Below are 51,744 nucleotides of genomic sequence, written 5' to 3'. Positions count from 1 at the left end.
CGCACGAACAATGTGATGGGCATGCAATTTCATCCTGAAAAAAGCGGACCCATCGGACTGCAGTTATTACAAAATTTTGGAGAGATGGTACGATGATTTTATTCCCGGCTATTGACATACGCAACGGTAAATGTGTCCGCCTGATTCAAGGCGACTACGAACAGGAAAACGTTTATAGCGACTCCCCTGCCGACATGGCGAAACAGTGGGAAAAACAGCAAGCTGACTATTTGCACATCGTTGACTTGGATGGAGCTAAGACAGGGACAGCCGCCAACACTGAGACCATTCGCGACATTGTCCAAACTGTTCGTATCCCCGTTCAAATCGGTGGTGGCATTCGTTCTATCGATATGATAAAAGCCTATTTATCTGCTGGTGCCGACAGAGTTATTCTCGGTACTGCTGCCATTAGTGACAAGGCATTCTTAAAAGAAGCGGTGGCCCAATATGGAGAGAAAATCGCTGTATCCATCGATGCACGCCATGGTTACGTCGCAATTGACGGATGGACCGAGACAAGTGATATAGAAGCAGCTGATTTGGTACAAGAACTGGAAGCCATTGGTGTTCACACAATTATCTATACCGATATCCTGAAAGACGGTATGCTGAAGGGGCCGAATTTTGCCGAGCTGGACGCTATCAATCGTGCATCGGCCATCCGCGTCATTGCCTCGGGAGGTGTTTCCAGCAAAGACGATGTCGATAGGCTGAAATCAATGAATTTATACGGGGCTATTATCGGCAAAGCGCTGTATGATGGTACCCTATCATTTCAAACAATACAGGGGGAAACATAAATGCTTGCTAAACGAATCATTCCATGTATGGATGTGGATAAAGGTCGCGTTGTCAAAGGCCATAAATTCCAGAACATACAAGACGTCGCCCATCCCGTGGAGCTGGCCAAGGAGTATAATCAATCGGGAGCCGATGAACTGGTCTTTTATGATATCACAGCATCCAATGAAAATCGCCCGATGTTTTTGGACATCGTCGAACAAATTGCTTCCGAAATTGCCATTCCATTTACGGTCGGCGGCGGCATCAATAGTATTCAAGATATTCAGCAGACCCTCCGCTCCGGTGCTGATAAAATATCCATTAACAGTGCAGCCGTGAAGAACCCTGAGCTGATACAGGAAGCGTCCCGGAAATTCGGTTCCCAATGCATCGTCCTGTCATTAGACGCTAAACAAATGGACACAGGAAAATGGCATATCTTTATTAAAGGCGGCCGCGAGGATACCGGTATGGATGCCATTGAATGGGCTAAAGAAGGCGAACGTCTTGGCGCCGGTGAAATCGTCGTGAATGCCATGGATACGGATGGAGACAAAAGCGGCTACAATCTGGAACTGACGAAGACCATTGCCAACCATGTCAACGTCCCTGTTGTTGCAAGCGGCGGTGCTGGATCCGACAGCCATATCGCCGATGTACTGACAGAAGGCGATGCGGATGCAGCCCTGGCCGCTTCTGTTTTTCACTACAACGAGATTCAAATACCGGAGCTAAAAAATTATCTTGATCAAAACGGCATTGCCGTCAGGAGGTAACCATATGTATGACGAACAACTGAACAGCCTGACATTTGACGAATACGGCCTTATACCAGCTATTGTTCAGGATGCTGAAACAGGATCGATTCTAACACACGCCTATATGAATAAAGAATCACTGGAAAAAACACTGCAAACCGGTGAAACATGGTTTTACAGCCGACAACGGCAAAAATTATGGCATAAAGGAGAAGAGTCCGGTAACACGCAGCAGGTTAAGGAGATCACGAGCGACTGTGATCAAGACGCCCTTTTGGTAAAGGTTCAGCCAGTCGGACCAGCCTGCCATACTGGTGAGGCGTCATGCTTCCACCACGTATTACAAAACAGCAATGCGGCCGAACAGATGACACTAAGCGAACTGGCAAATCTGATTAAAAAACGCCGGGCTGAAACAGAGGAAGGGTCGTATACCACGTATTTGTTTTCAGAAGGCATTGATAAGATCCTTAAAAAGGTGGGCGAAGAAACAAGCGAAGTCATCATCGGTGCCAAAAATAACAGTCGTGATGAAATGGTGTGGGAAATTGCCGATTTATCGTATCACACCCTTGTCCTGATGGAATTAATGGACGTTTCGATTTCTGAAATTAGAGAGGAACTTGCCAAACGCCATTCAGAAAAGGAAGGCAGCCAACATGCATAAACTTTGGAGCGACGCCGCCAAACGAACCGAACCGTATGTGCCCGGCGAACAGCTGAATGATCCTGATATTATAAAGCTGAATACAAATGAAAGCCCGTATGGTCCCTCGCCGAACGTTATTGAGGCCATTCAAAAGGAAGTTTCGCACCATTTGCAACTGTATCCTGCTCCCGACGCTGAAGCACTCCGAGATGACATAGGCCGTTATTATCAGCTTGATAAAGAGCATATTTTCGTTGGGAACGGTTCGGATGAAGTTCTTGCCTTTTCGTTTATGGCTTTTTTCAATACAGACGCGCGTATCCAATTTCCATCCGTAACATATAGTTTCTATCCGGTTTATGCGAAACTTTTCCATATCCCGTATGAGGAAGTCCCTTTGAACCAGGACTTTACGATTCCGGTTGAATCCTTTTTCCAGTCTGATGGCGGAATCATCATGGCTAATCCGAATGCACCGACAGGTATTTATTTGTCTTTGGAGAATGTGGAGACAATTGCAGCCAACAATTCGGACCAAGTCGTTATTATGGATGAAGCTTATATCGACTTCGCGCCTGCCTCTGCGGCATCTCTGGTTCAGGACTACCCCAACCTTCTGATTGTGCAGACGATGTCCAAATCAAGGTCACTGGCCGGTCTTCGTATCGGATTTGCCATTGGGCAGCCTCATCTGATTGAGGCACTTTTCCGTATTAAAGACTCTTTCAACTCATACACCATGGACCGACTGGCCCTCGCTGGTGCAGCTGCAGCCATGAAAGATGATCACTATTTTCAGGAAACAACGGAGGAGATCATTCGGACAAGAGAGTGGCTGATTCCTGAAATGAAGAAACGTGGGTTCAGCGTACTTCCGTCCGCGGCAAACTTTATCTTTACAACGCACTCTACCGTTAAAGCAGAAACGCTTTACAACGAACTGAAACGTCGGAAAATTTTAATCAGACATTTTCAAAATCCGGCGATTGCCAATCATGTCCGTATTACGATTGGTACCGAAAAACAGATGGAACAACTGTTGAGAGCCATTGATGCCATTATTGCTTAAATAACGGCAGGATCGTTGGGATCGTTGCATCAGAGACAGTAAAAAGCCAGGATCCAATCGGACCCTGGCTTTTTACTGTTATAGATTGATGGTCACGTCCGCATCTTTACGGAGTTTGTCAACCAATGTTTGCCGTGCTTGAGCTTCTTTTTTGCTTTTTATACTTTGTTTCAAATCTGACTTTTTCTCATCGAATGAAGCTATTTCCTTATCTTTTTTGCTATCCTTGCCACTGTCGCCATCTTCATTGTCTTTTTTATTTTTTTGTGCTTGCTTTTTCTGCGATTTCCACTGATCGTACGCTTTCTTCAGTTCCTTTTCTGTTGGCTCTATGTCACCGGATTCTTCGGCAACCAGTTTATCCATTTTAACTTGCGTCTTAATCTGTGAAATCACTTCATTTTTCTTCGTACCCTGCTCTTTTAATTTGCTGAGCAATTTATCTTTGGACTCAAGCCCATTTTGCTTCGCCAAGTCGTTCAACTTTTTATCCACAGCTTTGTCGGATGCGCTATAATCCCGATTATTTGCTTCTTGTTTAAGCAGCTCATTGCCAACCAAAACTTCTGCCGTCTGTTTTTTCAGTTTCTTCTGATCCACTTCTTTTCCAGTCAGCCTTGATTGCATGGCCGATCGCTGAAAGACGCTCTGATACATGGAACTAAATTCTTTCTTCTTGATTTTGTCACCATTCACCTTGGCTACAACATCTGGTACGTCTTTCAAATCAGGCTCAGGCATCTTTTGCTGCTGAGAAGCTTGTCCGTTCTCACCGCCGCCTTTATCCTTATCCTTGTCCTTATCGTCCGATCCATCATCACCGCCGCACGCTGCCAATACAAGTGCCACGGTCAGCGCCATAAGTGATATCAATAATTTTCTCATAGATGGCTGTCCCTCATTTCCTTACTTTGTTTCTTTATTCAAACATATATAAGGGGGGTGGTGCAAATGTTAATACTTCGCTTAAAGAATTAATAAGCATTGCCATCCCGGCGTTGAAAGGAATAACTAACATTTCATTTACAATGGAACAGCCATTTTACTAGCATTTGCCACATTTTTTCTGCCTATCAACAAAAAAAAGCAAGAGATTCGATCCCTTGCCTCTTGTTGTATCTAATCCAATCCGTTTTTAACCTCTTTAATCATTTCTTCCATTGATAGCAGACCGCCACCGGAAAGGTACCAAACATTTGGATTTAAATAGACAATATGATCATTTTTGGCTGCCTTTGTTCCGTTCACAAGTTCATTATCAAGTACTTCACTGGCAACCGTATCGCCGCCGATCGCTTTGTCCCGATCAATAACAAACAAATAATCCGGGTCTTGTTCCGCGACATATTCGAATGTCACTTTCTGACCATGTGTTGATGCCTCAATGTTCTCATCGGCTGGCTGAACGCCAAATACATCATGAATGAGTCCAAATCGTGAGCCGGGGCCGTACGCACTTATTTTCCCGCCGGTTGATAAGACAATCAGACCTTTTTTGTCACTTTCAGACGTTTTATCCTGAAGGTTTTGAATGGATTGTTTAATGTCATCCAGTTCTTGATTGACCTCATCTTTTTTATCAAAAATTTTACCGAGTGTTTTTGCATTTTTCGTAAACGAATCCATGTAGTTTTTATTATTAATACCAACATAAATGGTCGGTGCAATTTTACTAAGCTCTTTGTAAGCATCGGACTGTCTGCCGGAAATGATGATCAGTTCAGGCTGCAGCTCATTGATGGCTTCAAAGTCTGGTTCAATTAAACTGCCGACATTTTTATATTCCGATCCCTCATACTTTGATAAATATTCCGGGAGAGCACTTCCCTTTGCAACACCTTTAACTGGAACATTCAGCTTATCGAGGGTCTCCAACGCACCGTAGTCAAACACCACAACATTTTCCGGGTTTTTTGGAACATCGGTTTTATCTAGTTTATGGTTGACAGTAACCGTTTTATTGGATGATTCTTCATTATTTTTATCTGATGAATCACTGGTATTGCCGGACGAACCCGTCGAGTCGCTGGATCCACAAGCGGCTAAAGCCATCGCTAACAAACAAACCACTAAAAACGCTGAAAACTTTTTGACCATTGAGATCACTCCTGATTATGTTTTATAACACATACGATTAAACGAAATTGATAATCGTTATCAGTTATGTGTAAAAAAATAACCCTTGCGCAAGGGATATGGTAATCGACTATGTCAATTACCATTAATTGAAAATGATTATCAGTTTCACTGTTAATTAGACTACCATTTACTTTTCAAGACGTCAATAGACATTCCGTATTTTTTTGAAAATGTGTTTTTGAGCGTTTACGTATAGTAAATACAAATCCGGTTGTTATTGATGATTTCAATCTGGATGTCCATATCATACACTTCTTTCAACACCGGTTGTTGAATAATCTCCTCTGTGGCACCGCCTTTAACAACCTTTCCATCCTTTAATGCTACAATATGATCGGAATAGCAGGAAGCAAAATTAATATCATGCAGAACAATCACAACCGTTTTCCCGAGTTCGTTCACCATTTTCTTTAGTGCTTTCATGATTTCCACCGAGTGGTTCATATCCAAATTATTGAGCGGTTCATCCAAAAGGATATACTCGGTATCCTGGGCAAGTATCATCGCTATGTACGCTCTTTGCAGCTGACCGCCGCTTAATTGATCAATATATTTGTTTTGCATGTCCTCAAGTCTCATATAATGCAGCGCGTCGTTTACATGCTGCCAGTCTTTTTCTGTTAATCGCCCTTGCGAATAAGGAAAACGGCCAAAACTGACCAAATCTTTAATTGTAATGCGGATGTTAACATTATTCGACTGTTTGAGAATAGATATTTTTTTGGCAAGATCATTGCTTTTACTATCTTTAATATTTTTGCCGTCAATGACAATGTCACCGCTATCTTTATTAATAAGTCGACTGACCATTGATAACAACGTACTTTTTCCGGCGCCATTCGGGCCAATAAACGAGGTGATTTTGCCTTTTTGTATAGAAACGGAAACATCCTCGACGACATTCTTTTGACCATATTGCTTGGTAACATGTTTAACGTCTAACATCATTTACTCTCCTTTAGAAGCAGATAAAGAAAATACAATCCGCCAACAAGATTGATAATAACACTGACCGATGTCGAAAAATGAAATACACGCTCAACCAGCATTTGCGCCCCTATCAGGGAAATGATGCTGATAAAAATCGAACCGGCGAATAAGTGTTTGTGTTGATAAGTCCCCATAAAGTGATAGGTAATATTGGCTACAAGTAAGCCTAAAAACGTTATGGGACCAACCAGTGCGGTTGATATGGATACCAGAACAGCAATAATCATTAACAGCCTTTTAACGACCGGATCATAACTCACTCCTAAGTTAATCGCCTGTTCCTTGCCTAATGATAAAACATCCAGATATTTGATAAAGCGTAGAAAGTATAAGCCAATCAGTACGACACTCACCGAAGAGATTAATAGAAGCTGTGTATTAACATTGTTAAAACTGGCAAACATAGAGTCCCTTACGACAAGAAATTCGTTTGGATCAATCAATATCTGCATGAATGACGAGATACTTGAAAACAATGTGCCCAAGATCAAACCGACAAGCAGCAAATAATAAATATTTTGCCCTTCCCGTTTAAATAAAAACGTATACAGTAACGCCGAAAACACTAACATCAGGCCGACAGAAATCAGAAAATGAATGTTACTATTCATCATCGTCAGCGTATTGGCGCCAAAAGTGAACACCACAACGGTCTGAATCAGCATGTATAACGAATCCAGTCCAATAATGTTAGGCGTTAAAATTTTATTATTCGTGATCGTTTGAAAAATAATCGTCGATACGCCAATTGAACTGCCTGTCAGGATGATGGCCAAAATTTTGTTCAATCGCCGGGTCAAAATGTAACCCCAATAGCCTCCCATATCAATAAATAAAAATAGAGTAATGATTGCTGCGGTAATAGTTACCAGAATAATAAGTTTAGTTTTCATGAGCGTTTCTCCCCAATAACAAATACAGGAAAATGGCACTGCCGATAATACCGATGGTCAGACTGATAGAGATTTCATATGGATAAATGATTATGCGTCCGAGTATATCGCAAAACAGAACGAATACAGCTCCCATCACTGCTGTGGGAAAGATGCTTTTCTTTATATTATCCCCACGGAAGATCGTCACAATATTGGGGACAATCAAACCCAAAAAAGGCAAGGTTCCAACAGTAAGTATTACGATCGAGGAGACAAAAGCAACGATAATAAGTCCCAGATTAACGATTCGTTTATAACTCAAACCCAGATTCACCGCTAAATCCTCACCCATGCCTGCCAGCGTAAAACGGTTGGCAAACAGGTATGCTAAAATAATCGCCGGAATACTGATATATAAAAGTTCGTAACGTCCTTCAATGACCATGGAAAAATCCCCATGCAGCCAGGAGGATATACTTTGTATCAGGTTATACTTCAACCCGAAAAACGTTGTAATCGATCCGACAATATTACCGAACATCAGCCCAACAAGCGGGATAAATATCGTGTTTTTAAATTTAATGTGATCAAGAATCTTCATAAATATAAATGTACCCGCCAGTGCAAAGGCAAAGGCTATGGCCATCTTTTCAAGCATGCCGGCTGCAGGAAAAACAAGTAATGACACCAAAACACCAAGACGTGCGGAATCCATGGTGCCCGCCGTTGTCGGTGAAACGAATTTGTTTCGTGTTAATTGTTGCATAATCAAACCGCATATACTTAAGCTGCTCCCCGCGATTAAAATACTGATCAAGCGCGGCAACCGACTTACGGTTAAAATTTTCTGTTGATCCTGCGTTAAGTGAAAAAGATCGAGTGGTGATATGTTTTTAACACCGACAAAAAGCGATATAAAAGAAAGTAAAAACAACGCTATGATTAGCAAATATCCTTTTCTCATCCCATTCCCGTTCCCTTGCTGATACAGCCGATTAATCCTGATAACGAAAAACTGTATGCTTTAATTTGGCGATATTGATAATCATTATCACCGAATTAGTTATATCATTAACGATTCAGTGTGTCAAACCTACAACGGATACCCTGTTGGGACGAAAAGATAAAAAAACAACCTTCGCTGATGGCTATTTGCCTTGCGAGAGGTTGCTATATCGGAATGCATCAGTCATTTTTCATGTCTTCACAGCCTTCATCCGTACAATACGTTGTTTTTGATTTTTTTGGTGTCAACGAGTGCGACGACGATTTCGATTGCTCCTCTTCCCATACTTTCGCAAGCACTTCAGTGAATACGTTCATTGGCTGTGCACCGGATAATGCATATGTGCTATTAAAAACGAAAAACGGAACACCTTGTACACCTAGTTGTGCCGCCTCTTTTTCATCCATCCGGACATCTTCCGCGTAGTCATCCTTTTTCAGCATTACTCGCACATTGCCCCGATCCAGACCGGATTCAGCTGCTAATCGGGCTAGTATTTCGTAATCACTGATTCGTTCAGAATCCGTAAAATAAGCACGAAACAGACGCTCGATCACGGCATGGCTCTTTCCTTTGTTTTTTGCATATTGCACAACACGGTGGGCATCAAACGAATTGGTCGGCTGCATCGTATCAAAATTGTATATCAACCCCAGTTCCTCGGCTTTTTTTCTCATTTTTTCATTCGATTGTCTGGCTTCTTCCACGCTCATGCCAAATTTAACACTCATTCGTTCATGAATCGACTGATCAGGATTTTTCTCGGAATCAGGATCTAGTTCATAACTATTATACGTCACGAATACATTGTCTTTATGAGGAAAATGGTCGAGTGCGGACTCCAATTGACGCTTGCCCATGTAACAGAACGGACACACGAAATCGGACCATACCTCTATGTCCATGATAACACCTCTTTCCTGATGGTTATTTTAGCACAGCCTTCTCACTGTCAGGAAATGTTGTGCTCTTGACACAAAGGAGGACATCAATTGGATCACCGCACACCCCTGACCATAGCGCTGATTTTCAGCTGAATCAATGATAGTCGTGACCATCAACATACCGTCCATAGTCCGGTTTAGCTGTTTGATCAAACGTTTGAGCAAGGTGTGAAAGCCCTTCCCTTAATGCTTCGCCACGCATCCACGTACCATGTCCCGGTACGACCGTCTCCGGATTTAATTGTGCCAGCTTTTCCACTGATGTTTTAGCTTTTTCCCAATCCGTTGTCAGATACCGCGGTGGCCCATTCACCTCACTGGTCTGCATAAGCACATTATAGAACGAGTCCTGTCTGACTGTAATAAAGGCATCACCGGAGAGAAGCATCCCATCATGCTTTCGGTAAAACGACACATGACCGGGTGTATGTCCCGGTGTGTGAATCCACTGCCATCCTTCCATTCCGGGTACGCTATTGTCTTCAGGCAACGGTTGCACCGCACGGCCTAAATTCACCGGTTCGTTCGGATAGATGCGGGAAATTTTGGCCAACATGCCGCCTTCTACACTAGGATCCGGCTCCGGATAGCTTTGTTCCCCAGTTAGATAAGGGAGCTCCAGTTGATGAGCATAAACCGGAACATCCCATTCCTGCACCAAGTCCACCAGTCCGCCAACATGATCAAAATGCCCGTGTGTCAGAACGATGGCTAATGGCGGTTGCTGTGTCCCGAACCGTTTCTCAGCCGTTTCCATAATGTTTTCGGCGGAATGAGGCAATCCCGCATCCACCAGCACCCATTCCCGCTCTTCCGGGTAACCAATAAAACCAATATTCACGATTTGGTCCGTATAGTAAAACACATCATTTGCTGCTTCTTCCCCTGATCCGCTTGTGATCGATGTCATTGGGATGGATTTATTATCCTTTGGTTCATGCATCTCTTCATCCATAGAAAGACCTCCTTTGTTATGTAGCATTTGGAGGTCGACGAATCATAAACCATCATTTGGAACCGTTTCCGATAACATTTTCTGGTTGCGACGCTGAATGATTAATGAACTTTGGCGATTTTGGTTTCATCTTTGGCTTTTTTGTTATAAACTTTGGTGTTTTCACTTTAACTTTGGCGTTTGTGTGCCAAACTTTGGCGTTTTTTAATGAACGAAAAAACTGCCCATAATAATGAGCAGTCAGTCTTCAAGCAATGATGTTCCCATAATGGAAACGCGTTTCGTATTTTTTAGATCACCGATCGTTTTGGCACCAATACCGAACATGGTCATTGTCAGTTCAAGCTCGATCTGATCCATGGTTTTGACAACTGCTTCATCGGATTCTGTTGCCGCCTGGAGCAACTTACGAGCAAATCCGATCACATCAGCACCAATGGTCAAAGCTTTGGCAGCGTCCATTCCGGTCTTCATTCCGCCGCTGGATACCACAGGAATATCATCCAGGGCGCTCCTCACCGATACAATGCAGTCCTTTGTCGGGATGCCCCAGCTATTGAACGCTTCCGCAGCCGCCTTTTTCAGAGGATCATTGGAGCGGAGTTTCTCAACCTGACTCCACGACGTCCCACCAGCGCCCGCAACATCAATATAGGAAATACCAGCATCGTATAATTGTTTGGCGACCGTTCCATCAATGCCAAACCCGACCTCTTTCGCACCAACCGGAACATCCAGTGCAGAGCAAACGTTTTCGATTTTCGGCAGCAAGTTTTCAAAATTCAAGTCGCCCCCATCCTGCACAGCCTCCTGGAGCGGATTAAAATGCAGCACAATGGAATCAGCACCGGTCATATCAATAATCTGCTGACACGCCTCAGCCCCATAGCCATAGTTCAGTTGCACAGCACCCAAGTTTGCAATGAGTGGAACAGTCGGTGCATGCTTGCGTATTAAAAAGGACTCCTGGTGCGCATCACTTTCCAATAAAGCCCTCGTTGAGCCAAGCGCTACGGCCCACCCTTTTTCTTCTGCAGCCTTCGCCAAATTCCGGTTTATCTGCGCCGCAAGCTCCGATCCACCCGTCATCGAACTGACCAGAAACGGCGCTTTGATTGGCTTGTCAAGGAAATGGGACGTCAAATCAATATCTCTAAAATTGATCTCCGGCAGTGCGTTATGTATAAACGATATTCCTTCCAGACCGGTTGACTTGTCCACTCCTTCCACATTATCTTCAAGACAAAGACGAATGTGCTCTGTCTTCCGTCTATTAATTCCTTCACCCATAGTGATTCATCCTATCTCAAGTATCATTTCTTCTATCATACCAAGGATTTTGAATTTATGTAATCATAATGGCATGAATCATTTTCAGAAAAATATTCACATATGCTACACTTACAGCATTGGGAACATGAAACATGGGAGGTAGGAGGGAAAAATATGAAACAAGCAGCAAAAATGTTTGCCGAAATAGCGCATGATGGGCAGACACGTAAGGCTTCCGGCACACCTTATATCACCCATCCCGTCCGTGTCGCACAACGGCTGGAAACTTCAGGATTCAGCGATGAGCTGGTTTGTGCCGGTTATTTGCATGACGTTGTGGAAGATACGCCATATGAAATAGAAGATATCAAAGACCAATTTGGATCAAAGGTTGCAGCACTCGTCTCTGCCCATACGGAAGATAAATCCAAATCGTGGGAAGGGCGCAAACAGGATACCATTGATACGGTAAAACGTGCAGAAGATGACGTAAAGTACTTAATTATAGCTGATAAACTGGATAACTTGCTGTCCATGGAAAAAGAACTGAACCGGCAAGGTCACAAACTTTGGGATCACTTTCATTCGGGATTTGATCAGCAGAAATGGTATAACCAATCCATCGCAGCAAACATGTACACTGGGCTTCCCGATCATAAAGTCCCTGCTTACTTTCAAGAATTCGCCGGTGCCGTTAAACGGGTATTTGGCTGAACTCAATCGGAGAAAGCCAAAAGATAATCCGTTTCTAAAGGCTCAGAGATCTGCATTGTGTGTTGCAGACCAAAACTGCAGATCCATTTATGTTTGAATCCATCGACATTTAAACCGTTTCATCGGTTCGGCCGTGATACAGAAAACAGTCTTTCGTATGGTCATTAACCATTCCGGTTGCTTGCATAAACGCATAACAAATCGTCGGCCCCACAAACTTAAATCCACGCTTTTTCAAGTCTTTGCTCATCTGTTCAGACTCTTGGGTCGTCGCAGGGACATCCGCATGTGTATCCCAGTTATTCAGAATTGGCTCACCGCCGACAAATTGCCAAATATAGCTGTCAAAGCTTCCAAACTGCTGCTGAATCATCAATACTGACATTGCATTCGTTATTACCGATTCGATTTTTTGTCTGTTACGGATGATACGCTTATCCTGGATCAGTTTGTGCACCCTATCCGTATCGTAACGAGCAATTTTTTCAGGATCAAAATAATCGAACGCCTTCCGATAATCTTCTCTCCGCTTAAGGATGGTAAGCCAACTCAAACCCGCCTGTGCCCCTTCCAGCGAAAGCATTTCAAATAAGGACTGATCATCATGGGTCGGCTTCCCCCACTCATGGTCATGATAATCAATATAAATCGAGTCATCTGTTACCCATTCACAGCGCTTTCGATTCATGGTTATTCCTCCTTTGTTTCCACTTTGTTATCATCATACGAAATCCAATCGCTGAAACTGCCAGGGTAAAGCTTAACATCCCGGTATCCGGCTAACCTCAATGCAAGAACGTTCGGGCACGCGGAGACACCCGATCCACACGAAACGATAATCTCATCGTCCTTAGATAAGGATTTAAAACGGTATTCGAGCTCATCATCCGTTTTCCATTTCCCTTTGTCATTCAAAACATGTTTCCAGAAGAAATTTTTTGCTCCGGGAATATGACCTGCCTTTCTATAAAGTGGTTCTGATTGACCCAGATATCGTTCACTTGCACGAGAGTCAATGAGTGTCGCCGTTTGGCTCTGCAACTTTTCTTTCACATTATCGATGTCCGCAACAGCATCATTCCGTATGAATGGCTCAAAATGCTTTGGATCCAGGTTCGTTACCTCGGTTGTCACCTCATACCCGTTGTTCATCCACGCATCCAAACCGCCATCAAGCAGATGAACGTCCTGATGACCCGCATAATCCAGCAGCCACCACAGACGTGCTGCGAACATGTCATTGTGTTGATCATAAATAACAACCGTTGTGTCATGATCGATACCGATGTTGCCCATTTTGGCTGCAAACATCTCCATATCCGGCAACGGGTGACTGCCGCCATGCTTAGCAGGTTTCTCAGATAAATCTTTGTTTAAATCCAAGTAAACAGCTTGCGGGATATGTCCTTCCAAATAAGCTTTCCTGCCCGCGTCTTCATCAGTCAGCTGAAATCGCGTATCCACAACAACCGTATCGTCGGGGGCATGTTCCAATCTGTTCTTTAGCCACGGGGCACTCACAATAACCGACATTTTCAGAACCTCCTGCTATATTTTTATCTTTTTATTTGAACCAATCTTCTTTCTCTTTATTTTAACCGATGAAAAAGAGGATGAACAGACCTGCTTATGCTTTATTTTCGCTAAAGAAAACCGAACGTCTCTGCATTAACATCCGGCTGGCCTTTCAAAAAGAAACCATAGACCAAAACAATCATGCAGTGATACGATAAACGTAAAAGATGAGACAATAGGGAGAGAAAACCATGTTCTACAAAAGCCTGACCGCTATTTTTATACTGTTCAATTTGACATTTTTAACCACAGCCTGCAACGGGAGCCCAGACAATAACGGATCCGCCGACCATACACCAACAGACAAAACAGACAACCAAAAAAAAGATCGTCCGAAAGATACGAGCATCGATCTCCCCCAGGAACAGCTGCAAAAAACCGATCAGGGCCAGGCGGTGAAAACGCTGCAAAAAGCCTTGAACAACGCCGGTTATTCCATTTCTGACAATGGAACCTTTGATAGGGAAACAACCTGGGCGCTTACCGATTTTCAATTGCAACAAGACTCGCTCACTGCTACTGGTATTTATAATGAGCCGACTCGAAACGCATTACAAAAGAAACTGGATGAAACGGACGCCGTCAAAGCAGGGGCTGTTCTGCGTAAACCGGACGAGAAACCGACAGCTGTTGGCAATCCACATGACATCCTTGCACTGGTCAATAAAGACAACAGACTGCCTGGTGATTTTGTTCCGCGTAACCTGACCGTACCCGATGTCCGTTTTCCTTTTGACGACTTTTTGCCGAAAAAACAAATGCGGAAGGTAGCCGCTCAAGCACTGGAAGATATGTTTCAAGCAGCCAACAACAACGATCTTGAACTGTTCGCTCAGTCCGGCTATCGGTCCTACGAGAGACAGGATGCCATCTTTGCCTCCAATGTCCGGGAACGTGGTGAAGAAGCGGCTAACAAAGTCAGTGCCAAACCGGGCGAAAGCGAACATCAGACTGGCTTGACCATGGATGTCACCAGCCCGGATGTCAATTACCGATTGGTCACCGATTTCGGGCAAACCGACGAGGGACAATGGATTAAGCAACATGCGAGTGAATACGGTTTTATTATTCGCTACCCGAAAGGAAAACAAGCCATCACTAAGTATCAATACGAACCATGGCATCTCCGGTATGTCGGCCAAAAAGCCGCCACAGCCATCATGAAGCAAGATATAACTTTGGAAGAATATTTGGGTGAAGCGTAATTCAGGCGCACATTTATCGTTATGTGCGCCTGAATTAATTGTGGTTATTTATTCCTTTTGATTCACTTTTAAAATGGTTTCAATACCATAAGCACAATGATGATCAAAAACAATATATTCTCCAACCGTTCATAGAAAAACAGTCTTTTTGATAATAGATAGTAATCAGGCGGTATATCATCGCTTTGATGCTCGTTAAGCAGCATTTTGACCGGTTTCGCCCTGGGTGACAGCATGACCGGACCAAGCCCCAAAGCGACCAGATACAATATGAGACTTGTTACATACCAACCTTGATCAAAAAGATACGGATGTAACATACCCATCCACAGGCCGGTAACAAACAGCAATATACCACCGATCATCACCACATGATGGAGATGATTGCGAATGGCATGGGCCTGCCGCAATTCGGTCATCGTCCGAGCTTTGCTAACTATATAAATCATCACAAACCCCGGGCCCATTCCCAATATGGCCGAAAAAACGTGTATGACAACAAGCAGTTCATATAATGTCATCATTCACCACCCACTTCCATCATGTGCCTTCATCATACACGATAAGGGGCAGGGTATATTTGTGATATGAAGCACGATACTAGTACATTTTATGACAAATTTGTGCCTGATACACTACCCACAATATCGTTTTAGAATGGCATCAACGGGCGGCCCATACCCTTCGCCAAAACTAATCAAGTGTACGAGCAAGTAATACAGCTGGTACAATGGTTTGATATCGTCATAATCCGGTGATAGTGGGAATCGCTCTTCATACGCTCGATAGAAATCGTTGGAATACCCGCCAAACAGCTCCGTAAAAGCTAGCTCAAAATGCCTGTCCCCATACAAAAATGACGGATCAATCACATAGGGAATCCCTCCTGAACCAACAAGCCAGTTGCCACCCCACAGGTCCCCATGCAAAGACGAAGGGGCTGTATCATCTGGAACCCACTTACCTAAGTTTTCCAGCAATGTTTCCATCCGGTGGCGCCGTTCACCCGTAATTCTTCCACGGTCGATTCCAAGCTGAAGCTGGGCACCCAGACGCTGGTCCCGATAATACGCCAGCCAGCTTGAAAACAAGCCATTTGGCTGAGGAAGCGTACCGATAAACGTATCAACGTCCAAACCATGCTTGTCACCGAATGACTGATGCATCTTCGCGACCCGGTCACCGAGCTGACGCTGTGTATCGGCAGAAGGCGTTCCTTCGATCCATTCCATCACCAGAAACGCACCTCCGCTTTCATCCGAGTAGGCACATACGTCCGGAACAGCGATTGAATCCGTCTGACTGATGAGGTCCAACCCCTTTGCTTCCAGTTCAAAAAAACGCGCCGGTGCATTTGGATGGTATTTTACAAAATAACGGCCTTGATGAGTCTCCGCAAAATAGCTTGCACTAATGGATCCTCCCCCAACACGGGTGACCTTTTTCAAAGGGGTTTCATCGCCCGCCTTCTTCAATGCTTTGTCCACAACAGTCTTCATGCTGACGCTCCTTTATATCCCATCGTCATTCATTCGTTCTTTCCCTGGTGCAACCAAATCTTCCTGGCCATCCGGCAAAGGGATACGTGTCATTGTCAGTTGACGCTTCCTTTTAGGTCTTTTCTTATTGACTTATTTCCAGTATAACAAATACGAGCTATTGTTGCGTTTTTGCGAATCGTATCCTCAGAATTCATTCGTAGTCGATTTTCATATCCCCTGGTTTGATCCAGCCTTTTTTACGGAACCATTCCGCTAGAACGAAACTGATAATCGCAGGGCCGATCACATGCAACGCCACCATGGATCCTAACACATGCCAACTAAAGCCCATGGATTCAAAAGTCATAATTTGTCCCACCAGACCACTGGTGCCCATCCCCGCACCAAGATCATTATTTTCAAGTTCCAGCCAGACGGTTGCAAATGGGGCCAGGACGGCTCCGGCGATAGTCGGCGGAATAATAATCACAGGATTGCGCAACACGTTGGCTACCTGCAGCATGGACGTGCCAATTCCCTGTGCCAGCAAACCACCGACACCATTTTCACGATAGCTGGCCGATGCAAATCCAACCATTTGCGCGGCACACCCAATCGTTGCCGCACCTGCTGCCAATCCATCAATGGAAAGCATGATGGCAATGGCTAAACTGGATATGGGGGCCGTTAATCCCCATCCCATCAAAACAGCAACCAGTATCCCCATAATCAAAGGCTGCTGGTCGGTGGACCAATTAATAATTCCTCCGAACCACGACATGAATGCATTGATCGGCGGGCCAATAAAGGTACCGATGGCAAACCCGACAAGTATTGTTACAAATGGCGTGATGATAATATCAACACGTGTCGTTTTATAGACTATTTTCCCAAACTCAGTAGCAATCAGGGCGGTCACATAACTTCCAGCCGGTCCGCCCAATTCAGCACCGAATGCTCCGGCAAACAGCGCAGAAAATAAAACGAGCGGGGGTGCGTTCAACCCATAAGCAATTGCCACGCCAATGGCACCGCCCATTATTTTGGTCTCCATCGCATAGCCGCCCATATCCACAAAAAACGCCAGCTGATCCCATCCCCATTTTACCGCTTGCTCACCAATGGTTTGAATAATCAGACCAATAATAAGAGATGCGAACAGCCCTAATGCCATATAGCTTAACGCCGTAATAACATACGCCCTGACCGACAAAGAAACTCCTTTTCGCTTCAAAAATGCTTTCATGTCTTCCTCCCCCTATTGTGAAATTATTCACATGTAATTTTTTAATTATGCGAATTCTTACTGTTCCTCCCATTATTACGTGATTCATTTCACAAATCAAGACCTTTTTAATGTTTTGCTACTTATTCATTTATAAGCTATAATAAATGATCAATACATATTTTTTGATGGAGGGTGAGAATTGAATTCTGCTAAGACAAAGACATCACTTCAACAGACCATCCGCGACCGACGTGCTGTCAAAAAGCATTACAACGATAAACCCGTTACCGAGGATACCGTCAAAGAACTGCTGGAAGATGCTATATGGGCACCTACCCACGGCGTCCGTCAGCCTTGGCGATTCATCTTTGTCGGACCGGAGCAAAAAGAAACCTTTGCCGCAAACGTTGCCGCCACGTATCCGGAAGAACGCCAGGAAAACCGGTATCAATACCTTTGTGAACCCAACGCGTTCCTTATTGTCGTCATGGATGAACCTGACAGTCAAAAACAATGGGATGAAAACTTTGGTGCAACCGCCTGTATGATTCAAAACTTCTGGTTGCTTGCATGGGAGCATCAGCTTGGGGTTGTCTGGAAAACCAATTCGCATATTTATGATCCGGCGGTGAAAGCGATCCTGGACATAGGTAACAACGAAAAAATCGTCGGGTTCCTGCATCTCGGCTATTTTGATGAAAAGCCCGTCAAAAAGGAACGAATCCCGGCCACCGATAAATTCACCCGATTTGAAGGGTAACGATATCAAATGGCCTTCTCCTACTTAAAAGTTGTATAGCTTTTAAACTAACTTTTTGATATACCAATCATCCATGGCGCCATGTTCCGAGCCATCCAGCGGTTCATTCAGTTCCTGAAAGCCAAACTGGCGATATAAGTAGCTGGCGATTTCAAGTTTCCGCGACGTTTCCAGATAACAATACGTATAATGCTTGCTGGCAAAGTCGAGCGCTGTCGTCATCAATTGCTTGGATAGCCCCTTGCCTCGAAATTCAGGCGCAATATACAACTTTTGCAACTCTCCCACGTCTGAATTTTGGGCGTAGGGAGCAATACCCGCCCCACCCGCAACTTCATTCGCATCTGTCACAACCACCCAATATTTGGCCCCGGGCTTCTCTTTATAAAATTGTGATAAATAGCCAAGCTGAGGATCGAAATAGGCTGTTCCGGGAATATTTAAGCCAGCATCCTCCAATGACCATTTAATAATGCGTTTCAATGCCTGATTGTCGTTCATTTCAATTTCACGAATGTCCATCATCCTTACCCCCTCGTCTAAACTGAATGGCATAAATGCTATACCTCGGATTTATCTAAGCTTAATAGCCTATTTAACCATATTAACCAGCCGCGCTGCTACATCCATAGAATCATTTTTGCCGCTCGGATTGGCATCTGTCGCGACGCTTCCGGGATCAAGCAGTTCCACTTGTATGCCGTTAGCCTTCTCTTCTTCGGCAACCGTTTGAATCAAGGCTTCAGCGGCTGCTTTACCTGCCGAATAAGCGCCAAATCCTTTCATATAAAAATGGGCAAGGACTGATGTTACCGTAATAATAACTGCGTGATTACTCCTGCGCAGAGCAGGCAGAAAATACTTGGTAACAAGAAATTGACTTGTCGTATTTTTATCGATCACTTGGTACCATTGATCCACAGTCATGTCTTCGATGGATTCTCTGGCAGGAACACCTCCGACGTTATTTACGAGAATATCAAGTCTCCCGCCTGTTTGCGCCAGCAATTTATCCCGAAGCTTTTGAACACTGGCTTCACTCGTCATATCACCCGGGAGCACAATCGTTTGATCCTGGCCAATATCCTCGCTCGCCTTCTGCAATACATCCTCCCGTCTACCAGTTAACACGACCGTCATGCCTTCATTAACGAACGATGTGGCAATCGCCTTTCCTAAACCTGTTCCGGAACCCGTGACAAGAGCCACACGATTATCTTTTGCCATTATCCCATCTCCTTATCTACTAAAATACGGCATCACTCATTAACTATGAATAGCACCCTAACCAAAATCTTATCAATGTTCCACTGGCTTTGGAGCGTCAGAGATTTGGCAGACGCTTATCAAACATTATAGAACTTTATCAATGAATGTTTAGGCATTCCCCGGAATACAGGGAATGCCTAAACATAATATATCCAAGCCATGCAGTGTCTTTAATTTACAGCAAGATTAGTCGTCCCATACGGCACTTTTCTTCTTACTGTTACGCTCATGCCGTTGAATAGCCAGTTTAATTAGTTGATCAATTAATTCCGGATAGGCAACGCCACTCAGTTCCCACAATTTCGGATACATACTGATGCGTGTAAAACCGGGCAATGTATTAACCTCATTCACATAGACGTCTCCGTCATCAGTCAGGAAGAAGTCCACGCGCGCCAACCCCTCGCACTCCAGTGTTCGAAACGCTTTTACGGCAGTTGCTTGCACCTTTCGAGCCGCCTCATCCGATAGATCAGCCGGCATTTCCAATTTCGCACCGGATTCGTCAATATACTTGGATTCGTACGAATAAAATTCCGTCTGCGGTAAAATTTCACCCGGAACGGATGCTTTCGGATCGTCATTGCCCAATACCGCACACTCAATTTCACGACCGTTCAGCGTCTCTTCTATAACGACCTTTCGATCATACTGGAAGGCTTCATCCAGAGCTTGATCAAACGCTTCCTCTCCCGAAACTTTGCTGACACCGACGGATGACCCTTGGTTGGCCGGTTTAATGAACATCGGCACACCTACTTCCTTTTCCGCTTTTGCAAAGGTCATCTCCTGTCGATCCGCATGTGAACAGGTCAGCCCTTTGGCAACGTTTAACCCAGCCGCTTGCAGCAGCCGCTTGGCAATATCCTTATCCATGCAGATCGCTGAACCAAGCACATCGGTACCGACAAACGGGAGGTTAGCCAAGTGCATCATCCCCTGAAGACTGCCATCCTCGCCCAACGTTCCATGAACAATCGGAAATACAGCATCCAGTTGCTCAATCAAACGGGCATCTGTGGCATGAATCAGCTGATGGTCTGTTTTTCCGGGTACCAACGCAACCGTTTGCTCCGACTGATTCAGCCGAATGGATGTCGGGTCATCGGCATTAATCAAATAGGATGATGGGTTATTTATATGCCATTTCCCCCGCTTGTCAATTCCAATCAAAACGACCTTATATTTTTCTTCATCGATCGCATCAACGATATTTTTGGCTGATTGCAATGAAACTTCATGTTCGGCGGACTTGCCGCCAAAAATAATCCCTACCGTTTTCTTCGGCATCCTCAGAACCCCTTTGCACATATATATATCTAACATAGCACAAAAAGGCTCGTTCAAAACAGAAAAAATGTTATCCCGAGAAAAAATCGGATACACATGACCGTCACATTAACCTGTATTTTTAAATAAAAATAATTTTTCCGGTTATTTTGTATTGACATCAGGTTAAAACGCCGTTAGAATAAATATTAAATATTCTTTCAAATTAAAGCGTTGACGAAGAGGAGTACCCTGTTGTTATTCTCCAGAGAGCCGGTGGTAGGTGTAAACCGGTGTATATGGCAGGCGAATGGACTTCCGAGCTCCGGATCGAACCGTTATTACAGTAGACTCCGGCGACTTAATTCCCATCGTTATCCGGGAGGCATAGGATACATTCCTATGGTCGGAGTGAGCTGTTTCTGCAGCTAATAAAGGTGGCACCACGGGCTTCCCGTCCTTTTTTACAAGGATGGGAAGCTTTTTTATATGGGTTGATCACCATAACCAATCAACCCACTTGGCAGTTCGGATACTAACAAAATAACTACAAATCGCTGAGCAAGAGAAGTAAGCTTTTATGAAGCGTTCCAGAGAGCCGGTGGTGGTGCAATACCGGCACGTGGATGATTGCCGAATGGACTTGTGAGAGGTTTCCTGAACGACAGTACGGAAACACGGGACTCCGCCGTTATACGGATAAGGTATCGGATGAAAAGGTCCAAAGCAACGTCCCTTACACATCCCGTATCTGAAAAAGATGGAGATAACATTCGTTGTCTCCAAAAAGAGGTGGCACCGCGGTCACAATCGTCCTCTGCAAACATAGTCGACTATGTTTGCAGAGGTTTTTTATTTTTAACCGAAAAGGAGTTTTGCAGACATGGTAACCAACTCAAAACCACTGCCCTATAAATATATAAAACGTAACGCTGACACCCTGACCCCGATAGGCATATTTCAAAACCTGCAAGGAACAAAACGGTTTTTGCTGGAAAGCTCATTCCAACATGAAGAAAAAGGCAAATATTCCTTTATCGGAGCTGACCCATATATAGAAATCACCGGAGGCCATGATGAAACGACCATACGATATCAACAAACAACCGAAAAACGGTATGAGACGGTTTTATCCGTGTTACAAAACGAAATTCCTTCATTGGATGTTGATATTCCCCTCCCCTTCTTTGGAGGTGCAGTAGGATATACCGGTTATGATGCTATTCGCTCCTATGAAGATATCGGCGGGGAGCTGCCCAATGACACAGACATGCCGGATTGTCATTTCATGCTTTATAAAAACATCATTGTCTTTGACCATAAAGATGAATCGGTGTTCGTCATAGCAACAAACCTGGATGAGCAGCCGGAACACGTATTGGATAAACGTTTAGACGCATTAAGCAAGGCACTGATGCCGGCTCCGTCCGATCATCCATCAGCGGATGACCCAATCACGTTCCAACCTGACATGGATAAAAACCATTTTATGCGTAATGTCGAAATAGCAAAAGAACATATTCAGCAAGGAGATATCTATCAGGTCGTTTTATCTCAACGAATGAAAGCTGCCATGCATGGGGATCCATTTACATTCTATCGAAAGTTGCGAAAAGTGAATCCGTCCCCATACATGTTTTATATCGACTTTGATGATTACGTCCTTTTGGGGGCGTCACCGGAAAGTTTACTGAAAACGTCGGGAGAGGACATTATTGCCAATCCGATTGCCGGTACACGACCGCGCGGGGAAACGAAGGCGGAAGATGAAGCATTGTCGAGAGACCTTCTCGCAGATGAAAAGGAGTTATCAGAACACCGGATGCTCGTTGATTTAAGCCGAAACGACCTCGGCCGTGTGTGTGAAGTAGATAGCATTACGGTCCCAGCTTATATGCACATCGAAAAGTATAAGCACGTTTCACACATTGTCTCAGAGGTACACGGAAAATTGGCTGCCCGATTTTCGAGTATCGATGCATTAATTGCATGCCTGCCCGCTGGAACCGTATCCGGTGCACCGAAAATCCGTGCCATGCAAATCATCAATGAACTGGAAGACGTCAGACGCGGTGCTTACGCTGGTGGTGTTGGCTACATCAATTTTAATGGCGACATGAACATGGCACTAACCATTCGATCACTCATTGTAAAAGATAACTATGCCTACTTACAGACAGGTGCAGGTATTGTCTACGATTCCGATCCGGAAACCGAATATAACGAAACCTTGCACAAAGCACGCTCATTAATGGAGGTGACAAACTTTGATTTTACTCATTGATAATTACGACTCATTTTCGTACAACATCTATCAATTCGTGGCAAGCGAAGGAATGGAGGTAGCCGTCCGCCGAAATGATCAGCTGACTGCCGAGAATGTTGCAACGTTAAACCCGGAAGCCATTATCCTTTCCCCAGGACCGGGAACACCGGAGAAAGCAGGTATCTGCGCAGAGATTGTGAAGACATTTTACAACCGCATTCCCATTCTCGGAATTTGTCTCGGTCATCAGGTTATTGCTCATGCCCTTGGTGTATCACTTACCAAAGCTAAGACCGTTAAACACGGCAAAACATCATCCATCACCCATAATGGGCACGGACTTTTCAGTTATCTCCCGCAACCGCTGGAGGTGATGCGTTATCATTCATTGGCCATTGACCGGACAACGTTGCCGTATGAACTAAAGGTTGTGTCGTCATCTCTTGATGATAATGAAATTATGGCGATTAAACACCGGCAACACCCTGTTTATGGCATACAGTTTCATCCGGAATCCATTGGCACAGCATCCGGAAAGACAATCATCCGCAATTTTTTAATTGAAATTGGAAAGGAGATCCATCATGAAACAGTATCTTGAAAAACTGATGAATCGGGAAAACCTTACACTTGAGGAAATGAAACAGGCAACTGCAGCATCTTTTTCAGATCATATTACTGATAGTCAACTGGCATCATTTTTAACGGCACTTCGAGCAAAAGGCGAAACACCCGAGGAAATTGCCGGGCTCGCTTCGGTTCTTCGTTCCCAATCCACCCAGACAACCGACATGCCGATGAGGGTTATGGATAATTGTGGAACAGGCGGCGACGGTTCCCAAAGCTTTAACATCAGCACAACCGCTGCATTTGTTCTGGCCGGTGCCGGCGTCCCAGTTGCAAAGCACGGCAACCGCAGCATCTCCAGCAATACAGGAAGTGCTGATGTGCTCGAGCATTTGGGTATTTCCCTGTCGTTCATGAAAGAACATGTCGAGGAAATGCTCACCGAAGCCAGTATTGCTTTTTTGTTTGCGCCAAATGTACACCCCGGAATGAAACGTTTTATGGGTGTCCGGAAAGATTTGGGCATTCCTACGATATTCAACCTGATCGGCCCATTGACCAATCCGGTTCATCTCGACACGCAGTTCCTCGGCGTGTACCGGCGCGATATGCTGTCTCTGCTTGCCCAAACGTTGCATCAGTTGGGACGAAAGCGAGCACTCGTCATTAATGGCGCTGACTATATGGACGAAGGCTCGCTTGCGGGTGACAATCACATCGCCATGCTCGACAATGGAAATGTCCATTCCTTCACGTTGCATCCGAATGACGTGAACTTGCCCGTCCACGATAATGATGCCATAAAGGGGGGCGATGCAAAAGATAACGCCCGCATTTTAATGGATGTCCTGAGTGGAAAACAGGGGGCTTACCGTGATACGATTCTTTTCAATGCAGGACTCGGACTATTCGCCAATGGCACCGCATCTTCCGTCCACGATGGTGTCAGAATAGCAGCTGAAAGCATCGACAGCGGTGCCGCTATGGAAAAACTTCAGAAGTTAACCGAATACAGTAAAAAAATAGCAAAGGAGGCGATATAACGTGACTATTTTAGACCATATTCTCCGTGAAAAAGAAAAAGAAATTGCGTCGTTGCAGGGACGTTCGTTTCATAACGCCGAGAGGAAAGCAGCGTTACCTGCCAACGTAGCACCATCTTTTCGAAACTCGAAACAGTTGAATCTTATCGCTGAAATCAAACGGTCCTCCCCATCCAAAGGGGAAATAAATACGACTATCGACCCTGTTCAGCAAGCTAAATGGTATGAAGCATGCGGTGCGGATGCCATATCAGTTCTGACGGATGAAACCTTTTTCCACGGATCGATGGATGACTTGCAGGCTGTCAGTGAAGCGGTGAACCTCCCTGTCCTTTGCAAAGATTTTATTATCGATCCAATTCAAATTGACCGCGCAAAGGCGGCTGGTACCTCTATTATTTTATTAATTGTTGCCGCCATGTCTGAAGCCAAATTGCATGAACTGTATGCCTACGCATCGGAACAAAGGCTCGATGTGCTATGTGAAGTTCACAACGAACAAGAGATGGAAACAGCTATCAAACTGGGAGCGACCATCATCGGAATTAACAATCGGGATCTGAAAACATTCGACGTGAACCTATCTGTCACCAAACGTTTGGCCGCCATGGTAACAGATCGCAATACCGTTCTGATCAGTGAGAGTGGCATGCAAACACGTGATGACGCTGCCAGTGCCCGCAACCATGGAGCGCACGGTATCCTTGTCGGGGAAACACTGATGCGCTCTGAAGACGTGCCTGACCTCATCAACACATTAAAAGTACCTGTAACAGAGGGGAGCACCCCTGATGCTCGTTAAAATATGCGGAATCACCACGACCGAAGCAGCACGCGAAGCTGCACGGTCCGGTGCGGATTTCATCGGACTTGTGTTTGCACCGAGCAAACGGCAGATCACATTGGAAAAAGCGGCGGAAATAAGCGCCGCCCTCCCTACTGCCGTCAAGAAGGTCGGCGTTTTTGTGAATGAAACGAACGATGCGATCACCCGCATTGCCGACGAGGTCGGATTGGATATCATTCAGCTTCATGGCGATGAGCCACCGGCCTTTGCCGAGCAGCTGGCTTATCCGGTTATTAAAGCATTTCCAATGACCGGAAAGGTTACGTCGGAAATGGAGACATACCCATGTTCTTACTGCCTGACCGACAGCCCGATCGGACCCAATCGCGGTGGCAATGGAACCGCATTTGACTGGAATCAGTTGATAGAAACGACTCCCCGCCGCCAGTCCATCATCCTGGCCGGGGGACTAGCGCCTGACAATGTGCAAACAGCCATCGCCACTGCAAAACCAGCTGGTGTTGATGTATCAAGCGGTGTTGAAACCAATGGCGTCAAAGATCCTGTAAAAATACGACAATTCATTACCAATGCCAAAAGGAAGGGATGACCGAAATGACAACCTATGCATTTCCCAATGCCCAAGGAAAATATGGAAGCTACGGCGGACGGTATGTGCCTGAATTATTAATGCCGGCTCTGTTGGAATTGGAAGACTATTACGAAGCAGCTATAAACGATCCACAGTTCCGGGAAGAATTGGATGGCTATTTAAAAACCTACGTAGGACGAGAGACACCCCTCTTTTACGCAGCCAACTTATCGAAGAAGCTGGGCGGGCCATCAATTTATTTGAAACGTGAAGACCTGAACCATACCGGCGCCCATAAAATTAACAACACGATCGGCCAAGCCTTATTAACACGCCGGATGGGCAAACAGAAGATCGTTGCCGAAACCGGCGCAGGCCAACATGGTGTTGCGACCGCGACCGTTTGTGCCCTTCTCGGACTCGACTGTGTCGTGTTCATGGGGGAAGAAGATATCCGCCGGCAAAAATTGAATGTTTTCCGGATGGAACTGCTCGGCGCCGAAGTCCGCAGCGTTACAAACGGAAGCGGAACATTGAAAGATGCGGTGAATGAAGCATTGCGCTATTGGGTTAGCAATGTGTCGGATACCCATTATATTATCGGTTCGGTTGTCGGCCCGCATCCGTTTCCAAAAATGGTACGTGACTTCCAATCCATTATCGGCAATGAAACAAAAACACAACACCGTGATGTGACAGGCCGGTTGCCGGAAGCTGTCATCGCTTGTGTTGGCGGCGGCAGCAACGCAATGGGCATGTTTTACCCATTTATCGAGGATGAACACGTGGCCCTTTACGGCGTGGAAGCTGGCGGCAGCGGACTGGATACGAATGAGCATGCAGCAACGTTGAGTGCCGGAACCCCTGGTACGCTGCACGGAACCATGACCCATTTGCTTCAGGACCAGCATGGGCAGATTGAAGAAGCCACGTCCATTTCAGCGGGGCTCGACTATCCCGGTGTCGGACCGGAGCACAGTCACCTTCATGACATCGATCGTGTCGCCTATACGTCGATCACCGATCAGGAAGCGATCGATGCGTTTAAGCTGGTGTCACAAACAGAAGGCATAATTCCAGCTTTGGAAAGTGCCCATGCGATAGCGTATGCAGGGAAACTGTCTAAACAGATGGACGAAACCGAGTCGATTGTTATTTGTCTGTCGGGATGTGGCGATAAGGACGTGGAAGCCGTTAAAGATGTCATGGGAGGGACAACACATGAGTAACCAAGCACTGGACAAAGCGTTGGCTGACAAAAGACAAGCAGGAAAGAATATCATCGTCCCATATATTATGGCCGGAGATGGCGGTCTTGACATACTTGAACAACGGCTCGAATTTTTACAGGAAAGCGGAGCAGCAGCTGTGGAACTGGGAATTCCTTTTTCCGACCCAGTTGCGGATGGCCCGACGATTCAGGATGCCGGACAACGGGCACTGAAAAATGATACATCATTAACAAGTGTTCTGAAAACGCTGGAAACGTTTAAAGATAAGCGGTCTATCCCTGTCATTTTAATGACATATTTCAATCCCATTTACGTTTATGGTGTTGAAGCATTTGCCAATGACTGCGCAAGTGTCGGCGTAAATGGTGTTATCATTCCTGATCTACCAATGGAAGAAGAAGAACACATCGTTGCTCGTTTACAGGACCATGCCATCTCCAGTATCCGACTAGCTGCGATGACCAGCCCTGAACGGCGACTTGCTGACATAGCGGGCCGTACAGAAGGCTTTCTTTACGCCGTTTCAGTCAAAGGAACAACCGGTACGAGATCCGCGCATGGCAGTAACGTGCAATCATACTTGCAGCAATTAAAACAAATGGCGAATGCACCCGTCCTCGCCGGGTTCGGGGTATCCTCTTCTGAGCAGGCCCGTGAACTGGCTGCCGATTGCGACGGTGTCATTATCGGGAGCCGGATTGTGGATTGGTTTCACCAAGGAAAAATAGACGATATCAAACAACTCATTCAGAATAGTCTTTAAACACCCTGTCGCTTGCTGGGTGAACTGGCAAGTGACAGGTTTTATTTCCCCTGTTTTTCCCTGGCTCGTTCATATTCTTCTTCAGTGATCTCCCCTTTCTCCAAGCGTTCCTCCATTATCTCAAGGGAGCCTTTTTGCCGCTTATGTCTCCCGGCACGAAACCGGTAGAGGATGATCGCCAATACAATAAGAATTATAAGCGTGACGCCCAATCGTATATAGCCTTCAACCTTCATGAGACCACCTCCACTATTACTGTTCCCTGTTTTTAATGACTTAAAGCCAAAACTGGATCTTGTTTATTTTCTTGAACAATCTTCAAGCTAGTTCGGACCTTGAGATGGGCTCTCTCGGACTTTTTCAACCCGCAATTTTGATGTTTTGGACTTGAGACACCCTCTCTCGGACTTTTTCAGCCCGCAATTTTGATGTTTTGGGCTCGAGACGCCTTCTCTCGGACTTTTTCAGCTCATTTATAAGATATTTTTGGTACAGATAAGGAAATAAAAGGATTTATCCCATGCAAATCTACCCATCAACTTTAATTTTTCTAAGGTCAATCATAATTTTACTGATGCTATTAGCCTTTTTTCCAGTCAAATCCATTGCATAAATATAAAATTTATACTACCATTTTCAATGGACTTACGAGGCTGTATATATCATGCTGGTGTAGCACAGTTGGTAGTGCGCGTCACTCGTAATGACGAGGTCGGAGGTTCGAGTCCTCTCACCAGCACCACTTTGGAGGAGTACCCAAGTACGGCTGAAGGGGGCGCACTCGAAATGCGCTAGGGCGTGTAAGCGCCGCGGGGGTTCGAATCCCTCCTCCTCCGCTTTTATATGTTTATTTCATCCCCCCCTATTGCCTTATAACCCTCGACAGCAACTCAACCATCTTTCCATTTGCAAAAATCTTTTTGACCATAGAGACATTGATAATCATTTAAAAAAATATACATAAAAGGGTGTCGTTATGCGTTCTTTCACTGAATTACGCTCCATTGATGCCATCGATCTATTTACGAAGGACAACCGTCTGAGTTTGTTATTTGTTTCCCGTCCCGGCTGCAGCGTTTGTCACGACTTGCTGCCACAGGTACAAACACTGATGAAAAATTATCCAAAAATACAGTTGGGATACATCAATGCAGATGATGTCGAGACCATTGCGGGACATTTTTCCATTTTCACCGTACCGGTCATCCTTGTATGTGTGGAAGGAAAAGAAATTATTCGGGAAGCACGGATAGTGCATATGGATCTCTTTAAAGAAAAACTTGATAAACTATATAAAAACGTGGCTGGATGAACCATGCATCCAGCCACGTTTTTATATGCGGGAAAGCCGGTGATCAGCCGACTTTTCCGACAAAATTCATGGGTTGTGGTATAAATCCAACAAGACTTGTTTCGATTTATAGTTCATTCTATGTCTTTAAACCTCCCTTAGCATCGGCGCATACCCTGAGTTATACACACATTCTGACACTGACTGTGGATATATTACTCATTTTGCATGAAAAATAGACTCATATACAACCTGAAACTGACAATCCACATAGAGTATTAATGTAACATGAAAAATAATCAAAAGGAGAGATTTTTGTGGCAGACTGTGTATGTAATATTGTGAGGGATATTGTCGAGGCACAAGATCAAGCGAACAACAATAATAGAGGCAATTGCCCAACAAGCTGTGAAAGCTCAATTCAAGACTTGCTGTCACCAGGAATGACCAACAACAACGGCCCGGACACTGTTCCATTTATGCTTTATTGTGAAGGCGACTGCAACCCGTTCATTGCAAGTGGTGTATACCGGAACAACGGCGTCTTCAATTGTCTAGAATCCCCGATTTTTCGTGCGAAGGAATTTACTGATGACAACGAATGTTGTGTAAGACTGGAACTTCTTGCACCAGCTGACGAAATTGGTGGTGTTACAGATGTTGATGGAGACGACGTCTGCGATTTCTTTGGAAATACCGTAACAAACTTCATGGCAACAGGTATCTGTATAACCGTTGATTTGAATACCTTCAATGGTATCCAGTGCTTGGATGCGGTCACGCCATATCCTTATTCCCAGTTTGTAAACAATGCCTAAGAAACACTGAATCAACCAAAGGCTGTGCACGCAGCCTTTGGTTATTTTTTGAGGTAACATGTATTGCTATATAGTCAGCACATTGGTACATTATATTGTAATACATGTTACTACAATGTCGTTAAACCACAGCGGAAAAACACTATCTATATTTTTTTGCCTGACTATCATGTTATACAAAGTAGGTGACGCAAATGTCCATGCACAGCCAGTTATTAAAGGGAATATTGGAAGGATGCATGTTGGTTATTATATCCAGGAATGAAGTGTATGGGTACGAATTATCAATGAAACTTCAGGAATATGGACTGTCAGTTAGCGAAGGATCCGTCTATCCAGTTCTCCTGCGCATGCAAAAAGATAATCTAATTGAGGGCAGCATGCAGCCCTCGCCGAGCGGACCCAACAGGAAATATTATCATTTGACTGATAAAGGCGCGGATGCACTTGGCCTTTTTAAAACACATTGGGAAGATATCCAACGACCGGTGGACCAATTATTAAAGAAGGACGATCATACATGAATACCAAAACATTAGTCGAGGAAAACAACAACAAACGCAAACAGCGCTATTAAAAAGATAATACGCAAGGGAAAAACTAACATTTAGTAAACGCTGACACATCTGCTATAATACAATGACAATCATCCCTGTCACAGGAGAAATGCCTATGCGGAAAATCGGAAACGTTATCGTTTTAATTCTTATTGCTGGAACACTTTGGCATTTTTATGGTGATACCTTCACTAAATCCGGTGCTCAAGGCGTTTTCACGGAAATGCGCTCGGATTTTAACGATTTAAAAGAGAATCCAAAAGTTACCGCAGCTGCCGATTATATCGGTGAAGAAATACAACATTTACTGGACAAAATAAAGGAAATGTCGTCGGAACAGGATAAGTCAAATCAGCCTGTCCCTGAGGAGCCAAACCCGTCGAAGGACTCATCCGCTGTTTACGATGTTCACCTTGGTGATAGCCGCTCGGATGTGGAACAGCAAACAGGTCCCCCACAGCGATCGTCGTTGAATGGGTACGGCGTCGATTGGGTTGCCTATCATCAAAACTACCGCAACTTTATCATGGTCGCCTATAATAGCGACAATAAGGTGGCCGGTTTATATACGAACCAGAATCTACTACCGTCTATAAACGACATCACCTATAAAACCTCCAAAGACGCCGTGCGTTCGATATTTGACGATCCAATGGAAAGCATCCGAAAAGGCTTTGTCAATTACCAGTTGCAAAACAAGCAAGGGTACGACATGTTTCATGTGGATAACAAGTATGTGACCATCTTCTACGACAAACATGAGAATAACACCGTGACAGCGATGCAAATCATCAGTGATCACATCGAGCAGCAAAAGCAAAACTATTTTACCGACCCAAGCAAGAAACTGAAAAAGGGGTTGGAATACCAATTATTTGACCTAACCAACGCCGCCAGAGTCAGCCATGGTCTTAGCCCGCTATCCTGGCAGCAATCAGCACGGAAAACCGCCCGCAGCCACAGTACCAATATGGCCGAGAACAACTTCTTCGCCCATACCAACCCATCTGGTCAATCGCCTTTTGATCGTATGCGGGAAGATAATATTGGTTTTCGCACGGCCGGAGAAAACCTGGCTGCAGGTCAGCCAAGCAGCATCTTTGCCCATGAAGGTTTAATGAACTCGTTGGGGCACCGAAAAAATATTTTAAAAACAAATTTTGAAAACCTTGTCATCGGCGTTGCTTTTAATGACGATAACCAGCCATTCTATACCGAAACGTTTTGGGCTGATTGAAGCAAAGAGGACGGCTCCTTCGTTTCCAAAAACGTGAGAACCGTCCCCGTATGTCACTTAATCATTAATTCATAAATATTCAGGTAGGCATTTTTAGCGACTGGCTCTTCCGTTACAACTTCGCCTTTATACAGTACATCCCCGGAATCCGAATCCAAAATCACTAACACAGGAGCGCTACCCGGTTCCAGCGACGATTCTATTTGGCTATTCAGCACGTATATGTTATCTTCTGCTATTTTTACTAGGGTCTGTCCCCCTTCCTTAAGTGAGGGAAGCTTAAGCTTGCCGGTTATTTCATCATTTTTCCAATTATAAGTTACAATTTGGTTTTCATCCCTGAAGTAAAGGGTTTCCTTTTTATACATGAGAACATCTTTACCAGCTACGGAATTTGGAGCTTTTACGGATTTCTTTTCATCTGTTTTCAGGTTGTAAACAATAAATTTCCGCTCGCGCTTTTCAGTCGTGGTCTGTGCATGGCCCTGCTTTTGTCTTCTCATCTCCGTGGTTTTCGAAAAAATAACGTATGGATGCGCACCTATTTGATCCGAACTGGATAGTAGTTGAATGTGTTTTCGCTTATTTCCTTCCTGGTTATCAGCTGTTGCAATCGTTTCTTTCCCATTGATTTCTTCGTTGGTGATATCAAAACGATACAGGAGTTCTCCATTTCCTCCATCTCTGAAGAAATTTTGAGTGATCACTTTCAGCTCTCCGTCTATCATTTGCACATCTTCCACCCAAACTTGTACATACTTAGCTCGATTGGGGATCGGTACATTAAATGATAATGTTTTTCCATTATCTTTATCCATAACAGCAACATCAAATTCCATGTTACTTTCGGATATTCGAGCCGATTGATTGTTAACTGCTGCATAGGCGAGTGTACTATCTGTTTCATAAAAGAATGAAGCATTTCCACTTTTTCCGCGCATAAAGCCACGATGTTTTTCTTTCAATCTCTGCATGTCATTGCCGAAGAAACTTCCCGAAATGCGCTCCAAAAATGATTGCTTACGTTCATACATTGCCCCTTCTGCTGTGACCTTGACACGTTCATCTGCACTCATTCCGGATCCGGGATTCAAAAGACCCTCCAGAACAACGGGGTCCAACTCATCTTTATTTCCGCTTATTTTTTCAAAAACAATCTCCGGAGAGCCGCTCGCTGATAATGCGGATTGTATATAAAATGTTCCGACGGTCAGCGCTACAACCGTGATGATGGTTACTAATCTCCAATAACGTTTCATATTATCACACCTTTCACACCGTTATCTTTTTATTCAGCAAGTAGTTACCAACCCAAATGGACATGGCGGTAACAATGATCCCCATTGCCGTTTCCAATCCGACTATCTCCAGTGGGTACAGGAAGTCACGTCCCATGATAAACACCAATAAAGCGGGCCAAATAAAAATCAGGACGGTTATTGCGATATAAATGATACCTGCAATAATTCCCTTCCATTTAAAACTGCGCTCGAACAGAATGGCTGTTGACACAACCGTCAACGCCATGAAGCCGGCACCGTAGTACAAAACAAACTCAGAAAAGGTTTGTGGAACAAGCATAGATAGATATTTCCAATTGATAATCTGACTGACGGTCATATCGGATCTAAAATCCGTTGGAACCATCCACTTCAACACATTGTTTTCCAACGGCAAAAAGATGAGCTGTACGGAAACAAGCCCAAGTACCATCAAAAATATGGTGATCATTTTGGACACATAAATATTTAATCGTGCTGTGGGCAGCATTAAGAGCCGGTAGATAAACGTGTTTTTGCCAAGCCAGTCACGGTACCAGATTATAAATACATAAAAGATTAATGCTGCGACACATATGGTGATGGGCCCCATGAACCATAAACTTCGAGCCACGTCTATAAATGCCATTTGACCATACTTCTCAAGAAATTGCTCCTGTGAAAGCATATCCTCATACATAGCTTTGTTCGCATCAGCCATATACCCATTGGCTTTCACAATGACGCCCGCAACCTGCACGATGACCGTCATGGCAATAAGAACTAGATAGACCTTCATAAACCGGCTCAATTCAAAGTTCACTAGTTTCACAAATCGATTCATGGCTGATACACCTCTCTCATCACATCAACGATTGATTTTCCTTCCGTTTCCCGCATGTCTTCCGTATGAAATTCTTTCACCACAACCCCGTCATCCAGCAGCACTGACTTATCAATCAAATGCTCAATATCACTAATTTCATGTGTTGTGATAATTACCCCGCGGTCTTCCACCAGATGGCTTGTGAACACCTCAGCAATCTGTTCCCGGGTGAAGATGTCAATGCCGGAAAACGGCTCATCCATCAGCAAATAATCCACATCCAGCGCCAATCCAAGCAATAAGTTGACTTTGGCCCGATTGCCTTTTGACAGGTTATTGATTTTTTCATGTTCCTTCAGTTTGAAGAAAGCGAGCAATTCGGTTGCGCGCTTCTGATTCCAGCTGTCATAAAAATCAGCCATAAATTGCATCGCCTCACGAATCGTCATGCTCGGCTGCATAATAATGGCATCCGGGATGAACGTCACCTTTTCATAGCTATGTTTGTTTATTTTTTCGCCATCAATCAGAATTTGTCCACCATTAAGTGGGGTTAAATTCATAACCGCATTAAGTATCGTTGTCTTGCCGACGCCGTTGATTCCGATAACGCAGGTGATCTCGCCTTTTTCGGCGGTGAACGATACACCTTTAAGCACGCTCTTGCGGCCAAACTTTTTCTTCATATCTTTGACTTCAATCATTCTCGTACCCCCTCGTATCCTGGTCTGTTTCCAACTTCTCCTTCACCCGGTCCAGAACATCCTCGGCTGATACATTAATGGAACGAATCGCGTGAACAAACGTATCTACGGCGTCGTCGATCAATTCTTCCCTGACTGCTCCCAGTACTTGTTCATCCTTGGTAATCTTGCTCGGCAAATTCCGCTCCGTATAAATCAAACCCGCTTCCTCCATTTCTTTATAAGCCCGTTGCGCGGTATTCGGGTTTATTTTCAACCGGTTCGCCAGCTCCCGTCTTGAAGGAATCTCCTGCCCCGGCTCCAATACGCCGGTTGCAATCTGCTCCTTAAAATGACGGATGACCTGCACATAGACCGGATCCCGCTTATTAAACTGCACATTCATACGCCCAGCTCCTATATAACTCAGAATGTCCGCAAGTGTATTAAATGGTTAATACACAATTGCCAAAAAAATGTGTATTAAGTGCCTAATACATCTGATGTTTTGTATTATACGGTTAATACACTTAAGTGTCAATAAACAAAATTCCCATTTTCATCATAAACACTACTATATAGAGATTGCTTAATAACGTTGCGTTAAAAAGGTTTAGTAAAGGCAGAAAATAAGGTATGCTTTAATAGAAAACCATAAATAAAACCGTCTGGTGCCGTTATAGCAAACGGTTTAATTCTAAATCTAGTTATTGGAAAGACAATTAATACATAGTGAGTAATTCTTAAAATAAAAAGAAAATGGAGGATAATATGCAAACAATCATCGGTAAAGTAAAAACACTCAATCGATATCCAGTAAAGTCATTCAGTGGTGAAAGCCTTACAGAAACTAAAATTGAAAGATACGGATTATATGGTGATAGGTGTTATGCATTTTTAGATGAAAAGAGTCCTGTGAAATACCTCACAGCAAAACATGTTCCTTCACTAATTGAATATAAAGCAAATTTAATTAATAAAGAAAACAACAAAGCGTTTCCTTATGTTAAAATCACATCGCCCAAAGGAAAACTCTATTCGTGGGAAGATGATGATTTTTTCCATGACATTAAGCAACTTAGCAACAGACCATTAGAACGTGTGAAATTTTCCCCGGAAGATAATATGATGGCGGTTGACCAAGCTAATATCCTCCTTGTAACCAAACCATCTTTAGACGCATTAAAACAAGAATGGGGAAAAGATATGAGCTATCTCCGTTTCAGGCCTAATATTGTCTTAAGTATTGACGACAACATACCGTTTCTTGAAAATGAATGGATGGATAAACACATTCAAATAAATGACACTGTATTAAAGATTTATAAACAATGTAAGCGTTGCAAAATGGTTAATATTGACCCTGAAAAATATGATATTGACCCTACTTTATTAAAAACGCTTGCCCAACATCATAATGTGAATTTTGGCGTTTATGCTTCCGTTATTAAGACTGGGACCATTCAACTTGAGGATGATGTTTATTTATTCGCTGATCAATAATAGATAGAAGATACAATGCTGTTAATTGGTAGAAACGAAAGAGAGTAAGACTTATTACTATGCATCGCCTGCATATGAAATGCGTTCAAACGCAAACGTATCCTTTCTGTGCTAAAATAGAATATATATATTTGAATGAACGGAAAGGTGATTCATCATGACCACAGATATAAAATTAACGTCGCTCTCCTCAAAAGGCGGATGCGGCTGTAAAATCGGCCCGGCTGATCTGGAAAACGTGCTCCACTCCCTCCCGCAGACAGCGCCAAATCCAAACATGCTCGTCGGTTTGAACACAAGCGATGATGCCGGTGTCTATAAACTCACCGATGATCTGGCGCTTGTTCAGACAGTTGATTTTTTCACCCCGATTGTCGACGATCCGTATGCGTTTGGCCAAATTGCAGCCGCCAACGCTATCAGTGACGTCTATGCCATGGGTGGCACACCGATTACCGCATTGAACATTGTCGCTTATCCTATTTCCACTTTGGACGAAAGCATTCTTGCCGACATATTACACGGTGCCGGTGATAAGTTGGAAGAGGCAAACGTGTCCCTCGCCGGTGGCCATTCCATTGACGATCAGGAACCAAAATTCGGACTGGCCGTCACCGGTACTGTTGCCCCTGAAAACATCAAAACAAATTCCGGAGCCAAACCGGGTGACAAGCTGATTTTGACAAAACCGATCGGCGTCGGCATTATGAGCAGCTCTTTGAAAAAAGATTTGTTGAATCAAGAAGAAATTGACCGTGTCACCGACGTTATGACAACATTGAACAAAACTGCTGCCGAAACGATGCATGATTATCATGTTCATGCTTCAACCGATGTCACCGGTTTCGGGCTGCTCGGCCATGCGTCTGAAATAGCGTCAGGAAGCCATGTTGACATCCGGATTCATTCCGCATCGGTTCCAGTGCTGCCACGTGTCAAACAACTTGCCGATGCTGGGTCTGTACCAGGCGGGACGAAAAACAATTATGACCACATCCTCGATATCGTCACCTTCCCTGCAGACACCGATCAGCTGGATAAGTGGATCCTGTGTGATGCGGTTACATCAGGCGGCCTTCTGATTTCAGTGGACAACAATGATGCTGAAGCACTGCTTAGGGAACTGCGGGAAAAAGGAACCGAGTCAAGTATCATAGGCTCTGTGACCGATGGCAGCGGACATATCACAGTCGAATAACCAAGGGGAGATTCATCCATGTTTCAAGACATTTCACTTCAAGAACTTTTTAAACAACAACAAAAAGGTGAACTCACCGCTATCGACGTCCGTTCACCAAAAGAATTTCAGGAAACGACCATCCCCGGAAGTATAAATATACCAGTGTTCACCGATGATGAACGTTCCGAGGTCGGCACCCTGTATAACCAAAAAAGCAAGGAGGCAGCCGAACAGCGTGGTCTGGAAATAATATCGGCTAAATTGCCCGATTTCATCCATGCGTTTCAACAAATTGATACACCTAAAGTCGTTTTCTGTTGGCGGGGCGGCATGCGCAGTAAAACCGCTGCTACCGTCACTGATTTAATGGGCATGGATGTCAGCAGACTGCAGGGCGGTATCCGTTCATACCGAGAGTGGGTAGTGAACGAATTGGAAAAAGCCAACTTCCCGCCCAGCATTGTCGTTTTAAACGGCAATACCGGAACAGGCAAAACGACAATTCTGCACCGTCTTTGGGAGAATGGCTACCCGGTCATCGATCTTGAAGGAATGGCCGGTCACAAAGGGTCCATATTCGGTCATATTGGTGTCGATCCGGCAAACCAGAAACAATTTGACGCGCGTCTTATTCACGCGATACACCAATATGAAAACGCCCCGTTCGTTCTTATGGAAGGTGAAAGCAAGCGAATTGGCAATGTCGCCATCCCGACCTTTCTTAATGAGAAAAAGGAACATAGCTTGCAGCTGTTCATTGATTTGCCAATGGAACAGCGCATCCGGAATATTCTCGAGGATTACCAGCCTTGGAACCATCCGGATGCCTTTTTGGAAGCATATCGGCGGATTCAAAAGCGAATTCATACCCCGGTTGCCAAACAAATTGATAACGATCTGCAAACAGGATATTACAGCCAAGCCATTCGACAGCTGTTGGACTATTACTATGACCCGCGTTACGAACACACAACAGAAAAATACCCTGCTGATCAGACAAAACACATACATGCAGCCAATGTGGACGAAGCAACGTCCCAAATTGAACAGTGGCTTGTTACAATGTATTCATAGCGACCTCTGCCATCAGTAACCTTTACGTTTAATGATATATACTGTTCATTTTCTGTTCATAAACGTATGTTATCTTAATTAACACATTGTTTTATTAGTGACTTTTACGAAAGGGGGATTAACGAATGGAAAATTACAGTAAAACATTACTTCGATTTTCAGCTGTTTTTGCATTGATTGGTGCCTTTTTGGGCTCCCACATGGCTGGGGCAGGAAGTCTAGCCTTTAAAACAGTGCACGCCCATATTTTGGTCGTTGGCTGGTTGACCTTGTTTGCTTGGGCTGTTTACTACAAACTTTTTACACCGGCAAGCACAGTCATGGCCGCTCTTCATGTCTTCTCAGCCATTATCGGGGTCATCGGGCTAACAGTCGGCATGTGGCTGTACTACTTGCATCCGTTTGGTTGGCCTGATGGACTCGTCACCGTCTTCTTTATTGTCGGCGGATCCATTATGCTTTTAAGTTTCGTGTTCTTTGCTGTGCTGACGTTTATGAAGACAGAAAGAGATAAGTAACCGGAATAACGTGAGAAGTGACTGAAGTTATATATAAAAGCGTCCGAATAACGACTCCGTCCGCTCATAGAACAAAGCCTGTATCCCGTCATACAGGCTTCTCCCATGATTAAGTATAAAACAACACCACCATTAACGGGCCGAAAATGGAACAAGCAATGGCACTCAACGTCATGGCGACGGAGCTCACCGACGTTGTATCTTCGCCGTATTCAATAGCTTTGCTTGTTCCAATAACATGGGACGCACTGCCGAAAGCCATCCCCTGTGCCAATGAACCGTTCACCCTAAACCAGTTAAGAATATATGGACCGAGAACGACACCGGTAAACCCGGCCGTCATGACAAAAAGGACGGCAAGCGACGGCGATCCACCCAATTCATCCGCTATCTCCATCGCCACAGGCGTTGTCACCGACTTAGGCAAAATGGAATACAGCAACTCTTGTTTAAAACCAAGCAACTGCGCCAATACAAGACCACTTATAAGACCGACCAGGGACCCAATAAATACGCCACCCAAAATAGGATATATATAGGAAAGCAACAGATGCCGTTGTTTGTATAAAGGGTTGGCCAGCGCAACGATAGCCGGTCCAAGCAGAAAGTCAATCCATTGTCCGCCCATCATAAACGTATCATAGGAAACACCGAACAATAACAGCAGCACCACCACCGCTATCGGCGTTGTTAAAGCAGGAATAAGGATCGGCACCCGGAACCGATCGTATAAACGGCTCATGAAAAGATAAAGGAGTACCGTGACTACTATGAAGATGATTCCGATAAGTGCTTCTTGCATTCCGCTTTCTCCTTTCCTTTTTTGGATCTTTTTTCTAACAATCGACTTGTATGTCCGGCTGTAATCATGACAAGCAAGGTGCTGATAATGGTAATAATAAACAACCAGACCGTATGACCGACGAAAAGTCCAAAGTGATTCATTACACCGACAGTGGCAGGAACAAACAACAGCGGCATGTACGTTAACAACACATTCGAGCCCGTCTCAACCCAATTGACAGGACATATCTTTAATACCAAGGCAGTAAATAACAGCAATAATCCAACAATACTTCCCGGAATAGGCCAATTCAACAAGTCCTGCAGCCAGCTTCCGGCAAGGTAAAATACATATAAAAATGCTATTTGCATGATGCCGTTAACCATTTTCATCGCTGATGGTGTTATCTCCGTTACATTAGAACAGAAAACACACCGCCCTCCTTTATCATTAAATTGCTATTGCCGTTGTTTTTGAAAATAGTCCACCATCCCAAGGGCATTCAGTTGCATATCCAAATGAATCTGCAAATAGACAGAATGATCCTCGGAGATACCCAAAAATGTCAACGGTTCTTTCACTTTTTCCAGCATCCGGGCAGCGAGTATATCATACCCATATCCCTCGGAAAAGGCATCGTCGCCAATCTCCAAAAATACATCCAACCATTCCGACACTTGTATAAGTGCTTCATTCACCTTTTCCGTCATACCGAAATGACCAAAATAAATGCGGTCCAGCCCCAGTTTTCGGATTCGATCGATCGATTCCTTCATCGCTTCCGGGTCGAAATGATTCGGTGACGTGGTCGGTAAAAAGAAATCAATGCCCTCCCGAAACAACTGTTGATGACAAATACCGGCTGTGTCTCCGGTAAATAACCCATTGCTGATGGGATCATAAATACAAAAGTGATGCCTGGAATGGCCCGAAGTATCGAGAAATTCAAGGATGCAATGGCTTCCGATGGCGAGTGTCTCCTTATCATTTTTCAAAAGCATGCGGTCTTCCGGTACAGGAATAATCGGATCAAAAAATTCCGTAAAACTTTCGCCGTAAACCCCTCGCGTGCTGGCAGCCAATTTTTTGGGGTTGACCAAATGTCTGGCTCCATTGGGGTGAACAACGACGGTCGCATTCGGACATTCCTGCAAAAGTCGCCCGGCACCCCCGGCATGATCAAGATGAATATGCGTGACAATAATGTAGGTTACTTGATCCAATGTAAAACCAAGGTCACCAAGCCCCTTTTTAATATATTTCACAGACGGACTTGGCCCGGTTTCAATCAATGTCAAATCGTCTTCATTCACGACATACGTACCGGTCCGTTCCGGTATACCCATATCAAAGCCGTCAATTAAATGAATCCGTTCATCGAGTTGTATTGGCTTTTTATCCTCCACCACTTTCATCCCCTATCTACTCTAACATTAATTCCGGTTGTCCAGTAGAAACCAGACACATACTTATCCCGTAAAGCCATTGCCTTTTAAAAAGTCGACAATTCCATCCACCAACCCATCGGCCAATAGACGATCAGGATCACCGTATGTTTCTTGATTGCCCTTCTCATCTGTGGGTGCTTCTTTTAGCACATGATTCATTTTTTCAAGAACCATTATATCAGCATCAGGTTGTGCCGTATGGAGCAATTCGGTCTCACTGGACGGCACTTGTAAATCACAACCGCCACCAATCAGCAAAATCGGCATATCCAATTCAGCCACTTCTTCGCTAGGGCTACAATGCATCCATGACGCCAAGAATTCTTGTATGGACGGACGGAAAACACTTTTCAGTTCCTGGCTCATATTCTGTACGTTTTCACCTTGCTTTATATTTCCAATAATACCTTTAGCCTCCTGCATCAGTGAAGCGTTTCTCCTCAATTATCGATTATACCTGATGAACGTCGTTTCATGAAGAAGACTCCTTTAAAAATTTGGAAAAAAACCGCATTTGATGCATACATAACGTATCAGCAATTGGTCAAACTAATAAGGATCAACATTGAGGAGGTTATATGGATGCAAAATCAACAACAGCAGCAAAATTTTACGAACACGACACAAATGCCGCCACAACAGCATTATGGCGGACATGACATGTTTGATGGCCATGAGGCATTGTCATCCTTGGTCGGCGGAATAGACCAATATGTGTTGTACGAACAGCATATTCAGGATCCTGAATTACAAACAATGTCGCAAAAACATCGGGCATTTTGCAGCCAGCTGTATAATACCATTCTGGACACGTACCAATCCGGACAGGATCCTGCTGTTGACACCCAATCCTATAAAATGGATCAGAATAATAACATTGTTTACGGCAAGCAAACACCGGCACAACCGACAACACCGATGCAATCGGTCAATGAAATCAATGATGAAACCATTTCCGGCTTTATGATGGGCGCACTGAAGGCAACGGCCTCGTCCTTTACCATGGCATCATTGGAAATGACTAATCCTGTTCTGCGCCGTATTCTGGCTGACAGTGTTCCGAACTTAGTCGAAATGGCTTATGAAGTATTCCTTTATCAAAACAAAAACCAATATTACCAAGTACCACAGCTGCAGCAACAGGACATGCAGGCATTTCAGCAAAGTTACGCGCCTATTCAGGGAACCATGCCACATTAAAAACAACCAGTTAGCGAAGAAGGAATCGGCCATTTCGATTCCTTCTTTCTTATGATTATGTATGATTTATTTGGCGTTTTCACATCGAATTTTGGCGTTTTGAGATGAAGTTTGGCGTTTATCCATATCTATTATAAAAACTGCCTGTTCGCCCCACAGCAAACAGGCAGTTTTTTCAATCCAGTAGCCGATTATTCTCATCAACTGACATGACCCGGGCGGAACTCGAAATATCATCCACATCGTACATGCCATCGCCATGACATACGCTGCATTGGTATTGCCAGCCTTCATCATCCGAGAGCATGCCTGTTCCTTCACAGGCTTTGCAAGTGTATGCTCGATCCACGTTACATCCTCCTTGTTACTGCCGGTCTTTAGCCCAGTTGATAATGCCTCCTTTGAGCATAATCTCAATCTGACGTTCAGACAGGCTGTGCTTGACTTTTATTTGCTCATTTTTATCTTTTACAGTAATGGAGAATTCATTCCCCTCCTGAATCTTATTCCGTAAATCGTCCAGAACAAGAACATCACCGGAGGAAAGTTTATCATAATCGTTTTCATCAACGAATGTTAAAGGCAGCACTCCAAAGTTAACCAGGTTTTGCCAGTGGATCCGGGAAAAGTCTTTGACCAATGCTACGTGCAAACCGAGATATCTCGGGGCGAGGGCTGCGTGTTCGCGACTGGATCCCTGCCCGTAGTTATAACCGCCAACAATAGCATGCCCGCCTTTTTCGACTGTTTCTTTGCCACGTTTGTAATACGTGTCATCTATAATTTCAAATGTGAATTTACTGATCTCCGGCAAATTGCTTCGATACGGAAGAACCCGTGCACCGCCGGCAAGAATTTCGTCCGTTGAAATATTATCATCCATCTTCAGTAAAATCGGCAATTCAAAACGATCCGGCATTTGATCCATTTCCGGAATGGACGCAATGTTGGGGCCTTTCTTCAACTCAACTTGCTTGGACTCCTCATATGGAAGTGGCGCATCCAGCAAATCCATATTCGCTTCAGCATGTTTTGGTTCCTTTATTTTTGGACAATCCATTTGCAACGTGCGGGGATCGGTGATTTCTCCAGTTAGCACAGATGCAGCGGCTGTTTCTGGGCTGCACAGGAACACACTGTCTTCTTTCGTCCCGGAACGTCCTGGAAAGTTTCTAGGGGTCGTGCGCAGACTGTTCTGGCCTGTTGCCGGTGCCTGCCCCATACCGATACACCCGTTGCACCCGGCTTGATGCATTCGTGCACCAGACTGCAGCAAACTTGCCATGTGACCTTCCTGTACGAGATCCGTCAACATTTGTCTTGACGTTGGGTTAACATCGAAAGACACACCGTCTGCAATATAGTTGCCTTTAACGATTTCAGCAGCGACAGCGAAATCACGGAAGCCCGGGTTTGCTGAGGACCCGATATACGATTGATAAATCGGGGTTCCGGTTAGTTCACGGACAGGAACGACATTTCCGGGACTTGATGGTTTGGCGATAAGTGGCTCAAGCGCAGAAAGATCAACCTCCTCTAAAATATCATACGTTGCATCTTTGTCAGCGGCCATTTCAACCCACTCGTCTTCCCGGTCCTGCTCTTTCATGAACCGCTTCACTTCTTTGTCGGAAGGGAATACTGTACCAGTCGCCCCAAGCTCAGCACCCATATTGGCAATAACATGGCGGTCCATGGCACTTAAGTCCTCAACGCCCGGACCGAAGTATTCGATAACCTTGCCGGCGCCGCCTTTGACATCATGTCTGCGAAGAAGCTCCAGAATAGCATCTTTCGCGCTTACCCAGTCCGGCATTTTTCCAGTGAGTTTGACGCCCCATACTTCCGGCATTTTTACGTGAAATGGTTCTCCTGCAATGGCCATGGCCACATCAATTCCCCCGGCGCCCATAGCGAGCATACCCATACTTCCATTAGCGCACGTGTGACTGTCCGAACCGAGGAGCGTCTTCCCCGGCTTAGCCAGCCGTTGCATATGTACGGGATGGCTCACACCATTGCCGGGTCTTGAGTAATGCAGTCCAAAGCGCTGAGCTGCACTTTCAAGAAACAAATGGTCATCAGGGTTCTTGCTGTCTTCCTGAATCAAGTTGTGATCAACGTATTGCGCGGAGGCTTCTGTTTTGGCACGATCAAGATTCATTGCTTCAAGTTCAAGCATGACAAGCGTACCGGTTGCATCCTGCGTAAGTGTCTGATCAATGGTAAGACCGATTTCTTCCCCGGGATTCATATTGCCTTCCACAAGATGATCTTTAATCAACTTCTGGGTCATATTCAAAGCCATGGAATACCTCCTGAACATATGATGTTTGACATCTTTTCATACACAAATAGTATATGACAGTCTTTGTATAATTATTTGCAGCTTCTTTTGCTCGTCACTCTTTATGTACCACTGAATGAACATACATAAACATACATGACTTCCTATATGTTCCATCACGTTTTTGTTCATTTTTTTGCTCGCCAGGTACAAACTAAGGATGAAATCACTTTGATTGAGGTGATCTTAAAAAATGGGTAGAGATGAGCACAAGACAAGCCGCAGAGGAAGAGCGCGTTTAGCACAAACCCCTGAATATGCCAAAACCGACAGTAAAGAAGTGGAGTTTTCAGAAGAGTTCGCTGACCACCGGGACAAAGAAGCCCAAGCACGAATGCGGGCAGCCAGACAACGAATGGAAAACCGAAAGTAATAACAGTTTTGTCCCCCTTTTGATCAAACAGAAGGGGGACGTTTTGTTACATTTTCCTGAATGATGTCTGACTCAGTGAACCCGTTCATTAATTTCATTATTTTGTGGATAATAATACGAATGGAGGTGTCTTACATGTCACAACAATATTGTTGTCCAAACTGCAAAACCAATTGGTCACGGTTCAACGTGATTGAACAAGTTGCCCAACCGGTCAAATTGAATCCGCAAACCGGTGATGTGCAGAATGATTATCAAGACAGCTATCCGGAAGTATTTCATATCATGTATCATGGTCCGACTTATCGGATCCAGTGCGGTTCATGCGGGCTGATTGAAGATGAACATACATTTGTGAAATTTGCCGAATATGAACAACGTAATGATTAAGATCAGTTGGTGACGCTGCTTCCTTCCTGTACCTGCCTTTACAGATAGTAAACGGTTTCATATAATGGATATGAGTGGAGAACAAAGGCAAGGAGGATGGAAAAGTGTGAGTGATATAAAGGAAGGGACATTGCTGTGGGAACCGAGCGATGAACGAAAACAGCAATCCAATATGTATCATTTTATGGATTGGCTTCAAACCCATAAGGACAAGCGATTCGAGGATTATCATACGCTTTGGCAATGGTCTGTTGAGGAACCGGAGCATTTTTGGGCATCCATCTGGGACTATTTTAACATCCAAGCTGAAGAACCCTACGAAACAGTGCTCTCAACCCATCAAATGCCTGGAGCAAAGTGGTTTCCCGAAGCGACGATTAATTATGCCGAGCATATTTTTCGAAACCGGCATAACGATGAACCGGCTATTATTCACTCTTCGGAACTGCGCGGGACGGAAGAGGCTTCGTGGGGAAAGCTTCACCGTGATACATCCGCCCTGCAGCGGACGATGAAAAACCTCGGCGTGAATAAAGGCGACCGTGTCGTTGCCTATGTCGCCAATACTTACGAATCAATTGTAGCATTTCTGGCAAGTGCCAGCCTTGGTGCCATCTGGTCCAGCGCATCCCCCGAATTCGGGATGCAAAGCGTGATTGATCGTTTCCAACAAATCGAACCCAAAGTGATGATAACGGTTGACGGTTATCGCTACAATGGCAAGGATTTTGACCGAACGTCTGTCGTGGAAGATATCCAATCAGAGTTACCAGGATTGGAAGCAACCATCGTTATTCCATATTTGAACAGCAACCCGGATATCAACCGTTTAACAAATGTCACTTTATGGGATGATGCCGTGAGCACACCTGGAAAGTTAACGTACGAACATGTAGCATTTAACGACCCGCTCTGGGTACTTTTTTCATCAGGAACAACCGGCAAACCGAAACCCATCGTTCAAAGTCAGGGCGGTATTTTGCTCGAACACTTGAAAGCGCTGACGTTCCATGTCGATCTTGGTAAAGGCGACCGCTTCTTTTGGTTCACAACAACCGGTTGGATGATGTGGAATTTCCTCGTTGGAGGTCTTCTGACCGGCAGCACAATTATTTTATACGACGGCAGTCCAGGGTATCCGGATAAGCGAATGCTGTGGAAATTTGCTCAGGATACGAAAATGACGGTGTTCGGAACGAGTGCCAGCTTTATTACTGCCTGCATGAAAGATGGTCTGGAACCGGGGAATGAGTTTGATTTGAGTCGCCTCGAAAGTATTAGCTCGACCGGATCCCCGCTGCCGCCGGAAGGATTTCAGTGGTGCTATAATCATGTGAAGGAAGATCTTTGGATTGCCTCGGCAAGCGGCGGAACGGATATATGCACGGCGTTTATTCTCGGTGCACCAATTTTACCAGTCTATGCCGGTGAATTGCAGTGCCGCGGTCTGGGAGCTAAAATTGAAAGCTTTGATGACAACGCAAATCCGCAAATTGGGGAAGTCGGCGAACTTGTGCTGACCGAACCGTTCCCATCCATGCCGATTTATTTCTGGAACGACCCTGACGGCAGCCGCTTGCACGACAGTTATTTCAACGTATTTCCGGGTATTTGGCGGCACGGGGACTATTTGAAAATAACCGACCGCTATACATGTGTCATTTACGGACGATCGGACGCTACCATCAACCGCGGCGGTATCCGCATTGGCACAAGTGAAATCTATCGAGCCGTTGACCATGTCAGCGACGTGAGCGACAGCTTGATTGTCGATGTTCCCAAGGGGGATGGTGATTCTTATACACCGCTGTTTGTATTAATGAAAGATGGCAAAGAGCTGACCGAAGACGTAAAAAAAACCATTAAAAGTGAGATCCGTACACAATGTTCACCGCGACACGTTCCAAGCGCCATTTACGACGTTCCTGATCTGCCAAAAACATTAAACGGTAAAAAGTTGGAAATTCCAATCAAAAAAATACTAATGGGCAAATCGGTTGATGAAGTGGTCAATAAAGGATCATTAAGCAACGAAGCATCTTTGGATTATTTTGTAAAACTTGCGAATGACCAATCAATTGAACGTACGTAAAAAAAGGATGTCGTGATGACATCCTTTTTTCGATGCGATTAGGCAGTATCTCCATACTCATGTTGTTGAAGCGCGATTTCGGTCGATATATCCTAAATCCGGTTGATATACCTGAGATCGGGTTGATATATTGCAATTCCGGTCGATATACTCGAAATTGGGTCGGTATATCGCAATTCCAGTCGATATACCCGAAATCGGGTCGATATATCGCGATTCCGGTTGATATCTATCAAACACGATCAATAAATCCGTCCCACCTTAACGGCCGTGTTCATTATTCAACACACATCTGTCATCGTGTCACATATCTATCCAAGCGTGCGCTTCTGCGTGCTCAGGCTCACGAGAACGTATGCAAAAAACGCGGCCACAACCGGCATGACAACCGAATGCAAGCCCAATGGCTGTGGAAAGAACGAGTCGGATAAAATATACAACCCTATCCCGGCCACCATCGAAGCAAGCGCACCGTATTTATTACCTTTTTTCCAATACAGCCCCATGACAACCGGCCAAATAAACGCCGCTTCCAAGCCGCCGAATGCAAACAAATTCAGCCAGATAATGAGATCAGGTGGATTCAACGCCATAACGAATACAATGATTCCCAGAACAGCTGTGATTCCAATGCTTAATCGCTTCACGCGCTGACGGGATGCTTGTGGTTCCACGTAATTTAAATAAACGTCTTTTACAATGGAGGAACTCACTAGAAGCAATAGAGAATCCACCGTTGACATAATGGCTGCCATGGGAGCTGCCAGCACAATGCCAGCCAGCCAGTTCGGCAATACTTCCAACGCGATAAGCGGCATCACTTTATCACCCACGTCAATCCCCGGCAAAATCGGGCGGGCGAACACACCAATCAAATGCATGTTTAACATGATAACACCGACCACAATGGTACCGATGATTAGCGCTCGATGCATGGAACGGGAATCTTTGTAGGACATAGCCCGGACGGCAATTTGTGGTAAAGCTACTGTGCCTACGCCCACAAGGATCCAGAACGACGATACAAAGGTTGGCGAAAGACTGCCATCCGCACCATATGGAGTAATCAAATTCGGGTTTTCCGCAGACAGGTCTGCAATGATATTGGAAATACCACCCCCGGCGATAATCGTCGCAACCAGCAATATGAGGGTCCCGACAAACATAATCGTTCCTTGAACAGCATCGGTCAGCGCAACCGCCCGGAAGCCGCCAATAGTTACATAAATCAAAACGAATAACGCAAAAATAAATAACGCCGTTGTATACGGAATCCCGACCAGTGACTCAATCAGCCGGGCGCCACCGATCCACTGGGCTGCCATTGCAGAAAATAAAAAGATAATAATGCTGAACGCCGATAGCAGAACCACCCATTTGGAGCGGTAGCGCTCTTTCAAAAAATCAACCATGGTCAATGCGTTATATTTGCGTGTCACAATCGCAAATTTTTTACCTAAAACCATCAGCACGAAATATCCGGTTGACACCTGCGTCATCGCCAGCAGCACCCAGCCGAGCCCTTGTGTATAAGCCGTTCCAGGGCCACCGATAAAACTGCTCGCACTGCCATAAGTAGCCGTCATCGTCATCGCCAGGACAAATCCGCCAAGGCTTCTTCCACCCAGAAAGTAATCCTGCATGAATGTATTTGATTTAACGTACCTTCCAGCCCAAACGCCCACACCAAATATTATGAGCAACAAGCCAATTAATGGAACCAATGCTTGCCAATTCATGTGTCTTCTCCTTCTTCCTCAAATGAAACGGTCACAAACCACTTGTTAACCACAATCGTAACCAGAACCGCCATAACGATAAACCCAAGCACGCAGCTGTAAAAAAACCATGCAGGCAGTCCAAAAACATACAAATAGTCAGATGGATCCTTCCCACCAAGACCATAGGCAAAGGCAAACCACCAGACAAAATTAAACACAACCAATCCAAGTCCGATTAACGCTTCCCGATTGGCTACTTTATAGCGTGAATCATTATCATGGGTATGATGTTCTTCCATTCTTAATCCTCCCTTATCTCTATATCATACCTGTCCTACACTATAACGGATTGCAAATGACTTTGTAAATATTCCTAAAATTAACACATACAAGAGAGAAGAGTAACGATCATACGTTACTCTTCGATATGTATCTATTCCATAGTTATAGTCTCTGGCTTTTTCCGTGCCAAGCACATGATACCGGCGATTAAATAAAATAAGCCGCTGAATATTCCTGCGCCCAGAGTGATAACGACACTGATAGCAGCTGTTACAATCAACATGATGCCGGCTGCTTTGGGTTTTTTGTCACCTTTCATGAACACAACGGAAATAATCCCTACAATCAGTGCTAACACTGACACAATAATTAATAACCAGCCGCTGCCTTGCACCCCTGCTTCCAAGAACTCGTTTAAATTACTCATCGTTATTCCGGATTGCTGCTGACTAATTTCTTCTTTTGCCTCATTTATAATCTCTTCGTTGCTTAACAGCCAAACCGCAAATGATCCGACAATGCCAAAAAACCCATAAATCAATGCACCGATAATGGTTAATACGATTTCACCTGTTCTGTTCATGCAATTACCTCCCCAAATGCCTTTTAATCTCTTCATCCATATGATGTGAATTAGCATACTATTTTATTGTAACAAAAAATCAAGGTCATTTTCTTCTGATACCATGATGATTTGAAAATTTCGAAATTAGATGACACACAGATGTTTCTCTGTTACAATGAAATCACAATAAAACAATGTACTACTAGGGGTGCCCGGCAACTATGGGCTGAGAGGAAAGGCTTTTAAGCTTTCCGACTCTTATGGACCTGATCTGGTTAGCACCAGCGCAGGGAAGTAGTCTGACGGTAAAATTGCTATCAGCTATTTCAAGCCAGGTCCAGTCTATGGATCTGGCTTTTTTCATTTGGATTCGCATAGAGAACATACTCCATCCGAAATGAGCGTTTATCGGCTGGTTTGTTCTAACGAAAATGAAACATGTCAATTTATTAAAACATTACATATGAGGAGGTCTTATCATGAAGTCTATTCCTGCTTCATTGACGATTGCCGGGACAGATCCAAGCGGTGGTGCCGGTATTCAGGCAGATTTAAAAACATTTCAGGAGTTGCAGTCGTACGGAATGTCCGTCATCACCTCGATTGTTGCTCAGAACACAACAGGCGTCCAGGATGTACAGCATTTATCGGAATCCATGATTAAGCAGCAGTTGGAGTCCGTTATTTCCGATATTCCGTTCCAAGCTTTTAAAACGGGCATGCTGGCCAATATCGACATCATGAATGCCGTTGGAGAAAAAATTTCCGGGTTGGAAACGCCATATATCATGGATCCGGTTATGGTCGCGGCGAGCGGTGACCCATTAATTTCCGAAGATGCTCAAACGTATTTACGCGACCAATTACTTCCTTTAACGACCGTCATCACACCGAATATTCCGGAAACAGAGGTGATCACCGGCAAGACGGTGGAAACGTCCGAAGATATGCAGCAGGCTGCCAAACAAATGGTTCATGAGTATGGCGCAGGTGCTGCATTGGTTAAAGGTGGTCATATGCAAGGAAAGGCTGTGGATTTTTTATATGATGGAAACCAGATGCATACGTTCACAGCAGACCGGATTGATACAACAAACACACACGGCACCGGCTGTACGTATTCCGCAGCCATAACCGCTTATATGAGTCAAGGCTATCCATTACCGGAAGCCGTGCAAAAAGGGAAAGACTATGTGACCGCAGCCATACGTCATTCGTTTTCCATTGGCTATGGAAGCGGTCCGACTAACCATTGGGCACAGCGAGAGGAAAAGGTGAAATAAATGAATCAAACGATTATACAAAACGTACGCAAAGCAACACCGCTGATCCATCATCTGACCAATCAGGTAGTTGTGAACTTTTCCGCAAACGGATTGCTGTCATTTGGGGCAGCGCCAGT

The 51,744-nt window shown here is 44.6% G+C and carries 58 protein-coding genes, 2 tRNA genes, 1 riboswitch and 2 other annotated features; of the genes, 30 read left to right on the top strand and 30 right to left on the bottom strand.

What is annotated here, in order from left to right:
* Positions 1–92: 92 nt before the first annotated feature.
* Genes hisA through hisC form a run of 4 tightly spaced genes read left to right on the top strand, consistent with a single transcriptional unit; the run spans position 93 to position 3,262 of the window.
* Entirely contained in the window at positions 93–803 is a 711-nt protein-coding gene (hisA, locus tag ABDZ72_RS02410; protein ID WP_343750939.1) for a 1-(5-phosphoribosyl)-5-[(5-phosphoribosylamino)methylideneamino]imidazole-4-carboxamide isomerase, read from the top strand.
* The gene (gene hisF / locus ABDZ72_RS02405; RefSeq protein WP_343750938.1) at positions 804–1,562 is read left to right on the top strand and encodes an imidazole glycerol phosphate synthase subunit HisF; all 759 of its coding nucleotides are present in this window, start codon (positions 804–806) and stop codon (positions 1,560–1,562) included.
* A gap of 4 nt (positions 1,563–1,566) precedes the next feature.
* Entirely contained in the window at positions 1,567–2,211 is a 645-nt protein-coding gene (gene hisIE, locus ABDZ72_RS02400) for a bifunctional phosphoribosyl-AMP cyclohydrolase/phosphoribosyl-ATP diphosphatase HisIE (protein WP_343750937.1), read from the top strand.
* Positions 2,204–3,262 (top strand): histidinol-phosphate transaminase, encoded by a 1,059-nt coding sequence (hisC, locus tag ABDZ72_RS02395; RefSeq protein WP_343750935.1) that lies wholly within the window; start codon positions 2,204–2,206, stop codon positions 3,260–3,262. Before hisIE ends, hisC begins: the two co-directional genes overlap by 8 nt.
* A gap of 78 nt (positions 3,263–3,340) precedes the next feature.
* On the opposite strand, the gene ABDZ72_RS02390 is transcribed toward hisC, so the two are convergent.
* The 8 genes from ABDZ72_RS02390 to fni form a co-directional block, all read right to left on the bottom strand.
* Complete coding sequence (locus ABDZ72_RS02390) at positions 3,341–4,147, bottom strand: SurA N-terminal domain-containing protein (RefSeq protein WP_343750934.1); 807 nt, start codon at positions 4,145–4,147, stop codon at positions 3,341–3,343.
* A gap of 234 nt (positions 4,148–4,381) precedes the next feature.
* Complete coding sequence (locus ABDZ72_RS02385; protein WP_343750933.1) at positions 4,382–5,359, bottom strand: siderophore ABC transporter substrate-binding protein; 978 nt, start codon at positions 5,357–5,359, stop codon at positions 4,382–4,384.
* Between the two features lie 228 nt (positions 5,360–5,587).
* Positions 5,588–6,346 carry an iron ABC transporter ATP-binding protein gene (locus ABDZ72_RS02380; RefSeq protein ID WP_343750932.1) on the bottom strand — a complete coding sequence of 253 codons (759 nt, stop codon included), beginning with the start codon at positions 6,344–6,346 and terminating at the stop codon, positions 5,588–5,590.
* Positions 6,346–7,284: an iron chelate uptake ABC transporter family permease subunit gene (locus tag ABDZ72_RS02375; protein WP_343750930.1), complete on the bottom strand. Its 939-nt coding sequence runs from the start codon at positions 7,282–7,284 to the stop codon at positions 6,346–6,348. The genes ABDZ72_RS02380 and ABDZ72_RS02375 overlap by 1 nt, the downstream gene beginning before the upstream one ends.
* Positions 7,274–8,230: an ABC transporter permease gene (locus ABDZ72_RS02370; RefSeq protein ID WP_343750928.1), complete on the bottom strand. Its 957-nt coding sequence runs from the start codon at positions 8,228–8,230 to the stop codon at positions 7,274–7,276. Before ABDZ72_RS02370 ends, ABDZ72_RS02375 begins: the two co-directional genes overlap by 11 nt.
* A gap of 221 nt (positions 8,231–8,451) precedes the next feature.
* Complete coding sequence (locus ABDZ72_RS02365; RefSeq protein WP_343750926.1) at positions 8,452–9,177, bottom strand: DsbA family oxidoreductase; 726 nt, start codon at positions 9,175–9,177, stop codon at positions 8,452–8,454.
* A 133-nt stretch (positions 9,178–9,310) separates the two neighbouring features.
* Positions 9,311–10,171 (bottom strand): MBL fold metallo-hydrolase, encoded by an 861-nt coding sequence (locus tag ABDZ72_RS02360; protein WP_343750925.1) that lies wholly within the window; start codon positions 10,169–10,171, stop codon positions 9,311–9,313.
* A gap of 240 nt (positions 10,172–10,411) precedes the next feature.
* Positions 10,412–11,461 (bottom strand): type 2 isopentenyl-diphosphate Delta-isomerase, encoded by a 1,050-nt coding sequence (gene fni / locus ABDZ72_RS02355; protein WP_343750924.1) that lies wholly within the window; start codon positions 11,459–11,461, stop codon positions 10,412–10,414.
* A 156-nt stretch (positions 11,462–11,617) separates the two neighbouring features.
* Here fni and ABDZ72_RS02350 point away from each other — a divergent pair, with 156 nt between their 5' ends.
* Positions 11,618–12,157, top strand: coding sequence for an HD domain-containing protein (locus tag ABDZ72_RS02350; protein ID WP_343750923.1), 540 nt, complete (start codon positions 11,618–11,620; stop codon positions 12,155–12,157).
* A 109-nt stretch (positions 12,158–12,266) separates the two neighbouring features.
* Here the strand turns inward: ABDZ72_RS02350 and ABDZ72_RS02345 are convergent, their stop codons facing one another.
* Positions 12,267–12,845, bottom strand: coding sequence for a DNA-3-methyladenine glycosylase I (locus ABDZ72_RS02345; protein ID WP_343750921.1), 579 nt, complete (start codon positions 12,843–12,845; stop codon positions 12,267–12,269).
* Positions 12,846–12,847: 2 nt separating this feature from the next.
* Positions 12,848–13,690, bottom strand: a complete 843-nt coding sequence (locus ABDZ72_RS02340) for a sulfurtransferase (protein WP_343750919.1) — start codon at positions 13,688–13,690, stop codon at positions 12,848–12,850.
* Between the two features lie 233 nt (positions 13,691–13,923).
* Between ABDZ72_RS02340 and ABDZ72_RS02335 the strand changes: the two genes are divergently transcribed.
* Positions 13,924–14,937 carry a D-alanyl-D-alanine carboxypeptidase family protein gene (locus tag ABDZ72_RS02335; protein WP_343750917.1) on the top strand — a complete coding sequence of 338 codons (1,014 nt, stop codon included), beginning with the start codon at positions 13,924–13,926 and terminating at the stop codon, positions 14,935–14,937.
* A 68-nt stretch (positions 14,938–15,005) separates the two neighbouring features.
* Here the strand turns inward: ABDZ72_RS02335 and ABDZ72_RS02330 are convergent, their stop codons facing one another.
* The 3 genes from ABDZ72_RS02330 to ABDZ72_RS02320 form a co-directional block, all read right to left on the bottom strand.
* The gene (locus ABDZ72_RS02330) at positions 15,006–15,461 is read right to left on the bottom strand and encodes a DUF2269 family protein (RefSeq protein ID WP_343750916.1); all 456 of its coding nucleotides are present in this window, start codon (positions 15,459–15,461) and stop codon (positions 15,006–15,008) included.
* 111 nt (positions 15,462–15,572) lie between these two features.
* A complete protein-coding gene (locus ABDZ72_RS02325) occupies positions 15,573–16,436 on the bottom strand; it encodes a fructosamine kinase family protein (protein WP_343750914.1) in 864 nt (287 codons plus the stop codon).
* 193 nt (positions 16,437–16,629) lie between these two features.
* On the bottom strand, positions 16,630–17,664 hold the full coding sequence (locus ABDZ72_RS02320) for a PTS sugar transporter subunit IIC (RefSeq protein ID WP_343750913.1): 1,035 nt from the start codon (positions 17,662–17,664) through the stop codon (positions 16,630–16,632).
* 181 nt (positions 17,665–17,845) lie between these two features.
* Between ABDZ72_RS02320 and ABDZ72_RS02315 the strand changes: the two genes are divergently transcribed.
* Complete coding sequence (locus ABDZ72_RS02315) at positions 17,846–18,406, top strand: nitroreductase family protein (protein ID WP_343750911.1); 561 nt, start codon at positions 17,846–17,848, stop codon at positions 18,404–18,406.
* A gap of 42 nt (positions 18,407–18,448) precedes the next feature.
* Here ABDZ72_RS02315 and ABDZ72_RS02310 read toward each other — a convergent pair whose 3' ends face one another.
* The 3 genes from ABDZ72_RS02310 to ddlA all read right to left on the bottom strand — a co-directional run bounded on the left by ABDZ72_RS02310 (position 18,449) and on the right by ddlA (position 20,965).
* Entirely contained in the window at positions 18,449–18,928 is a 480-nt protein-coding gene (locus ABDZ72_RS02310; RefSeq protein WP_343750910.1) for a GNAT family N-acetyltransferase, read from the bottom strand.
* Between the two features lie 69 nt (positions 18,929–18,997).
* The gene (locus tag ABDZ72_RS02305) at positions 18,998–19,633 is read right to left on the bottom strand and encodes an SDR family oxidoreductase (RefSeq protein WP_343750908.1); all 636 of its coding nucleotides are present in this window, start codon (positions 19,631–19,633) and stop codon (positions 18,998–19,000) included.
* A 228-nt stretch (positions 19,634–19,861) separates the two neighbouring features.
* The gene (gene ddlA, locus ABDZ72_RS02300; RefSeq protein WP_343750906.1) at positions 19,862–20,965 is read right to left on the bottom strand and encodes a D-alanine--D-alanine ligase; all 1,104 of its coding nucleotides are present in this window, start codon (positions 20,963–20,965) and stop codon (positions 19,862–19,864) included.
* 204 nt (positions 20,966–21,169) lie between these two features.
* Positions 21,170–21,409: a binding site (T-box leader), on the top strand.
* Between the two features lie 83 nt (positions 21,410–21,492).
* Positions 21,493–21,765 (top strand) — a binding site (T-box leader).
* Between the two features lie 62 nt (positions 21,766–21,827).
* Between ddlA and trpE the strand changes: the two genes are divergently transcribed.
* Genes trpE through trpA form a run of 7 tightly spaced genes read left to right on the top strand, consistent with a single transcriptional unit; the run spans position 21,828 to position 28,194 of the window.
* Entirely contained in the window at positions 21,828–23,228 is a 1,401-nt protein-coding gene (trpE, locus tag ABDZ72_RS02295) for an anthranilate synthase component I (protein WP_343750905.1), read from the top strand.
* Positions 23,212–23,811: an anthranilate synthase component II gene (locus ABDZ72_RS02290; RefSeq protein ID WP_343750904.1), complete on the top strand. Its 600-nt coding sequence runs from the start codon at positions 23,212–23,214 to the stop codon at positions 23,809–23,811. The genes trpE and ABDZ72_RS02290 overlap by 17 nt, the downstream gene beginning before the upstream one ends.
* Entirely contained in the window at positions 23,795–24,820 is a 1,026-nt protein-coding gene (gene trpD / locus ABDZ72_RS02285; RefSeq protein WP_343750903.1) for an anthranilate phosphoribosyltransferase, read from the top strand. Before ABDZ72_RS02290 ends, trpD begins: the two co-directional genes overlap by 17 nt.
* 1 nt (position 24,821) lies before the next feature.
* Positions 24,822–25,622 (top strand): indole-3-glycerol phosphate synthase TrpC, encoded by an 801-nt coding sequence (gene trpC, locus ABDZ72_RS02280; RefSeq protein WP_343750901.1) that lies wholly within the window; start codon positions 24,822–24,824, stop codon positions 25,620–25,622.
* The gene (locus ABDZ72_RS02275) at positions 25,612–26,217 is read left to right on the top strand and encodes a phosphoribosylanthranilate isomerase (protein ID WP_343750900.1); all 606 of its coding nucleotides are present in this window, start codon (positions 25,612–25,614) and stop codon (positions 26,215–26,217) included. The genes trpC and ABDZ72_RS02275 overlap by 11 nt, the downstream gene beginning before the upstream one ends.
* A gap of 5 nt (positions 26,218–26,222) precedes the next feature.
* Positions 26,223–27,428 carry a tryptophan synthase subunit beta gene (trpB, locus tag ABDZ72_RS02270; RefSeq protein ID WP_343750899.1) on the top strand — a complete coding sequence of 402 codons (1,206 nt, stop codon included), beginning with the start codon at positions 26,223–26,225 and terminating at the stop codon, positions 27,426–27,428.
* Positions 27,421–28,194, top strand: a complete 774-nt coding sequence (gene trpA, locus ABDZ72_RS02265; RefSeq protein WP_343750897.1) for a tryptophan synthase subunit alpha — start codon at positions 27,421–27,423, stop codon at positions 28,192–28,194. Before trpB ends, trpA begins: the two co-directional genes overlap by 8 nt.
* Positions 28,195–28,235: 41 nt before the next feature.
* Here trpA and ABDZ72_RS02260 read toward each other — a convergent pair whose 3' ends face one another.
* Positions 28,236–28,430, bottom strand: coding sequence for an SHOCT domain-containing protein (locus tag ABDZ72_RS02260; RefSeq protein ID WP_343750896.1), 195 nt, complete (start codon positions 28,428–28,430; stop codon positions 28,236–28,238).
* A gap of 430 nt (positions 28,431–28,860) precedes the next feature.
* Between ABDZ72_RS02260 and ABDZ72_RS02255 the strand changes: the two genes are divergently transcribed.
* The 6 genes from ABDZ72_RS02255 (at position 28,861) to ABDZ72_RS02230 (ending at position 32,097) form a co-directional block, all read left to right on the top strand.
* A tRNA-Thr gene (locus ABDZ72_RS02255) sits at positions 28,861–28,936 on the top strand.
* Positions 28,937–28,940: 4 nt separating this feature from the next.
* Positions 28,941–29,030 (top strand) — tRNA-Ser (locus tag ABDZ72_RS02250).
* Positions 29,031–29,170: 140 nt separating this feature from the next.
* Positions 29,171–29,506, top strand: coding sequence for a thioredoxin family protein (locus ABDZ72_RS02245; protein WP_343750894.1), 336 nt, complete (start codon positions 29,171–29,173; stop codon positions 29,504–29,506).
* Between the two features lie 296 nt (positions 29,507–29,802).
* Complete coding sequence (locus tag ABDZ72_RS02240; protein ID WP_343750892.1) at positions 29,803–30,303, top strand: CotY/CotZ family spore coat protein; 501 nt, start codon at positions 29,803–29,805, stop codon at positions 30,301–30,303.
* A gap of 194 nt (positions 30,304–30,497) precedes the next feature.
* Positions 30,498–30,827: a PadR family transcriptional regulator gene (locus ABDZ72_RS02235; protein ID WP_343750890.1), complete on the top strand. Its 330-nt coding sequence runs from the start codon at positions 30,498–30,500 to the stop codon at positions 30,825–30,827.
* A gap of 148 nt (positions 30,828–30,975) precedes the next feature.
* The gene (locus ABDZ72_RS02230) at positions 30,976–32,097 is read left to right on the top strand and encodes a CAP domain-containing protein (RefSeq protein ID WP_343750889.1); all 1,122 of its coding nucleotides are present in this window, start codon (positions 30,976–30,978) and stop codon (positions 32,095–32,097) included.
* Between the two features lie 53 nt (positions 32,098–32,150).
* On the opposite strand, the gene ABDZ72_RS02225 is transcribed toward ABDZ72_RS02230, so the two are convergent.
* From ABDZ72_RS02225 to ABDZ72_RS02210, 4 genes are read right to left on the bottom strand one after another with little or no spacing between them, the layout of a single operon-like run.
* Positions 32,151–33,356, bottom strand: coding sequence for a hypothetical protein (locus tag ABDZ72_RS02225; RefSeq protein ID WP_343750888.1), 1,206 nt, complete (start codon positions 33,354–33,356; stop codon positions 32,151–32,153).
* 13 nt (positions 33,357–33,369) lie between these two features.
* Entirely contained in the window at positions 33,370–34,200 is an 831-nt protein-coding gene (locus ABDZ72_RS02220; protein ID WP_343750887.1) for a hypothetical protein, read from the bottom strand.
* Positions 34,197–34,886, bottom strand: coding sequence for an ATP-binding cassette domain-containing protein (locus tag ABDZ72_RS02215; RefSeq protein ID WP_343750886.1), 690 nt, complete (start codon positions 34,884–34,886; stop codon positions 34,197–34,199). The genes ABDZ72_RS02220 and ABDZ72_RS02215 overlap by 4 nt, the downstream gene beginning before the upstream one ends.
* Positions 34,879–35,271: a GntR family transcriptional regulator gene (locus tag ABDZ72_RS02210; protein ID WP_343750885.1), complete on the bottom strand. Its 393-nt coding sequence runs from the start codon at positions 35,269–35,271 to the stop codon at positions 34,879–34,881. Before ABDZ72_RS02210 ends, ABDZ72_RS02215 begins: the two co-directional genes overlap by 8 nt.
* A gap of 365 nt (positions 35,272–35,636) precedes the next feature.
* On the opposite strand from ABDZ72_RS02210, the gene ABDZ72_RS02205 reads away from it, so the two are divergent.
* From ABDZ72_RS02205 to ABDZ72_RS02190, 4 genes are all read left to right on the top strand, one after another.
* The gene (locus ABDZ72_RS02205) at positions 35,637–36,368 is read left to right on the top strand and encodes an MOSC domain-containing protein (RefSeq protein ID WP_343750884.1); all 732 of its coding nucleotides are present in this window, start codon (positions 35,637–35,639) and stop codon (positions 36,366–36,368) included.
* Between the two features lie 157 nt (positions 36,369–36,525).
* Positions 36,526–37,566, top strand: a complete 1,041-nt coding sequence (gene selD, locus ABDZ72_RS02200) for a selenide, water dikinase SelD (RefSeq protein ID WP_343750882.1) — start codon at positions 36,526–36,528, stop codon at positions 37,564–37,566.
* A gap of 18 nt (positions 37,567–37,584) precedes the next feature.
* A complete protein-coding gene (mnmH, locus tag ABDZ72_RS02195) occupies positions 37,585–38,622 on the top strand; it encodes a tRNA 2-selenouridine(34) synthase MnmH (RefSeq protein WP_343750881.1) in 1,038 nt (345 codons plus the stop codon).
* A gap of 125 nt (positions 38,623–38,747) precedes the next feature.
* The gene (locus tag ABDZ72_RS02190; protein WP_343750880.1) at positions 38,748–39,140 is read left to right on the top strand and encodes a hypothetical protein; all 393 of its coding nucleotides are present in this window, start codon (positions 38,748–38,750) and stop codon (positions 39,138–39,140) included.
* A 109-nt stretch (positions 39,141–39,249) separates the two neighbouring features.
* Here the strand turns inward: ABDZ72_RS02190 and ABDZ72_RS02185 are convergent, their stop codons facing one another.
* From ABDZ72_RS02185 to ABDZ72_RS02170, 4 genes are all read right to left on the bottom strand, one after another.
* A complete protein-coding gene (locus ABDZ72_RS02185) occupies positions 39,250–39,942 on the bottom strand; it encodes an LrgB family protein (protein ID WP_343750878.1) in 693 nt (230 codons plus the stop codon).
* Positions 39,909–40,316, bottom strand: a complete 408-nt coding sequence (locus ABDZ72_RS02180) for a CidA/LrgA family protein (protein ID WP_343750877.1) — start codon at positions 40,314–40,316, stop codon at positions 39,909–39,911. Before ABDZ72_RS02180 ends, ABDZ72_RS02185 begins: the two co-directional genes overlap by 34 nt.
* Before the next feature lie 66 nt (positions 40,317–40,382).
* Entirely contained in the window at positions 40,383–41,330 is a 948-nt protein-coding gene (locus tag ABDZ72_RS02175) for an MBL fold metallo-hydrolase (RefSeq protein WP_343750876.1), read from the bottom strand.
* A 63-nt stretch (positions 41,331–41,393) separates the two neighbouring features.
* Positions 41,394–41,795: an alpha/beta fold hydrolase gene (locus ABDZ72_RS02170; RefSeq protein WP_343750875.1), complete on the bottom strand. Its 402-nt coding sequence runs from the start codon at positions 41,793–41,795 to the stop codon at positions 41,394–41,396.
* 159 nt (positions 41,796–41,954) lie between these two features.
* Here ABDZ72_RS02170 and ABDZ72_RS02165 point away from each other — a divergent pair, with 159 nt between their 5' ends.
* Complete coding sequence (locus ABDZ72_RS02165; RefSeq protein ID WP_343750874.1) at positions 41,955–42,572, top strand: spore coat protein; 618 nt, start codon at positions 41,955–41,957, stop codon at positions 42,570–42,572.
* Positions 42,573–42,747: 175 nt separating this feature from the next.
* Here the strand turns inward: ABDZ72_RS02165 and ABDZ72_RS02160 are convergent, their stop codons facing one another.
* Positions 42,748–42,921, bottom strand: coding sequence for a hypothetical protein (locus ABDZ72_RS02160; protein WP_343750873.1), 174 nt, complete (start codon positions 42,919–42,921; stop codon positions 42,748–42,750).
* A 15-nt stretch (positions 42,922–42,936) separates the two neighbouring features.
* A complete protein-coding gene (locus ABDZ72_RS02155) occupies positions 42,937–44,880 on the bottom strand; it encodes an aconitate hydratase (RefSeq protein WP_343750872.1) in 1,944 nt (647 codons plus the stop codon).
* A 232-nt stretch (positions 44,881–45,112) separates the two neighbouring features.
* Here ABDZ72_RS02155 and ABDZ72_RS02150 point away from each other — a divergent pair, with 232 nt between their 5' ends.
* The 3 genes from ABDZ72_RS02150 (at position 45,113) to ABDZ72_RS02140 (ending at position 47,774) form a co-directional block, all read left to right on the top strand.
* The gene (locus ABDZ72_RS02150; protein WP_343750870.1) at positions 45,113–45,292 is read left to right on the top strand and encodes a YfhD family protein; all 180 of its coding nucleotides are present in this window, start codon (positions 45,113–45,115) and stop codon (positions 45,290–45,292) included.
* A gap of 135 nt (positions 45,293–45,427) precedes the next feature.
* The gene (locus tag ABDZ72_RS02145; protein WP_343750868.1) at positions 45,428–45,682 is read left to right on the top strand and encodes a DNA alkylation repair protein; all 255 of its coding nucleotides are present in this window, start codon (positions 45,428–45,430) and stop codon (positions 45,680–45,682) included.
* Positions 45,683–45,788: 106 nt separating this feature from the next.
* Positions 45,789–47,774: an acetoacetate--CoA ligase gene (locus ABDZ72_RS02140; protein WP_343750866.1), complete on the top strand. Its 1,986-nt coding sequence runs from the start codon at positions 45,789–45,791 to the stop codon at positions 47,772–47,774.
* 311 nt (positions 47,775–48,085) lie between these two features.
* Here ABDZ72_RS02140 and panF read toward each other — a convergent pair whose 3' ends face one another.
* The 3 genes from panF to ABDZ72_RS02125 form a co-directional block, all read right to left on the bottom strand.
* Complete coding sequence (gene panF, locus ABDZ72_RS02135) at positions 48,086–49,513, bottom strand: sodium/pantothenate symporter (protein ID WP_343750864.1); 1,428 nt, start codon at positions 49,511–49,513, stop codon at positions 48,086–48,088.
* Entirely contained in the window at positions 49,510–49,794 is a 285-nt protein-coding gene (locus ABDZ72_RS02130) for a YhdT family protein (RefSeq protein WP_343750862.1), read from the bottom strand. Before ABDZ72_RS02130 ends, panF begins: the two co-directional genes overlap by 4 nt.
* A 134-nt stretch (positions 49,795–49,928) precedes the next feature.
* The gene (locus tag ABDZ72_RS02125) at positions 49,929–50,360 is read right to left on the bottom strand and encodes a DUF4064 domain-containing protein (RefSeq protein WP_343750860.1); all 432 of its coding nucleotides are present in this window, start codon (positions 50,358–50,360) and stop codon (positions 49,929–49,931) included.
* Positions 50,361–50,536: 176 nt separating this feature from the next.
* A riboswitch (TPP riboswitch) is annotated at positions 50,537–50,652 on the top strand.
* 169 nt (positions 50,653–50,821) lie between these two features.
* On the opposite strand from ABDZ72_RS02125, the gene thiD reads away from it, so the two are divergent.
* Both thiD and ABDZ72_RS14365 read left to right on the top strand, forming a co-directional pair.
* Positions 50,822–51,625, top strand: a complete 804-nt coding sequence (gene thiD, locus ABDZ72_RS02120) for a bifunctional hydroxymethylpyrimidine kinase/phosphomethylpyrimidine kinase (RefSeq protein WP_343750858.1) — start codon at positions 50,822–50,824, stop codon at positions 51,623–51,625.
* A partial coding sequence (locus ABDZ72_RS14365; RefSeq protein WP_425542335.1) for a hydroxyethylthiazole kinase occupies positions 51,626–51,744 on the top strand: 119 nt, incomplete at its 3' end.

It is taken from the genome of Lentibacillus halophilus, from assembly GCF_039522485.1.
Classification (GTDB): Bacteria; Bacillota; Bacilli; order Bacillales; family Amphibacillaceae; genus Lentibacillus; species Lentibacillus halophilus.
The sequence above is the reverse complement of the archived record's forward strand: the minus strand, read 5'-3'. Positions and strand labels throughout refer to the sequence as shown.

Excerpts from the sequence above, each read along its gene's own strand:
- hisA (WP_343750939.1), top strand. The coding sequence starts at position 93 with ATGATTTTATTCCCGGCTATTGACATACGCAACGGTAAATGTGTCCGC.
- hisF (WP_343750938.1), top strand. The coding sequence starts at position 804 with ATGCTTGCTAAACGAATCATTCCATGTATGGATGTGGATAAAGGTCGC.
- hisIE (WP_343750937.1), top strand. The coding sequence starts at position 1,567 with ATGTATGACGAACAACTGAACAGCCTGACATTTGACGAATACGGCCTT.
- hisC (WP_343750935.1), top strand. The coding sequence starts at position 2,204 with ATGCATAAACTTTGGAGCGACGCCGCCAAACGAACCGAACCGTATGTG.
- ABDZ72_RS02390 (WP_343750934.1), bottom strand. The coding sequence starts at position 4,147 with ATGAGAAAATTATTGATATCACTTATGGCGCTGACCGTGGCACTTGTA.
- ABDZ72_RS02385 (WP_343750933.1), bottom strand. The coding sequence starts at position 5,359 with ATGGTCAAAAAGTTTTCAGCGTTTTTAGTGGTTTGTTTGTTAGCGATG.
- ABDZ72_RS02380 (WP_343750932.1), bottom strand. The coding sequence starts at position 6,346 with ATGTTAGACGTTAAACATGTTACCAAGCAATATGGTCAAAAGAATGTC.
- ABDZ72_RS02375 (WP_343750930.1), bottom strand. The coding sequence starts at position 7,284 with ATGAAAACTAAACTTATTATTCTGGTAACTATTACCGCAGCAATCATT.
- ABDZ72_RS02370 (WP_343750928.1), bottom strand. The coding sequence starts at position 8,230 with ATGAGAAAAGGATATTTGCTAATCATAGCGTTGTTTTTACTTTCTTTT.
- ABDZ72_RS02365 (WP_343750926.1), bottom strand. The coding sequence starts at position 9,177 with ATGGACATAGAGGTATGGTCCGATTTCGTGTGTCCGTTCTGTTACATG.
- ABDZ72_RS02360 (WP_343750925.1), bottom strand. The coding sequence starts at position 10,171 with ATGGATGAAGAGATGCATGAACCAAAGGATAATAAATCCATCCCAATG.
- fni (WP_343750924.1), bottom strand. The coding sequence starts at position 11,461 with ATGGGTGAAGGAATTAATAGACGGAAGACAGAGCACATTCGTCTTTGT.
- ABDZ72_RS02350 (WP_343750923.1), top strand. The coding sequence starts at position 11,618 with ATGAAACAAGCAGCAAAAATGTTTGCCGAAATAGCGCATGATGGGCAG.
- ABDZ72_RS02345 (WP_343750921.1), bottom strand. The coding sequence starts at position 12,845 with ATGAATCGAAAGCGCTGTGAATGGGTAACAGATGACTCGATTTATATT.
- ABDZ72_RS02340 (WP_343750919.1), bottom strand. The coding sequence starts at position 13,690 with ATGTCGGTTATTGTGAGTGCCCCGTGGCTAAAGAACAGATTGGAACAT.
- ABDZ72_RS02335 (WP_343750917.1), top strand. The coding sequence starts at position 13,924 with ATGTTCTACAAAAGCCTGACCGCTATTTTTATACTGTTCAATTTGACA.
- ABDZ72_RS02330 (WP_343750916.1), bottom strand. The coding sequence starts at position 15,461 with ATGATGACATTATATGAACTGCTTGTTGTCATACACGTTTTTTCGGCC.
- ABDZ72_RS02325 (WP_343750914.1), bottom strand. The coding sequence starts at position 16,436 with ATGAAGACTGTTGTGGACAAAGCATTGAAGAAGGCGGGCGATGAAACC.
- ABDZ72_RS02320 (WP_343750913.1), bottom strand. The coding sequence starts at position 17,664 with ATGAAAGCATTTTTGAAGCGAAAAGGAGTTTCTTTGTCGGTCAGGGCG.
- ABDZ72_RS02310 (WP_343750910.1), bottom strand. The coding sequence starts at position 18,928 with ATGGACATTCGTGAAATTGAAATGAACGACAATCAGGCATTGAAACGC.
- ABDZ72_RS02305 (WP_343750908.1), bottom strand. The coding sequence starts at position 19,633 with ATGGCAAAAGATAATCGTGTGGCTCTTGTCACGGGTTCCGGAACAGGT.
- ddlA (WP_343750906.1), bottom strand. The coding sequence starts at position 20,965 with ATGCCGAAGAAAACGGTAGGGATTATTTTTGGCGGCAAGTCCGCCGAA.
- trpE (WP_343750905.1), top strand. The coding sequence starts at position 21,828 with ATGGTAACCAACTCAAAACCACTGCCCTATAAATATATAAAACGTAAC.
- trpD (WP_343750903.1), top strand. The coding sequence starts at position 23,795 with ATGAAACAGTATCTTGAAAAACTGATGAATCGGGAAAACCTTACACTT.
- ABDZ72_RS02275 (WP_343750900.1), top strand. The coding sequence starts at position 25,612 with ATGCTCGTTAAAATATGCGGAATCACCACGACCGAAGCAGCACGCGAA.
- trpB (WP_343750899.1), top strand. The coding sequence starts at position 26,223 with ATGACAACCTATGCATTTCCCAATGCCCAAGGAAAATATGGAAGCTAC.
- trpA (WP_343750897.1), top strand. The coding sequence starts at position 27,421 with ATGAGTAACCAAGCACTGGACAAAGCGTTGGCTGACAAAAGACAAGCA.
- ABDZ72_RS02260 (WP_343750896.1), bottom strand. The coding sequence starts at position 28,430 with ATGAAGGTTGAAGGCTATATACGATTGGGCGTCACGCTTATAATTCTT.
- ABDZ72_RS02245 (WP_343750894.1), top strand. The coding sequence starts at position 29,171 with ATGCGTTCTTTCACTGAATTACGCTCCATTGATGCCATCGATCTATTT.
- ABDZ72_RS02235 (WP_343750890.1), top strand. The coding sequence starts at position 30,498 with ATGTCCATGCACAGCCAGTTATTAAAGGGAATATTGGAAGGATGCATG.
- ABDZ72_RS02230 (WP_343750889.1), top strand. The coding sequence starts at position 30,976 with ATGCGGAAAATCGGAAACGTTATCGTTTTAATTCTTATTGCTGGAACA.
- ABDZ72_RS02225 (WP_343750888.1), bottom strand. The coding sequence starts at position 33,356 with ATGAAACGTTATTGGAGATTAGTAACCATCATCACGGTTGTAGCGCTG.
- ABDZ72_RS02220 (WP_343750887.1), bottom strand. The coding sequence starts at position 34,200 with ATGAATCGATTTGTGAAACTAGTGAACTTTGAATTGAGCCGGTTTATG.
- ABDZ72_RS02215 (WP_343750886.1), bottom strand. The coding sequence starts at position 34,886 with ATGATTGAAGTCAAAGATATGAAGAAAAAGTTTGGCCGCAAGAGCGTG.
- ABDZ72_RS02210 (WP_343750885.1), bottom strand. The coding sequence starts at position 35,271 with ATGAATGTGCAGTTTAATAAGCGGGATCCGGTCTATGTGCAGGTCATC.
- ABDZ72_RS02205 (WP_343750884.1), top strand. The coding sequence starts at position 35,637 with ATGCAAACAATCATCGGTAAAGTAAAAACACTCAATCGATATCCAGTA.
- selD (WP_343750882.1), top strand. The coding sequence starts at position 36,526 with ATGACCACAGATATAAAATTAACGTCGCTCTCCTCAAAAGGCGGATGC.
- mnmH (WP_343750881.1), top strand. The coding sequence starts at position 37,585 with ATGTTTCAAGACATTTCACTTCAAGAACTTTTTAAACAACAACAAAAA.
- ABDZ72_RS02190 (WP_343750880.1), top strand. The coding sequence starts at position 38,748 with ATGGAAAATTACAGTAAAACATTACTTCGATTTTCAGCTGTTTTTGCA.
- ABDZ72_RS02185 (WP_343750878.1), bottom strand. The coding sequence starts at position 39,942 with ATGCAAGAAGCACTTATCGGAATCATCTTCATAGTAGTCACGGTACTC.
- ABDZ72_RS02180 (WP_343750877.1), bottom strand. The coding sequence starts at position 40,316 with ATGAAAATGGTTAACGGCATCATGCAAATAGCATTTTTATATGTATTT.
- ABDZ72_RS02170 (WP_343750875.1), bottom strand. The coding sequence starts at position 41,795 with ATGCAGGAGGCTAAAGGTATTATTGGAAATATAAAGCAAGGTGAAAAC.
- ABDZ72_RS02165 (WP_343750874.1), top strand. The coding sequence starts at position 41,955 with ATGCAAAATCAACAACAGCAGCAAAATTTTACGAACACGACACAAATG.
- ABDZ72_RS02155 (WP_343750872.1), bottom strand. The coding sequence starts at position 44,880 with ATGGCTTTGAATATGACCCAGAAGTTGATTAAAGATCATCTTGTGGAA.
- ABDZ72_RS02150 (WP_343750870.1), top strand. The coding sequence starts at position 45,113 with ATGGGTAGAGATGAGCACAAGACAAGCCGCAGAGGAAGAGCGCGTTTA.
- ABDZ72_RS02145 (WP_343750868.1), top strand. The coding sequence starts at position 45,428 with ATGTCACAACAATATTGTTGTCCAAACTGCAAAACCAATTGGTCACGG.
- panF (WP_343750864.1), bottom strand. The coding sequence starts at position 49,513 with ATGAATTGGCAAGCATTGGTTCCATTAATTGGCTTGTTGCTCATAATA.
- ABDZ72_RS02130 (WP_343750862.1), bottom strand. The coding sequence starts at position 49,794 with ATGGAAGAACATCATACCCATGATAATGATTCACGCTATAAAGTAGCC.
- ABDZ72_RS02125 (WP_343750860.1), bottom strand. The coding sequence starts at position 50,360 with ATGAACAGAACAGGTGAAATCGTATTAACCATTATCGGTGCATTGATT.
- thiD (WP_343750858.1), top strand. The coding sequence starts at position 50,822 with ATGAAGTCTATTCCTGCTTCATTGACGATTGCCGGGACAGATCCAAGC.